59 protein-coding genes and 1 tRNA gene (2 of these 60 cut by a window edge) are annotated in these 54,548 nt (G+C 65.5%); 38 read left to right on the top strand and 22 right to left on the bottom strand.

Annotated elements, in window-relative coordinates:
• On the bottom strand, positions 1-166 hold the 5' end (the start) of the coding sequence (locus tag B0E49_RS06845; protein WP_077561438.1) for a hypothetical protein. 239 nt of this gene lie to the left of the window's left edge; only the first 166 of its 405 coding nucleotides appear in the window; its start codon is at positions 164-166; its stop codon lies beyond the left edge, outside the window.
• Positions 167-242: 76 nt separating this feature from the next.
• Here B0E49_RS06845 and B0E49_RS06840 point away from each other — a divergent pair, with 76 nt between their 5' ends.
• Positions 243-2,891, top strand: coding sequence for an FtsX-like permease family protein (locus tag B0E49_RS06840; RefSeq protein ID WP_077561437.1), 2,649 nt, complete (start codon positions 243-245; stop codon positions 2,889-2,891).
• A gap of 24 nt (positions 2,892-2,915) precedes the next feature.
• On the opposite strand, the gene B0E49_RS06835 is transcribed toward B0E49_RS06840, so the two are convergent.
• From B0E49_RS06835 to B0E49_RS06825, 3 genes are all read right to left on the bottom strand, one after another.
• Positions 2,916-3,356: a CBS domain-containing protein gene (locus B0E49_RS06835; protein WP_077561436.1), complete on the bottom strand. Its 441-nt coding sequence runs from the start codon at positions 3,354-3,356 to the stop codon at positions 2,916-2,918.
• An 84-nt stretch (positions 3,357-3,440) separates the two neighbouring features.
• Positions 3,441-4,901 carry a cytochrome P450 gene (locus B0E49_RS06830; RefSeq protein ID WP_286137856.1) on the bottom strand — a complete coding sequence of 487 codons (1,461 nt, stop codon included), beginning with the start codon at positions 4,899-4,901 and terminating at the stop codon, positions 3,441-3,443.
• A 61-nt stretch (positions 4,902-4,962) separates the two neighbouring features.
• Positions 4,963-5,754 carry a hydroxyacylglutathione hydrolase gene (locus B0E49_RS06825; RefSeq protein WP_077561434.1) on the bottom strand — a complete coding sequence of 264 codons (792 nt, stop codon included), beginning with the start codon at positions 5,752-5,754 and terminating at the stop codon, positions 4,963-4,965.
• A gap of 107 nt (positions 5,755-5,861) precedes the next feature.
• Here B0E49_RS06825 and B0E49_RS06820 point away from each other — a divergent pair, with 107 nt between their 5' ends.
• The 7 genes from B0E49_RS06820 to B0E49_RS06790 all read left to right on the top strand — a co-directional run bounded on the left by B0E49_RS06820 (position 5,862) and on the right by B0E49_RS06790 (position 12,980).
• Positions 5,862-6,929, top strand: coding sequence for a PLP-dependent cysteine synthase family protein (locus B0E49_RS06820; RefSeq protein WP_077561433.1), 1,068 nt, complete (start codon positions 5,862-5,864; stop codon positions 6,927-6,929).
• Positions 6,930-6,949: 20 nt separating this feature from the next.
• On the top strand, positions 6,950-8,065 hold the full coding sequence (locus B0E49_RS06815) for a lipocalin-like domain-containing protein (RefSeq protein ID WP_077561432.1): 1,116 nt from the start codon (positions 6,950-6,952) through the stop codon (positions 8,063-8,065).
• Positions 8,066-8,193: 128 nt separating this feature from the next.
• On the top strand, positions 8,194-8,970 hold the full coding sequence (locus tag B0E49_RS06810) for an ABC transporter ATP-binding protein (RefSeq protein WP_077561431.1): 777 nt from the start codon (positions 8,194-8,196) through the stop codon (positions 8,968-8,970).
• A gap of 61 nt (positions 8,971-9,031) precedes the next feature.
• Positions 9,032-9,736, top strand: coding sequence for an ABC transporter ATP-binding protein (locus B0E49_RS06805; protein WP_077561430.1), 705 nt, complete (start codon positions 9,032-9,034; stop codon positions 9,734-9,736).
• A 59-nt stretch (positions 9,737-9,795) separates the two neighbouring features.
• Positions 9,796-10,992, top strand: coding sequence for an ABC transporter substrate-binding protein (locus tag B0E49_RS06800; RefSeq protein WP_077561429.1), 1,197 nt, complete (start codon positions 9,796-9,798; stop codon positions 10,990-10,992).
• An 83-nt stretch (positions 10,993-11,075) separates the two neighbouring features.
• Positions 11,076-11,960, top strand: a complete 885-nt coding sequence (locus tag B0E49_RS06795; protein ID WP_077561428.1) for a branched-chain amino acid ABC transporter permease — start codon at positions 11,076-11,078, stop codon at positions 11,958-11,960.
• A gap of 3 nt (positions 11,961-11,963) precedes the next feature.
• The gene (locus B0E49_RS06790; RefSeq protein WP_286137854.1) at positions 11,964-12,980 is read left to right on the top strand and encodes a branched-chain amino acid ABC transporter permease; all 1,017 of its coding nucleotides are present in this window, start codon (positions 11,964-11,966) and stop codon (positions 12,978-12,980) included.
• Positions 12,981-13,002: 22 nt separating this feature from the next.
• Here the strand turns inward: B0E49_RS06790 and B0E49_RS06785 are convergent, their stop codons facing one another.
• The 4 genes from B0E49_RS06785 to B0E49_RS06770 all read right to left on the bottom strand — a co-directional run bounded on the left by B0E49_RS06785 (position 13,003) and on the right by B0E49_RS06770 (position 18,035).
• Positions 13,003-14,562, bottom strand: a complete 1,560-nt coding sequence (locus B0E49_RS06785; RefSeq protein ID WP_077561427.1) for a DHA2 family efflux MFS transporter permease subunit — start codon at positions 14,560-14,562, stop codon at positions 13,003-13,005.
• A gap of 103 nt (positions 14,563-14,665) precedes the next feature.
• Entirely contained in the window at positions 14,666-15,991 is a 1,326-nt protein-coding gene (locus B0E49_RS06780; protein ID WP_144264470.1) for an HlyD family secretion protein, read from the bottom strand.
• A 36-nt stretch (positions 15,992-16,027) separates the two neighbouring features.
• Positions 16,028-17,518, bottom strand: a complete 1,491-nt coding sequence (locus B0E49_RS06775; protein ID WP_077561425.1) for an efflux transporter outer membrane subunit — start codon at positions 17,516-17,518, stop codon at positions 16,028-16,030.
• Positions 17,508-18,035 carry a MarR family winged helix-turn-helix transcriptional regulator gene (locus tag B0E49_RS06770; RefSeq protein ID WP_077561424.1) on the bottom strand — a complete coding sequence of 176 codons (528 nt, stop codon included), beginning with the start codon at positions 18,033-18,035 and terminating at the stop codon, positions 17,508-17,510. The genes B0E49_RS06775 and B0E49_RS06770 overlap by 11 nt, the downstream gene beginning before the upstream one ends.
• Positions 18,036-18,112: 77 nt before the next feature.
• On the opposite strand from B0E49_RS06770, the gene B0E49_RS06765 reads away from it, so the two are divergent.
• Together B0E49_RS06765 and B0E49_RS06760 are read left to right on the top strand one after the other, a co-directional pair.
• Positions 18,113-19,894, top strand: coding sequence for an ABC transporter transmembrane domain-containing protein (locus tag B0E49_RS06765; RefSeq protein ID WP_077561423.1), 1,782 nt, complete (start codon positions 18,113-18,115; stop codon positions 19,892-19,894).
• Between the two features lie 60 nt (positions 19,895-19,954).
• On the top strand, positions 19,955-20,785 hold the full coding sequence (locus tag B0E49_RS06760) for an urease accessory protein UreD (protein WP_077561422.1): 831 nt from the start codon (positions 19,955-19,957) through the stop codon (positions 20,783-20,785).
• A gap of 40 nt (positions 20,786-20,825) precedes the next feature.
• Here B0E49_RS06760 and B0E49_RS06755 read toward each other — a convergent pair whose 3' ends face one another.
• On the bottom strand, positions 20,826-21,539 hold the full coding sequence (locus B0E49_RS06755) for a PEP-CTERM sorting domain-containing protein (RefSeq protein ID WP_077561421.1): 714 nt from the start codon (positions 21,537-21,539) through the stop codon (positions 20,826-20,828).
• A gap of 384 nt (positions 21,540-21,923) precedes the next feature.
• Here B0E49_RS06755 and B0E49_RS06750 point away from each other — a divergent pair, with 384 nt between their 5' ends.
• The gene (locus B0E49_RS06750; RefSeq protein WP_168175014.1) at positions 21,924-22,721 is read left to right on the top strand and encodes a glycosyltransferase family 2 protein; all 798 of its coding nucleotides are present in this window, start codon (positions 21,924-21,926) and stop codon (positions 22,719-22,721) included.
• Between the two features lie 69 nt (positions 22,722-22,790).
• Here the strand turns inward: B0E49_RS06750 and urtE are convergent, their stop codons facing one another.
• The 5 genes from urtE to urtA all read right to left on the bottom strand — a co-directional run bounded on the left by urtE (position 22,791) and on the right by urtA (position 28,501).
• On the bottom strand, positions 22,791-23,495 hold the full coding sequence (urtE, locus tag B0E49_RS06745; protein ID WP_077561419.1) for an urea ABC transporter ATP-binding subunit UrtE: 705 nt from the start codon (positions 23,493-23,495) through the stop codon (positions 22,791-22,793).
• Between the two features lie 4 nt (positions 23,496-23,499).
• On the bottom strand, positions 23,500-24,375 hold the full coding sequence (gene urtD, locus B0E49_RS06740) for an urea ABC transporter ATP-binding protein UrtD (protein ID WP_077561418.1): 876 nt from the start codon (positions 24,373-24,375) through the stop codon (positions 23,500-23,502).
• Complete coding sequence (gene urtC, locus B0E49_RS06735) at positions 24,372-25,475, bottom strand: urea ABC transporter permease subunit UrtC (protein WP_077561417.1); 1,104 nt, start codon at positions 25,473-25,475, stop codon at positions 24,372-24,374. The genes urtD and urtC overlap by 4 nt, the downstream gene beginning before the upstream one ends.
• 130 nt (positions 25,476-25,605) lie before the next feature.
• Positions 25,606-27,186 carry an urea ABC transporter permease subunit UrtB gene (gene urtB / locus B0E49_RS06730; RefSeq protein WP_077561416.1) on the bottom strand — a complete coding sequence of 527 codons (1,581 nt, stop codon included), beginning with the start codon at positions 27,184-27,186 and terminating at the stop codon, positions 25,606-25,608.
• Between the two features lie 37 nt (positions 27,187-27,223).
• Positions 27,224-28,501 carry an urea ABC transporter substrate-binding protein gene (urtA, locus tag B0E49_RS06725; protein WP_077561415.1) on the bottom strand — a complete coding sequence of 426 codons (1,278 nt, stop codon included), beginning with the start codon at positions 28,499-28,501 and terminating at the stop codon, positions 27,224-27,226.
• Positions 28,502-28,764: 263 nt separating this feature from the next.
• Here urtA and B0E49_RS06720 point away from each other — a divergent pair, with 263 nt between their 5' ends.
• The 15 genes from B0E49_RS06720 (at position 28,765) to B0E49_RS06650 (ending at position 39,458) form a co-directional block, all read left to right on the top strand.
• On the top strand, positions 28,765-29,067 hold the full coding sequence (locus B0E49_RS06720) for an urease subunit gamma (protein WP_077561414.1): 303 nt from the start codon (positions 28,765-28,767) through the stop codon (positions 29,065-29,067).
• A 33-nt stretch (positions 29,068-29,100) separates the two neighbouring features.
• Complete coding sequence (locus B0E49_RS06715) at positions 29,101-29,697, top strand: HupE/UreJ family protein (RefSeq protein ID WP_077561413.1); 597 nt, start codon at positions 29,101-29,103, stop codon at positions 29,695-29,697.
• 10 nt (positions 29,698-29,707) lie between these two features.
• Positions 29,708-30,037, top strand: coding sequence for an urease subunit beta (locus tag B0E49_RS06710; RefSeq protein WP_077561412.1), 330 nt, complete (start codon positions 29,708-29,710; stop codon positions 30,035-30,037).
• Positions 30,037-31,779: an urease subunit alpha gene (gene ureC / locus B0E49_RS06705; protein ID WP_077561411.1), complete on the top strand. Its 1,743-nt coding sequence runs from the start codon at positions 30,037-30,039 to the stop codon at positions 31,777-31,779. The genes B0E49_RS06710 and ureC overlap by 1 nt, the downstream gene beginning before the upstream one ends.
• Positions 31,779-32,282: an urease accessory protein UreE gene (gene ureE, locus B0E49_RS06700; RefSeq protein WP_077561410.1), complete on the top strand. Its 504-nt coding sequence runs from the start codon at positions 31,779-31,781 to the stop codon at positions 32,280-32,282. The genes ureC and ureE overlap by 1 nt, the downstream gene beginning before the upstream one ends.
• Complete coding sequence (locus B0E49_RS06695; RefSeq protein WP_077561409.1) at positions 32,282-32,986, top strand: urease accessory protein UreF; 705 nt, start codon at positions 32,282-32,284, stop codon at positions 32,984-32,986. The genes ureE and B0E49_RS06695 overlap by 1 nt, the downstream gene beginning before the upstream one ends.
• Positions 32,983-33,639: an urease accessory protein UreG gene (gene ureG / locus B0E49_RS06690; protein ID WP_077561408.1), complete on the top strand. Its 657-nt coding sequence runs from the start codon at positions 32,983-32,985 to the stop codon at positions 33,637-33,639. Before B0E49_RS06695 ends, ureG begins: the two co-directional genes overlap by 4 nt.
• A gap of 13 nt (positions 33,640-33,652) precedes the next feature.
• A tRNA-Ser gene (locus B0E49_RS06685) sits at positions 33,653-33,740 on the top strand.
• 90 nt (positions 33,741-33,830) lie between these two features.
• A complete protein-coding gene (locus B0E49_RS06680; RefSeq protein WP_077561407.1) occupies positions 33,831-34,898 on the top strand; it encodes an FUSC family protein in 1,068 nt (355 codons plus the stop codon).
• A gap of 85 nt (positions 34,899-34,983) precedes the next feature.
• On the top strand, positions 34,984-35,190 hold the full coding sequence (locus B0E49_RS06675) for a dodecin (RefSeq protein ID WP_077561538.1): 207 nt from the start codon (positions 34,984-34,986) through the stop codon (positions 35,188-35,190).
• 73 nt (positions 35,191-35,263) lie between these two features.
• Entirely contained in the window at positions 35,264-35,899 is a 636-nt protein-coding gene (locus tag B0E49_RS06670) for a lipid-binding SYLF domain-containing protein (RefSeq protein WP_286137852.1), read from the top strand.
• A gap of 133 nt (positions 35,900-36,032) precedes the next feature.
• Positions 36,033-36,338 (top strand): hypothetical protein, encoded by a 306-nt coding sequence (locus B0E49_RS06665; RefSeq protein WP_077561405.1) that lies wholly within the window; start codon positions 36,033-36,035, stop codon positions 36,336-36,338.
• Between the two features lie 45 nt (positions 36,339-36,383).
• Complete coding sequence (locus tag B0E49_RS06660; protein ID WP_077561404.1) at positions 36,384-37,943, top strand: acyl-CoA synthetase; 1,560 nt, start codon at positions 36,384-36,386, stop codon at positions 37,941-37,943.
• Between the two features lie 70 nt (positions 37,944-38,013).
• A complete protein-coding gene (locus B0E49_RS06655; RefSeq protein ID WP_077561403.1) occupies positions 38,014-38,574 on the top strand; it encodes a VTT domain-containing protein in 561 nt (186 codons plus the stop codon).
• Between the two features lie 23 nt (positions 38,575-38,597).
• Entirely contained in the window at positions 38,598-39,458 is an 861-nt protein-coding gene (locus B0E49_RS06650; protein WP_077561402.1) for a PA4780 family RIO1-like protein kinase, read from the top strand.
• A gap of 40 nt (positions 39,459-39,498) precedes the next feature.
• On the opposite strand, the gene B0E49_RS06645 is transcribed toward B0E49_RS06650, so the two are convergent.
• Entirely contained in the window at positions 39,499-40,026 is a 528-nt protein-coding gene (locus B0E49_RS06645; RefSeq protein ID WP_077561401.1) for a GNAT family N-acetyltransferase, read from the bottom strand.
• 175 nt (positions 40,027-40,201) lie between these two features.
• Between B0E49_RS06645 and B0E49_RS06640 the strand changes: the two genes are divergently transcribed.
• The 11 genes from B0E49_RS06640 to B0E49_RS06595 all read left to right on the top strand — a co-directional run bounded on the left by B0E49_RS06640 (position 40,202) and on the right by B0E49_RS06595 (position 48,286).
• Entirely contained in the window at positions 40,202-40,966 is a 765-nt protein-coding gene (locus tag B0E49_RS06640; RefSeq protein WP_077561400.1) for a type 1 glutamine amidotransferase domain-containing protein, read from the top strand.
• Between the two features lie 82 nt (positions 40,967-41,048).
• Positions 41,049-41,702, top strand: a complete 654-nt coding sequence (locus tag B0E49_RS06635) for a DUF938 domain-containing protein (protein ID WP_077561399.1) — start codon at positions 41,049-41,051, stop codon at positions 41,700-41,702.
• Between the two features lie 37 nt (positions 41,703-41,739).
• Complete coding sequence (locus B0E49_RS06630) at positions 41,740-42,042, top strand: 2Fe-2S iron-sulfur cluster-binding protein (protein ID WP_077561398.1); 303 nt, start codon at positions 41,740-41,742, stop codon at positions 42,040-42,042.
• A 137-nt stretch (positions 42,043-42,179) separates the two neighbouring features.
• On the top strand, positions 42,180-42,941 hold the full coding sequence (locus B0E49_RS06625; RefSeq protein ID WP_168175013.1) for a cytochrome C: 762 nt from the start codon (positions 42,180-42,182) through the stop codon (positions 42,939-42,941).
• The gene (locus tag B0E49_RS06620) at positions 42,938-44,239 is read left to right on the top strand and encodes a c-type cytochrome (RefSeq protein WP_077561397.1); all 1,302 of its coding nucleotides are present in this window, start codon (positions 42,938-42,940) and stop codon (positions 44,237-44,239) included. The genes B0E49_RS06625 and B0E49_RS06620 overlap by 4 nt, the downstream gene beginning before the upstream one ends.
• Before the next feature lie 15 nt (positions 44,240-44,254).
• Positions 44,255-45,016, top strand: a complete 762-nt coding sequence (locus B0E49_RS06615) for a VOC family protein (protein WP_077561396.1) — start codon at positions 44,255-44,257, stop codon at positions 45,014-45,016.
• Positions 45,017-45,052: 36 nt separating this feature from the next.
• A complete protein-coding gene (locus B0E49_RS06610) occupies positions 45,053-46,363 on the top strand; it encodes an NAD(P)/FAD-dependent oxidoreductase (RefSeq protein WP_077561395.1) in 1,311 nt (436 codons plus the stop codon).
• A gap of 87 nt (positions 46,364-46,450) precedes the next feature.
• On the top strand, positions 46,451-46,591 hold the full coding sequence (locus B0E49_RS20475) for a hypothetical protein (protein ID WP_168175012.1): 141 nt from the start codon (positions 46,451-46,453) through the stop codon (positions 46,589-46,591).
• A 9-nt stretch (positions 46,592-46,600) separates the two neighbouring features.
• A complete protein-coding gene (locus tag B0E49_RS20075) occupies positions 46,601-46,837 on the top strand; it encodes a VF530 family protein (RefSeq protein ID WP_142819697.1) in 237 nt (78 codons plus the stop codon).
• A complete protein-coding gene (locus B0E49_RS06600; protein WP_286137848.1) occupies positions 46,834-47,514 on the top strand; it encodes an RluA family pseudouridine synthase in 681 nt (226 codons plus the stop codon). The genes B0E49_RS20075 and B0E49_RS06600 overlap by 4 nt, the downstream gene beginning before the upstream one ends.
• Before the next feature lie 16 nt (positions 47,515-47,530).
• Positions 47,531-48,286 carry an SDR family NAD(P)-dependent oxidoreductase gene (locus tag B0E49_RS06595; protein ID WP_077561394.1) on the top strand — a complete coding sequence of 252 codons (756 nt, stop codon included), beginning with the start codon at positions 47,531-47,533 and terminating at the stop codon, positions 48,284-48,286.
• A 19-nt stretch (positions 48,287-48,305) separates the two neighbouring features.
• On the opposite strand, the gene B0E49_RS06590 is transcribed toward B0E49_RS06595, so the two are convergent.
• From B0E49_RS06590 to egtB, 5 genes are all read right to left on the bottom strand, one after another.
• Positions 48,306-48,743, bottom strand: a complete 438-nt coding sequence (locus tag B0E49_RS06590) for a universal stress protein (protein WP_077561393.1) — start codon at positions 48,741-48,743, stop codon at positions 48,306-48,308.
• Positions 48,744-48,819: 76 nt separating this feature from the next.
• Positions 48,820-49,590, bottom strand: coding sequence for a 2OG-Fe dioxygenase family protein (locus tag B0E49_RS06585; RefSeq protein WP_077561392.1), 771 nt, complete (start codon positions 49,588-49,590; stop codon positions 48,820-48,822).
• 25 nt (positions 49,591-49,615) lie between these two features.
• A complete protein-coding gene (locus B0E49_RS06580) occupies positions 49,616-49,897 on the bottom strand; it encodes a DUF427 domain-containing protein (protein WP_077561391.1) in 282 nt (93 codons plus the stop codon).
• 13 nt (positions 49,898-49,910) lie between these two features.
• Positions 49,911-50,888: an L-histidine N(alpha)-methyltransferase gene (egtD, locus tag B0E49_RS06575; protein WP_077561390.1), complete on the bottom strand. Its 978-nt coding sequence runs from the start codon at positions 50,886-50,888 to the stop codon at positions 49,911-49,913.
• The gene (gene egtB / locus B0E49_RS06570; RefSeq protein ID WP_077561389.1) at positions 50,888-52,150 is read right to left on the bottom strand and encodes an ergothioneine biosynthesis protein EgtB; all 1,263 of its coding nucleotides are present in this window, start codon (positions 52,148-52,150) and stop codon (positions 50,888-50,890) included. The genes egtD and egtB overlap by 1 nt, the downstream gene beginning before the upstream one ends.
• 413 nt (positions 52,151-52,563) lie before the next feature.
• On the opposite strand from egtB, the gene B0E49_RS06565 reads away from it, so the two are divergent.
• A complete protein-coding gene (locus B0E49_RS06565; protein ID WP_174571074.1) occupies positions 52,564-53,880 on the top strand; it encodes a Glu/Leu/Phe/Val family dehydrogenase in 1,317 nt (438 codons plus the stop codon).
• A gap of 36 nt (positions 53,881-53,916) precedes the next feature.
• On the opposite strand, the gene B0E49_RS06560 is transcribed toward B0E49_RS06565, so the two are convergent.
• Both B0E49_RS06560 and B0E49_RS06555 read right to left on the bottom strand, forming a co-directional pair.
• Positions 53,917-54,393: a DUF1178 family protein gene (locus B0E49_RS06560; protein ID WP_077561535.1), complete on the bottom strand. Its 477-nt coding sequence runs from the start codon at positions 54,391-54,393 to the stop codon at positions 53,917-53,919.
• Between the two features lie 7 nt (positions 54,394-54,400).
• On the bottom strand, positions 54,401-54,548 hold the 3' portion of the coding sequence (locus B0E49_RS06555) for an NUDIX domain-containing protein (RefSeq protein WP_077561387.1). The gene runs 458 nt beyond the window's last position; the window shows 148 of its 606 coding nt (coding positions 459-606); its start codon lies beyond the right edge, outside the window — the gene reads right to left on this strand; it ends in the stop codon at positions 54,401-54,403.

Below are 54,548 nucleotides of genomic sequence, written 5' to 3'. Positions count from 1 at the left end.
CGGGCGACGAGACGGGGTGCGACCCCGCATTGGCGAGCTCCGGCGCCACCGGCTTCTTGCCCACGGAACTCCACAGTTTCTTTGCGCCGTCAACCACCATGGGGGCCGTGCTGATGACATCCGCCCACGGGATGGTTTTCAGGGCTGCGAGCCAACCGATTGCCATGAGTGAACCTTTCCAGAGATGACGGCCCAGTGTAAGACGGGGCGGAGCGCAACAGGCGGCGGCACAATGGACGGACATGCGCGCATTGCTTTGCACCTTCTCCTGGCAGGAATTGCGCCACCACCCCTGGCGCAACGCGGCGGCCGTGGTGGCGGTGATGCTGGGCGTGGCGCTGGCGTTCTCGGTGCAGCTCATCAACGCCTCGGCCCTGAGCGAATTCTCCAGCGCGGTGCGCTCGGTCAATGGCCAGCCCGACCTGGCGCTGCGCGCGGTCCAGGGCACGTTTGACGAAACGTTGTTCGCGCGCGTGGCGCACCAGCCGCAGGTGGCCGTGGCCAGCCCGGTGCTGGAACTGGCGACTTATGCACTGAGCGCCGCCCGGCCGCCCGAAGGCGCGAGGGCCCCCTCGGGGGGCAGCGAGCCACACGCAGTGGGCAAGCGTGGGGGCGACATTACCACCGACGGCACACGGGCGCCGCTGCGCGTGGTGGGTGTGGACGCGCTCGTGGTGGCGCAGGTGGCACCGGCCCTGATGCCGGTGCCCCAGGCCAGCGCCGAACGGCGGGCGATGCTGGCGCCGGCGACGGTGTTTCTGAACCCCGCGGCGCGCCAGGTACTGCAGGCCGGCATTGGGGCGGCGCCCGCCACGCTGCAGTTGCAAAGCGGCCTGGCCCTGCACACCGTACAGGTCGCGGGCACGGTCAGCGCCGGCGGTGCGGCGCTGGCCGTGATGGACATTGCGGCGGCGCAGGAGCTGTTCGGCAAGCTCGGCCAGCTCACGCGCATCGATGTGCGGCTGCGTCCCGGCGTGGATCGTGCGGCGTTCATCCACTCGCTGCAGCTGCCCGCCGACGTCAGCGCCGGCGAACCCGGCGATGCCGGCCAGCGTGTCAGCAACCTGTCGCGCGCCTACCGCGTCAACCTGACGGTGCTGGCGCTGGTGGCGCTGTTCATCGGGGCGTTTCTGGTGTTCTCGGTGCTGTCGCTCAGTGTGGCCAAGCGCGCCCAGCAGTTTGCGCTGCTCGGTGTGCTCGGGCTCACCGGGCGCGAACGTTTGATGCTGGTGCTGGTGGAGTCCGGCGTGCTGGGGCTGCTCGGCAGCGCCGCCGGCATCGCGCTCGGCACGGGGCTGGCCGCGCTGGCGCTGCGCGTGCTGGGCGGTGACCTGGGCGGCGGCTACTTTGCCGGCGAGGCACCGGCCTTGCAGTGGAGTGGCGCGGCGGCACTGACCTACGGCGGGCTCGGCGTGCTGGCCGCGCTGGTCGGCGCCTGGTGGCCGGCGCGCGCCGCCCAGAAGCTGCCGCCGGCGCAAACCCTCAAGGGCCTGAGCGCGGCACCGGGCGGCGCCACCGCGCACTGGCCAAGTCTCATTTTGATAGCCGCTGGCGCCCTTCTGGCCTGGGCTCCGCCGGTGTTTGGCATCCCATTGGCGGCGTATCTGTCGGTGGCGCTGCTGCTGGTGGGCGGCATCACCGCCCTGCCCTGGCTGGTGGCCTTGCTGTACGACCGGCTCGCCCCGCGGGTCGCGCGCCACCTGCTGCCACTGCTGGCGGTCGAGCGCGCGCGCCGCGTGCGCGAGAGCGCCGCCGTGGCCGTCAGCGGCGTGGTGGCGGCGCTGAGCCTCGCTGTGGCGCTGACGGTGATGGTGGGCAGTTTTCGGGGCTCCGTCATGCACTGGCTCGACGTGGTGCTGCCGGCTGAGCTGTACGTGCGCAGCGCCACCGCCGGCAGTGCCAGCGATACGGCGTATTTCACGCCCGAGTTTGTGCAGGCCGTGGCGCGCCTGCCTGGCGTGCAGCGCGTCGGCACGCTGCGCAGCAGCCCCTTGCAGCTGGCGCCCGGCCAACCGGCGCTGGCGCTGATCGCGCGCGATCTGGGCGACGCGGCGCGCAACCTGCCCCTGCTGGCGCCCCCCCTGCCGGTGCCGCCGGGGCAAGTGGCGATCTACGTGAGCGAGGCGGTGGTGGACCTGTATGGCGCACGCCCGGGCGCCGTGTTTGCTCCTTTATCTGAATCATTTCGGGCCGTAGCCCTTGATGGACGTGCGCAATCAGCTACTTTTTTTGTAGCGGGCGTGTGGCGCGACTACGCCCGCCAGTTTGGCGCCATCGCGCTCGACCGGCGCGATTTCGACCGGCTCACGGGCGACCGGCGCGTCAACGACCTGGCGCTCTGGCTGCAAGCCGGCACCGACGCCGCCAAGGTGCAGCAGGCCATCCGCGACGTGGCCGAGCAGCAGCAGTCGGGCGCGGGCGCGCTGATCGACTTTGCCTCGGTCGGCGAGATTCGCGCCAGCTCGCTCAGGATTTTCGACCGCAGCTTTGCCGTGACCTACTGGCTGCAGGCCGTGGCGATTGCCATTGGCCTGTTCGGCGTGGCAGCCTCCTTCGGCGCGCAGGTGCTGGCGCGGCGCCGCGAGTTCGGCCTGTTGGCGCACCTGGGCCTCACGCGCCGGCAGATTCTGGCGGTGGTGGCCGGCGAAGGCGCGGCCTGGACGCTGATTGGCGCCATCGCCGGGCTCGCGCTGGGCCTGGCCGTGTCGGTGGTGCTGGTGCATGTGGTGAATCCGCAAAGCTTTCACTGGACCATGGATTTGCAGGTGCCGTGGCTGCGGCTGCTGGCGCTGTGCGCAGCCGTGGTGCTGGCAGGCACGGCCACGGCGTGGCTCGCGGGGCGCGCCGCGGCCGGACACGATGCGGTGCTGGCGGTGAAGGAAGATTGGTAAGCAAAGGCGCCGGCGGCCGCGCCATCAGCCCCGCACACCCGCGATGTAGTGTTCGAGCTGCTCGATGATAAAGCCCTGCTCGGAGATGATGTCCTTCACCAGATCGCCGATGGACACCACGCCGACCAGCCGGCCGTTGTCCATGACGGGCAGGTGGCGCAGGCGTTTGTCGGTCATCAGCGCCATGCATTCCTCATTGCTATGGGATGGGGGCACATACTGCACCGGAAAAGTCATGATGTCGCGCACCGCCGTTTGCCGGGGCGAGCGATCCAAGAGCAGCATCTTGCGCGTGCAGTCGCGTTCGCTGAGGATGCCGACAAACGCCTCGCCCTCCAGCACCACCAGCGCGCCGATGTTTTTCTCCGCCATCAGCGCGACCGCATCGAGCACCGACGCAGAAGACCTCACGGTGTAGACCGCCTGATCAGGTTTCGACTTGAGAATTTGCGCGATGTCTTTCATGGCTTCCCGCCCGATGCTCACTCGATTCATTCTAGATGTCGCACCGTCTGTATTCAAACCCTTTCTCAAGCCCCCAGGCGATGTTTAACGGCGCTCGCGCAGACGCATGCGCAGCCCCACCGGGCCCATGCTGAACGCCAACTTCTCGGGCACGTCGGCACCGCTCGATGAGTCCACGCTGTCGATGTCAAAACTGGACAGCAGCATCGCCGCGGCCATCTTGATCTCTAGCAGCGCCAGATAGCGCCCCGGACAGACGCGCGGACCGGCACCAAACGGCATGGACACGCGCTTGGCCGAACTGGCGGCCTGGGCCGGCCCGCCGTCGCCGAGCCAGCGTTCGGGCAGGAAGTCGTTCGGGTGGGGAAAGTGGCGATCCAGCAGGCTGTCGTGGCGCATCAGTCCCAACACGACGGTGTCGGCGGGAATCTCGACATCCGCAAGGGTGGTCGCGCGCACCGCCTGCACGGCCAGCAGCGGCGCCACCGGCTTGAGCCGCATGGTTTCGTGCGCGCAGGCTTCCAGGTAGTCGAGCCGGGCCATGCGCTCAGGGGTGAATTGCGAGGGCTCGCCGGCGATGCGGCGCACTTCTTCCCGGGCGCGCTGCAGCGCTGGCGGGTTGCGGTGCAGCAGATGGATCATCCAGGCCAGCGTGTTGGCGGTGGTGTCCTCGCCCGCGAGCAGCATCACCAGCACGTTGCCGGCCACGTCGTGATCGTTCATGCCGCTGCCGCCCGCGTCGGCGGCGTTGATCATCGCCTCGAGCAGATTGCCGGGGTGCTCGCGCAGCGAAGGATCGGCCTCGATGCGGCTGCGTGCCTGGGCGATGAAGCCGCGAATGGCCGCTTTAACCTCGGTCACGCTGCGGTCCAGCGCACGGTCGGCCGGCAGCCGCAGGTAGCGCCAGTACGGCAGCATCGACAGGGTGCGTTTGAACAGGGCCGGGAAGATTTTGTTCAGGTGCTGCTGAATCACGTCCTCGTCGCTGGACAGGGTGTTGACATCGGCGCCGAAGGCCAGTCCGGCAATGGCATCCACCGTGAAGCGCATGAGGTCCGCCTGCAGGTCGATAGTGGCGCCCGAGCGGGCCGCTGTTTGCCAGCGGGTTTGCAGGCGCCGCGTCACCTTCAGCAGGGACGGGAAATACGCCTTGATATGCCCCGGGTCCAGGCCGGCCATGACCATGCGCCGCTGGCGCCGCCAGACATCGTCGTTGGCGAAGAAGAGTCCTTCGTCAAAACCCATTTCACGGGTGATGCGGCCCCCGAGCAGCGGCCGCCTGAAGCGCTCGGGACGCTCGCGCAGGGCGGCGCCCATGAGTTCGTGATCGGCCATGACGAGGAACTTTCGCCGGCCCAGCTGGACGCGGAAAAGCGGCCCGTAGGTTTTGCTCCAAGCCTCGAACTGCTGGTGCATGCGGGCGGGACGAATCTGCAAGGCATTGCCGAGCACCGGCAGGCCGTGCGGGCCCGGCAAATCGTCGAGCCGGCGCAAGGCGGGAGGTGGCACGCCGGACGCCGGCATCAGGCGGGTCTCAGGTTCCATGCAGCTTCCCGTGGGTAAAGAGGGTGATTGGCAATTGAATTGAACAGGCGCCGGTACCCGCTCACCAGCTATTGCGCAGCTCGCGCAGCTTCGTGAACACCGTTTTGGCGTCGGGCTGTTCGGGCAGGTCCGGAAAGCTCTCGCGCAGCCGGGCGATCAGGCCGGGGCTGGCGAGGCGCAGGAAGGTGTTGAACTGCTTTTCGTCCTTGAGCGTCGTCACCGCAGATTGCGCCGGGTCGTGGTCGGTCACGCTGGGCAGCAGGGCTTGGGCGGCGGCATTGTCGGGCTCGCGCGCGAGGGTGAATTTCAGGTTGTTCTCGATGTAGTCATGCCCCGGATAGATCTGTGTGTTGTCGGGCAGCCGCGCCAGTTGCTCCACGAAGGTCGCATACAGCGCGCCCACGTCGCCGCCGTTGTGCACATTGCCGGCACCGGCGTTGAACAGCGTGTCCCCAGAGAACAGCGCGGGCTGGTCGGTGTGCGAGCGCAGGCAGATGTGGCACATGGTGTGGCCGGGCGTGTCCAGGCATTCGAGCTCGACGGTCTTGCCGACCTTGATCACGTCGCCGGCCTGCACGCCCCGGTCCACGCCCGCAATGCGCGCACCGGCCTTGTGGTGCGCGATCAGCTTGGCGCCGGTGGCCGCGATCACGGCGGCGTTGCCGCCCGTGTGGTCGTGGTGTTCGTGGGTGTTCAGGACCTGGGTGATCTGCCAGCCCCGCACCTTGGCGGTGGCCAGCGTCTTTTCATGGTCGAGCGGGTCGATCGCGAGCGCCTCGCCGGTTTCGGGACAGGCGATCAGATAGTTGAAATTGCGGTAGGCATTACCGGTCCAGATACGTTCGTTGATCATAGGATGCTCCTGAGGCTTGCTGGCGGAAATACCCGATTGTAGGAACAGGCAGCCGGTTTGCGCCTTCAAGGCGCAGGCAGCAGCACCCTTCCTGCGAGAATCCGCACATGACCACGCCATCCCACGTCAACGACTCCTGGCTCAGCAGCGCCATCGCCCGCATCGAGGCCGACTTTCAGCGCAGTGCCGACACGCACCTGATTCCGCTGGCGCTGCCAAAGTTCAATGCCAGTGGCATCGATTTTTATCTGAAGGACGAATCCACTCACCCGACGGGCAGTCTCAAGCACCGGCTGGCACGTTCGCTGTTTTTGTATGCGCTGTGCAATGGCTGGATTGGGGAAGGCTCGACCATTGTGGAAGCGTCCAGCGGCTCCACCGCCGTGAGCGAAGCCTACTTTGCGCGGCTGCTGGGCCTGCCGTTCATCGCCGTCATGACGCGCGGCACCTCGCCCGAGAAGGTTGCGCAGATCGAGTTCCACGGCGGTCGCTGCCATTGGGTCGACAGCGCCGGCCAGGTCTATGAAGAAGCCCGGACACTGGCGCTGCAGACCGGTGGCCACTACATGGACCAGTTCACCTATGCCGAGCGCGCCACCGACTGGCGCGGCAACAACAACATTGCCGAGAGCATGTTCACGCAGATGGCGCGCGAACGCCACCCGGTGCCGGCCTGGATCGTGGTGGGCGCCGGCACCGGCGGCACCAGCGCCACGATTGGCCGCTATGTGCGCTACCAGCGCCATGCCACGCAGCTGTGCGTGGCCGATCCTGCGGGCTCGGTGTTCAGCGCCTATCACCGCACCGGCGACGCGAGCCTGACTGCCGTGGGCTCGCGCATCGAAGGCATCGGCCGCCCGCGGGTCGAACCCAGCTTTGTGCGCACGCTGGTGGATCGCATGATGGAGGTGCCTGACTTTGATTCCATCGCCGCCATGCGAACGCTGTCCAACCTGCTTGGGCGCAAGGTGGGCCCCTCCACCGGCACCAATTTTGTCGGCATGGTGACGCTGGCCTGCGAGATGCGGGCGGCCGGACAGCAAGGCGCCATCCTGTCCTTGTTGTGCGACTCGGGCGAGCGCTATCTGCCCAGTTACCACAACCCGGAATGGGTCCAGGACACGATGGGTGACTGCGTTGACGCCCAACGGCGTATGGACGCCTTGCTGAGCTGATTTGCCGGCAGGCGTTTGACATGACTTCGCGCACCGACCGCCCTTTCAACCCGTTGCGGCGCCGCCTGCTGGCGACGGGGTTGACGGGACTGGCCGGCCTGTCGGGTGCGCGGCAGGTGAGTGCCCTGCCCCCACCAATGGTCTTCCCGCGCGACTACGGCAGCCATCCCGACTTCCGCACCGAGTGGTGGTACATCACGGGCTATGCCAACGCGGCGGATCCAGCAGGCCCGCGCGAATTCGGCTTCCAGCTCACCTTCTTTCGCTCGCGCGTGGCGGCAACGCAGGACATGAAGTCGGCGTTCGCCGCCAAACAGCTGATCTTTGCCCATGCGGCGCTGACCGATGTGCGCGGCAAGAAACTCGTACACGACCAGCGCATCGCCAGGTCGTCGGGTGCCGCCGGGTTCGACCTGGCCTCGGCCAGTGAAAGCGACACCGCGATCACCCTGCGCGACTGGTCCCTGGTGCACGAGGGGCGCCGCTACAGCGCCACGCTGCCCGCCACCGGCTTCGGCCTGGACCTGCAGTTCAGCGAAACCCAGGCCGTACTGTTGCAGGGGGACCGGGGTCTGTCGCGCAAGGGGCCGCAGCCCGCGCAAGTCAGCCACTACTACAGTCAGCCGCAGCTGGCCGTGCGCGGGACCCTGCGCCTGGACAAGCGGCCGTTCACCATTGCCAGCGGCGGCGCCTGGCTCGATCATGAGTGGAGCGATGAGCTGCTGGACCCGCAGGCCACCGGCTGGGACTGGATCGGCATGAATCTGGATGACGGCGGCGCGCTCACCGCTTTTCGCGTGCGCGACAAGGCCGGTAACGCGCTGTGGGACGGCGGCTCGTATCGCTCCGCCGCGGGCGATCTGCGCAACTTCCGCCGCGGCGAGGTCACTTTCAGCCCACAGCGGCGCTGGAAAAGCCCTTCGACCCAAACTGTCTATCCGGTGCGATGGAGTGTGCTCACACCCACCGGGGCCTACACGGTAGGCGCCGTCATCGACAACCAGGAACTCGACAGCCGCGCCTCCACCGGCGCCATTTACTGGGAAGGCCTGAGCGATTTGTTCGACGGCGGCGGGCGGCGCATCGGGCGCGGCTATCTGGAGATGACGGGCTATGCGCAGCCCCTGCGGCTATGAGTCCACCCTAAGCGTTTTACCCTATTCCGCAGCGCACCACAGGTCACTAGGATTGCAAGTCTTGTCAAGGTGGCGCTTACGCAGCTGTATGCCCACTCCCCATCATTGCAGAGCAGCCGGAGAATTATTTGTCAGCGGAGTTCATTCTCGAGACACAGGGGTTGACCAAGGAATTCAAGGGCTTCGTTGCCGTCAGCGACGTCGATCTCAAGGTGCAGCGCGGTCATATCCACGCGCTGATCGGTCCGAACGGCGCCGGCAAGACCACTTTCTTCAACCTGCTGACCAAGTTTCTCAACCCCACCTCGGGCCGCATCGTCTACAACGACATCGACATCACTGCCGAGCAGCCCGCACAAACGGCACGCCGCGGCATCGTGCGCTCGTTCCAGATCTCGGCGGTGTTTCCGCACATGACGGTGCTGGAGAACGTACGCGCGGCATTGCAGCGCAGCCTGGGCACTTCGTTCCATTTCTGGAAGGCCGAGAAAACCCTGTTCCCGCTGCATGAGCGGGCACGCCAGCTGCTGGCCGAGGTCGACCTGGAGAGCTTCGCCGACACCATGACGGTGGAGCTCCCCTATGGGCGCAAGCGCGCCCTGGAGCTGGCCACCACGCTGGCACTGGAGCCCGAACTCATGCTGCTGGACGAGCCCACCCAGGGCATGGGCCACGAAGACGTCGACCGGGTGACGCAACTGATCAAGAAAGTGTCCGCCGGACGCACCATTCTGATGGTCGAGCACAACATGAACGTGGTGTCGTCGATAGCGAACCGCATCACGGTGCTGCAACGCGGCGCCATCATTGCCGACGGCCCGTATGCCGAGGTATCGAAAAATCCGCTGGTGATCGAGGCCTACATGGGCACCACCGACACGGCCCTGCAGGGAGCGCACGCATGAGCGCCGCGCCGGGCCGCCCCAAGCAAGCCCGCACCGCAATGCGCAGCATGGAGGTTACTCAATGACCACCGAGCTGCTGCGCATCGCGGGCCTGAACGCCTGGTATGGCGAATCGCACATCCTGCACGGCGTGGACCTCGCGGTGAGCCAGGGCGAAGTCGTGACGCTGCTCGGGCGCAATGGCGCGGGGCGCACCACCACGATGCGCGCCATCGTCGGCCTCACGGGCTCGCGCACCGGCTCCATCCAGGTGGCCGGACAGGAAACCATCAAGCTGGCGCCGCACCGCATTGCCCGGCTGGGTGTCGGCTATTGCCCGGAAGAGCGCGGCATCTTCGCCAGCCTGTCCGCCGAAGAAAACCTGATGCTGCCGCCCGCGGTGGCCCCCGGCGGCATGAGCGTGGACGAAATCTACGCGATGTTTCCGAACCTGAAGGAACGTGCCAATAGCCCCGGAACCCGTCTGTCGGGCGGCGAACAGCAAATGCTGGCGGTAGCGCGAATTCTGCGCACCGGTGCACGCCTGCTGCTGCTGGACGAGATCTCGGAAGGCCTGGCTCCGGTCATCGTGCAAAAGCTCGCCGAGATGATTCTGACCCTCAAGGCCAAGGGCTACACCATCGTGCTGGTCGAGCAGAATTTTCGCTTCGCGGCGCCGCTGGCCGACCGCTTCTACATCATGGAACACGGGCGCATCGTGCGCCAGTTCAAGCAGGCCGAACTCGAGCAGAACATGGGGATGCTGCAGGAGTACCTCGGGGTCTAGGCGCCCTGCTGAATCGCCTCAATTTCGCGTTTTATTTCCACGTCAACCAGGAGTCAACCATGAAACTTAAAACTCTCGTCGCAGCGATCGCCATCGGGCTCGGCAGCATGGCCGTGCAGGCGCAGGGCACCGGTCCGATCAAGATCGGCATGATCACGGACATGTCCGGCATCTATGCCGACATCGACGGTCCCGCGGGTGTCGAAATGGTCAAGTGGGCCGTGCAGGACTTTGGCGGCAAGGTGCTGGGCCGCCCAATCGAAGTATTGTCGGCGGACCATCAGAACAAGCCGGACATCGGCAGCTCTACGGCGCGCGAGTGGGCCGACAAGGATCATCTGGCGATGCTGGTGGGCGGCACCAATTCGGGCGTGAACCTGGCCATGGCCAAGGTCGCCGCCGAGAAAAAAATCCCGCTCCTCGCCATCGGCCCCGGCTCTGCGCGCCTGACCAACGAGGATTGCACGCCCTACACCGTCCATTACGCCTACGACACCGTGGCGCTGGCCAAGGTCGCGGGCTCCGCGCTGGTCAAGCAGGGCTACAAGAACTGGTTTTTCCTGACGGCTGACTACGCCTTCGGCAAATCGCTGCAGGCCGATGCGACGACCGTGATCAAGGCCAACGGCGGCACGGTGGCGGGCTCGGTGCTGGCGCCGCTGGGTGCGTCCGATTTCTCATCCTTCCTGTTGCAGGCACAGTCTTCCAAGGCACAGATTCTGGCGATGGCCAACGCCGGCGGCGACTTCATCAACGCCATGAAGGCAGCCAAGGAATTCGGCATTGACAAGACCATGAAAATCGCCGGCCTGCTGGTGTTCATCAACGACGTGCACAGTCTGGGCCTGAACGCGACGGCCGGCCTGCAACTGGCCGACAGCTGGTACTGGAACCAGGACGACGCCTCACGCAAGTTTGCGCACCGCTTCTTCGACAAATACAAACGCATGCCCAGCAGCCTGCAGGCCGCCGACTATTCGGTGACGACGACCTGGCTGAAGGCGGTGCAGAAGGCCGGCACCACCGAAGGCGACAAGGTGATGGCCACGCTCAAGAGCATGAAGATCGACGACTTCTACAACAAGGGCCATATCCGCGCCGACGGCCGCATGATCCACGACATGTACCTGTTCCAGGTGAAGACCGCCAAGGAATCCACGACACCCTGGGACTACTACAAGCTGGTCGCCACGGTTCCCGGAGACCAGGCATTCACGACCGTGGCCGAGTCCAAGTGCTCACTGCTGAAGAAGTAAAACACAAATCAAAGCTCCTTTCTGCCGGCCATCAATGGGATGGCCGGCAGCGTGTTGGGCTCATGGTCATTTGACGGGTATTCATGGAAATTTTCGGCATTCCCCTGCAAGCCTTCCTCGGCCAGCTGTTGCTGGGGCTGGTCAATGGCGCGTTCTATGCCATGCTCAGCCTGGGGCTGGCCGTCATCTTCGGCCTGCTCGGCATCATCAACTTTGCCCACGGCGCGCTCTATATGGTGGGCGCCTACGCGGGCTGGATCCTGCTCAACTCGTTCGGCGTCAACTACTGGTTTGCGCTGGTGCTCGCCCCGTTGGCCGTGGGAATACTCGGCATCGTGATTGAACGGCTTTTCCTGCGGCACCTGTACAAGCTCGACCCGCTGTACGGCCTGCTACTGACGTTTGGCCTGGCACAGATCATGGAAGGCATCTTCCGCTACCAGTTCGGTGTATCGGGCGAGTCCTACCCGGTTCCCGATGCACTGGCGGGGGCCACCAACCTCGGCTTCATGGTGCTGCCCAACTATCGCGCGTGGGTGGTGCTGGCGTCGCTGGTGGTTTGCCTGGGCACCTGGTTCCTGATCGAGCGCACGCGGCTCGGCGCCTACCTGCGCGCCGGCACGGAAAACGCGCCGCTGGTGCAGGCCTTTGGTGTGAATGTGCCGCTGATGGTGCTGCTGACCTTTGGCGGTGGCTCGGCATTGGCCGCACTGGCCGGTGTGCTGGCGTCGCCCATCATCCAGGTCACCCCGCTGATGGGCTCGAACCTGATCATCGTGGTGTTTGCCGTGGTGGTGATTGGCGGCATGGGCTCGATCCTGGGGTCCATCATCAGCGGCTTGGGGTTGGGCGTGATTGAAGGATTCACACGCGTGTTCTACCCCGAGGCATCGAATGTCATCGTGTTCGTCGTGATGGTGATCGTGCTGGTGCTGCGCCCAGCCGGCCTGTTCGGCAAGGAGGCCTGAGCCATGACCCCGACCCGCATGACCCGAGCCGCCAGACTGACCCGCATCGCCTACATCGGCATGCTGGTACTGCTGCTCGTCGCACCCCTGCTCGGCTTGTACCCGGTGTTTGTGATGAAGCTGCTGTGCTTCGCGCTGTTTGCCTGTGCCCTGAATCTGTTGCTGGGCTTCACCGGTCTGCTCTCGTTCGGGCACGCCGCCTTTTTTGGTGGAGCCGCCTACGTCTGCGGCTGGTTCATCAAGGCGCAGCACTGGTCGCCCGAGCTGGGCCTGCTCGCCGGTGTGGTGGTGGCGGCGCTGATCGGCCTGGCCATCGGCCTGGTGGCGATCCGGCGCCAGGGCATCTACTTCGCCATGATCACGCTGGCCATGGCACAGATGGTGTTTTTCGTCTGCCTGCAAGCCCCGTTCACGGGGGGTGAGGATGGTTTGCAGGGCGTGCCACGCGGCGCGCTGTTCGGACTGCTGCGACTGGATTCCGACACCACCATGTACTACTTCGTGGTCGTGGTCTTTGTGCTGGCCTTTCTGGTGATCTCGCGCATTGTTCATTCGCCTTACGGCCAGGTGCTCAAAATGATCCGCGAGAACGAACCGCGCGCCATCTCGCTGGGCTACCAGGTGGACCGCTACAAGCTATTGGCTTTTGTGCTGTCGGCCGCGCTGGCCGGGCTGGCCGGCTCGCTCAAGACGCTGGTGATGGGTTTTGCCTCGCTGACGGACGTGCACTGGTCGATGTCGGGCGAGGTGATCCTGATGACCCTGGTGGGGGGCGTGGGCACCTTCTTCGGACCCGCCCTGGGCGCCGGCATCGTGAGTTCGCTGCAGGACCAGCTGGCCGACAAGGTGGGCGCCTGGGTCACCGTGATCATCGGCGTGATTTTCGTGGTCTGCGTGCTGGCATTCCGGCGCGGCATTGTGGGTGAAGCCCTGGCCTACTTCGAGCGCCGGCGCCGGCCTGGCGCCGGCGCGCCCGGCGCTGCAACGACCGCTCAGGCCACCGACACCGACGTGGCGTGATCTCGCTGCCGGCCGCGCCCGGTCAGTGGGCGCCGGCCGCCGCACTGGCGCCACCGGTCCCGTGCTTCGGATGCGTCAGCCAGATCAGCGGGATCAGCACCACAAAAATCACCGCAGAGACGTAGAACAGGTCATTCGCCGCCAGCATGAAGGACTGCTGGTCCACCAGCCGGTTGATCTGCGCCAGCGCCTGCGCGGGGCTCATACCGGCAGCCTCCAGACCCGCCAGTGTGTTTCTCGCGGCCTGGCTCCCGTTGTTCACTGCCTCGGCCAGGTGCGCATGGTGCATGGCGGCGCGGTTTTCCCACAGCGTGGTTGTGATCGAGGTGCCGAAGCCGCCCGCCGTGATGCGCACGAAATTGAACAACCCCGTAGCGGCCGGAATGCGTTGCTGCGGCAGGCCCGATAGCGTGACGGTCGTGAGCGGAATGAAGAAAAATGCCATAGCAACGCCCTGGATGATGGTGGGCACCATGATGGTGCCGAAATCGGCCTGGGTGTTAAAGAGCGAGCGCATCCACAGCACCAGCGCAAAAACCAGAAACGAAAATGTCGCGAAGGGGCGCGCATCGAATCGGCCCAGGCCCTTGCCTACGATGGGCGACAGGATCAGCGCAAAGATGCCGACTGGCGCAAGCACCATACCCGCCTCGGTTGCGGTGTAGCCCATATATTGCTGCAGCCACAGCGGCAGCAGCACCACGTTGCCAAAGAAGACGCCATAGCCGACGGAAATCGCCACCGTTCCGGCCCAGAAATTGCGCCCCATGAAAAGCGACAGGTCCACCACGGGATGCTTTTCGGTCAGCTCCCAGATCAGGAAGAAAACAAAACCCAGTACGGCCGTCACCGCCAGTGTGATGATGACGTTCGAATGAAACCAGTCGAGATCCTTGCCGTTGTCGAGCATGATTTGCAGGGCGCCGACCCAGATCACGAGCGCGATCAACCCGACCGTATCGATCGGCAGCTTCTGGGTCACGTTTTCGCGCTTGTGGAAAATGCTCCAGATGGCAATGGCAGCCATGATGCCGACCGGTATATTGATGTAGAAAATCCAGGGCCACGAAATGTTGTCGGTGATCCAGCCGCCCAGCAAAGGCCCCACCACCGGCGCGATCAGCACCGTCATGGACCACATGGCCATGGCCAGCCCCGCGAGCGCCTTTGGATAACTCGCCAGCAGCAGTGACTGCGACAGCGGAATCATCGGACCCGCGACAAAACCCTGCAGCACGCGAAAGGCAATCAATACCGTCATGTTGGGGGCCAGGCCGCACAGCCACGAACTCAACACGAACAGCAGCACACTCGTGACAAACACCCGCACCTGGCCAAAGCGCTGCGACAGCCAGCCCGTGAGCGGCACGGAAATGGCATTGGCCACCGCAAAACTCGTGATGACCCAGGTCCCCTGGTTCGCACTCACGCCGAGATCGCCCGCGATGGCGGGCAGCGAGACGTTGGCGATCGACGAGTCGAGCACGTTCATGAAGGTGGCCGCTGAAACTGCCAGCGTGCCCCACATGCGCATCGAGCCTTCCAGCGGCGGTTGCTCGATAAAGTTGGGGGTGGAGGCCATGACGGGAGTGCCTTGAAGGAAACGCGATGAAGGGAGGAAACGCTGCGCCAGGACCGGAGTGGAAACGGCCCAGCGCGAGCCGGTTTGAACGTCGTCTACACGGTCAATTCAGCACGGTGGCCGCGGCCGGGGCGACCGCTCGCGACGCTGCCAGTTCTTTGCCCGCACCCACCGCCGGTGACTTCCCGGCCGCCGCGGCCGGCGCCGCTTTGGCGGCACCCGAGTTGGCGGCGATCACGCGGCGCACCTCGGCGTTGGCACCTTCGTCCAGCGCCGCATAGACCTGCGTCTGCGTCGCCGCAGTGGCGCTCGGCGCGTCGGCCAGGGTCTTGCCGCCCTTGTGCGTCACGTCCACCGTGGCATCCATCGACAGCCCCACTCGCAGCGGATGCGCTGCCAGCTGCTGGGGATCGAGCGCGATGCGCACCGGCACGCGCTGCACCACCTTGATCCAGTTGCCGGTGGCGTTTTGCGCCGGCAGCAAGGCGAAGGCGGCACCGGTTCCGGCACCGAGCCCCACCACGTGTCCCTTGTATTCGACCTTGCTGCCATACACGTCGGCGGTCAGGGTGACTGGCTGGTCAATACGGATATTGCGCAGCTGCACTTCCTTGAAGTTGGCATCGACCCAGACCTGATTCAAAGGCACGATGGACATCAGGGGCGTGCCGGCAGCCACACGCTGGCCCAGTTGCACCGAACGCCGCGCCACGTAACCATCCACCGGCGCAGGCATGGTGGCGCGCTGCATGGCCAGGTAGGCCTCGCGCACCTTGGCCGCGGCCGCCTGCACGCTCGGGTGCTGTTCGACGCTAGTGCCTTCGGTCATGGACTGGTTGCTGGCGAGTTGCTCCCGGGCCGCCACGACACCGGCCTGGGCGGCAGCCTCGGCGCTTTGGGCAACCGCCAGCTGGGTGCGCGCATGCTCAAGTTCTTCTTTGGACACGGCTCCGTTGCCCGCCAGCGACTGGCGCCGGTTCAGGTCGTCCCTGGCGCGACTGATGTCGCTCTGCGCCTTCACCACATCGGCTTCGCGCAGCGTGATCTGCGCGGCAAGCGTGCCATTGTTGGCGTACAGCGTGCGCACTTGGCGCACGGTCTGCCCGAGGTTGGCTTCGGCCTGCTCCAGCGCGACCTTGGCGTCCGCAGGATCGAACTTGACCAGCGGCTGGCCGGCGCGCACGAAGTCGGTGTCGTCGGCCATGATGGCCATCACCGTGCCGCTGATCTGCGGCGTGATCTGGATCACGTTGCCCTGCACATAGGCGTTATCGGTGTCCTCAAAGTGGCTCGCGACGATCCATTCGTAGGCGGCCCAGCCCAGGCCGGCCAGCACGACCACGGTCGCCAGCGTCATCAGCGCCCTTTTGCGCCTGGGGTTGCCGGCGGGAATGCTTTGATCTGCGGGGGTTTGCGTTGCGTCGTTCATGATGCTTGATTTGCGGGTGTGAATCGGGGGAGTGAATTATTTTTGTGCGGTGGTGCTGCCAGCCACCTGGCCGGCACCGGATTGGGCCACGGGGCCGGCCTCATAGCCGCCGCCGAGGGCACGAATCAGCGCCACCTGCGTGTCCAGCGCACGCGCGCTCAGGTCCACGGCGAGGCGGCGCTGGCCGAGCACACTGGTCTCGGCGGTCAACACGTTGAGGTAGTTGCCCAGCCCGGCCTTGTAGCGCTGCACGGCGATCTCGTAGGCGCTCTCGGCCGCGGCTTGCGCAGCGCGCTGCTCGCTCTGCTGGCGCACGATGGATTGCGAGGAGGCGACCTGGTCGGCCACATCGCGCACGGCGTCGATCACGGCGGCGTTGTAGCTCTCGACAGCGGCATCCTGGTCCGCGGCTTTACCGCGCAGGTTGGCGCGCAGGCGCCCTCCCTCGAAAATCGGCAGCGTCAGCGCCGGACCGACGTTCCATTGCTCGCTGCCGCTTCTGAACAGTTGCCCGAAGCCGAGACTGGAGAAGCCGGCAAAGGCCGCCAGGTTGATATTCGGATAAAACTGCGCCTTGGCGCTGGCCACGTCCTTCGTGGACGCTTCGACGCGCCAGCGGGCCGCCACAATGTCGGCGCGGCGACCCAGCAGATCGGCCGGGATCACTGGTGTGGTCGCTATGCCTTTAATAGCTGAAAGCGAAGGTGCAGTAATGGTTTGCGCCGCATTTGGCTGCCCAACCAGGGCACCCAGCGCATTGCGGGTCAGTGCGACCTGCTCCTGCAGCGCCTCGATCTGCTGGCGCGCGTCGGGCAGGCCGCCTTCGCTCTCGCGCAGTTCCAGCTTGGTATCGAGCCCCGCGCTGAAGCGATCGTGCACGATGGCCAGTGTTTCTTCGCGCTGGGCCAGCGTGCGCCGCCCCACGGCCAGCTGGTCATTCAGGCGCGCCAGCTGGAAATAGCTGCGCGTGACCTGGCTGGCCAGCAGCACACGCGCGGCCTGGGCATCGGCCTCGGCCGCCCTGGCCGTGCCGATCGCGGCGTCAAGGGCGGCGCGGTTCTTGCCGAAGAAATCAAGCTCCCAGCTGGCGTTCAGCAGCGCGTCGCCCGAGTTGTAGATCGCGCCGCCCAATGGCGGCGGGTAGATGTAATTGCCACTGAACTTCTGCCGGTTCAGATCCATTGCGCCACCTACTTGCGGCAGCGTCGCGGCCCGGGCCACTCCTGCCATGGCCTGGGCCCGGGCGAGGCGGGCCTGGGCCAGCTTCAGGCTCGGGTTGCTGGCGAGCGCCTGCGCGATCAGCTGGTCGAGCTGCGCGTCACCGAATTCCAGCCACCATTGTGCGGACACGGCCGGCGCCGCAGCGCTGCCGGTGCTCAGGCCGAGCGAGGCCGGATCGCGCATGCTGGACTGTGCCGGCGCAACGCCCGACATGTCGGCACAGGCACTCAGGCCGAGCGCCAGCACGAGGACGCCGAGCTTGAGCCGACGCAGGGGTGCCGTCCCGCGGATCTTGTTATTTTTCATTCGATTCTCCAGTCGCGGCGAGAGCCTGGGCATTGTCCAGGATGCGGCGCAAATAACCCTTGAGGGCTTGCCATTCTTCATGCGTAAAACCTGCCAGACAGGCATTCTGGATGCGCGCGAGCACCTCAGGGATCTTCAGCGCAGCGGCGCGGCCCTCATCGGTCAGTTGCAGTTTGACGACGCGGCGGTCCTGCGACGAGCGCTGGCGACTGCACAGACCCTTGGCCTCGACCCGGTCCAGCAGCCGAGTCATGGCGCCGGCGTCCAGTTCGCATTCGCGCGCCAGTCCGGCCGCCGTGTCGGCGTCGCCCACGTACAGCTTGACCAGCGGAACCCACTGCGCATTGGTCAAGCCATTGGGCTCCATCTCGCGGTCCACCGCCTGCGTCACCCGGGTCACGGTCTTGCGCATCAGGTAGCCGATGCTGTTCTCGGCAAAGTAGTTCTCCGCACGATAGAACTCGGTCACCGGTGCCCCTTTGGCATCGAGCGGTGCGGCTAGGTGTTTTTCATCCATGCTTGAGATAATAATTGTCTAAGCAACTATTGTCAAGGCTATTTCTGCAAAGGCAAGTTGTTGGCTACACTGTCGCCATGGCTACCACCACCTCCAACGCCCCCAAGGGCTCGCCCCGTTCACTGTCCGGCCTGCTGCCTTTTTTGCGGCCTTATCGCGGCCGCATCGCTCTGGCGCTGATGTTCCTGGTCATGGCCGCCGTGGCCACCCTGCTCTTTCCGCTGGCGCTGCGCAGCCTGATCGACGGCGGCCTGGTCAGCACTGACAAGGGCGCGCAGGTAATGGCCTTGCGCGAGCATTTCTTCGCGCTGTTTGCCGTGGCGGTGGCGCTGGGCCTGTTTTCCGCCGGGCGCTTTTACATGGTGAGCTGGCTCGGCGAGCGCGTCACCGCCGACATTCGCAACGCGGTCTATGCCCACGTGCTGCGCCAGAGCCCCGAGTTCTTCGAGACCACGCAGACCGGCGAGGTGCTGTCGCGGCTGACCGGCGACACGACACTGGTGCAGACCGTGGTCGGCTCGTCGCTGAGCATGGGGCTGCGCAATACGGTGATGGGCGTCGGCGCGCTGGGCATCCTGATCTGGACCAATCCCTACGTGATGTTCATGGTGTTCGTGATCCTGGTGCTGATCGTGCTGCCCAGCCTGTGGTTTGGCCGGCGCGTGCGCAAGCTCTCGCGCGCCAGCCAGGACCGCATCGCCGATTCCAGCGCGATCGCCGCCGAAGTGCTCAACGCGATTCCCGTGGTGCAAAGCTACACCGCCGAAGCGCGTGAATCGGCGCGCTTCGACACCTCGACCCAGAACGCCTTCGCCACCGCGGTGCACCGCTCCAAGGCACGCGCCGTGCTGGTCGCCTTCATCATCATTGCCACCAGTGCGGCGTTGCTGTGGGGCCTGTACCAGGGCACACAGGCGGTGATGGCGGGCAGCATGTCGGCCGGCCATCTGGGCCAGACGGTGCTCTACGTCATCATCCTGGCCAGCGCGTTCGCGGTGCTGGGCGAGGTCTACGGCGACCTGCTGCGCGCGGCCGGCGCGACCGAGCGTTTGATGGAGTTGCTGGGCACGCGTTCACCCATTGTTTCACCTTCAAAACCCGTCAAAGTCCCTGCCACGTCTTCTGGTAGCGCTATCAGTTTCGAAGCTATCACGTTCCACTACCCCTCGCGCCCGACGCAGGCTGCGTTAACGGACTTCAGCCTGAGCGTGGCGCCCGGCGAAACGGTGGCGCTGGTGGGACCCAGTGGCGCGGGCAAGAGCACGGTGTTCCAGCTGCTGCTGCGCTACTACGATCCGCTCGCGGGCACGATTCGGCTCGACGGCGTGGCCACGCGCGACATGGCCCTGCACGACCTGCGCCAGCGCATCGGCATCGTGCCGCAGGACGCGGTGATCTTCTCGACCAGCGCGCTGGAGAACATCCGCTACGGCAAACCCGACGCCAGCGATGACGAGGTCCGGGCCGCCGCGCTGGCCGCCTTTGCCCACGAATTCATCATGGCGCTGCCCGAGGGCTACGACACCTTCCTGGGCGAGCGCGGCGTGCGCCTGTCCGGCGGCCAGCGCCAGCGCATCGCCATCGCGCGCGCCATGCTGAAGAACCCGCCGCTGCTGTTGCTGGACGAGGCCACCAGCGCACTCGACGCCGAGAGCGAGCGCATGGTGCAGGCGGCGCTGGAGTCGGCCATGCAGGGCCGCACCACGCTGGTGATTGCACACCGCCTGGCCACCGTGCAACAGGCCAGCCGCATCGTGGTGATCGACCACGGCCGCATCGTGGAACAGGGCACGCACGAGACGCTGGTGGCGCTGGGCGGCATCTACGCCAAGCTGGCTGCGCTGCAGTTTGTGAGCTGACAAACTGACCCAGGCATGGCGCGTGGCGGGCATGCCGCAGGGGCCGCTTAAACTACCTTCATGCCCTGGCACGCCCGACTGCAGCTCGACTACCGCCTTGAATCGGGCAGGAGCGTAGCCCGCTTTCAGCACGATGGCCCGCTGCGTATTTTGCAGAGCCTGTACCCCGAAGGCGACGCGACTTGCCACAACGTGCTGGTGCATCCGCCCGGCGGCCTGGTCGGCGGCGACACCCTGGACATCGGCATCACGGTCGGCGCCGGCGCGCACGGCCTCATCACGACGCCCGGGGCCACGCGCTTCTACAAAACCCTGGGCGAGGCGGCCGTGCAGCGCACCCACCTCGCGCTGGAAGCAGGCGCGCGCATGGAGTGGCTGCCGCTGGAAACCATTTGCTACGACGGCTGCCATGCCACCAATCACCTGAGCCTGGCGCTGGCGCCGCAGGCCGAACTGATCGGCTGGGACGTGAGCGCGCTCGGACTGCCCCAGGCCGAGCGCCCTTTCGTGCATGGCAGCTTTTGCCAGCACATCGAGCTGACCGGCGTCTGGCTGGAGCGCGGACGCATCGACGCCACGGACGCGCGGCTGCTGGACAGTCCGCTGGGCCTCGCGGGCCAGCGCTGCATGGCCTCGATCTTCTTCGTCACGGGCAGCCCTTTGGGGCGCGAGCGCCGCCAGCAGGCGCTGGACGCCGCGCGCGCCGTGATCGAAGCGCATGAACTGCAGGGCAGCGCCGGCGCGACCAGCCCCGACGGCCGGGTGGTGGTGGTGCGGGCACTGGCACCGCTGGTCGAGCCCGCCATGGGGCTGCTGCGTCAGGTCTGGGCCGCGTGGCGCGCGCATTTATGGGCAAAATCGGCCCGGAGCCCGCGCATCTGGTCCACGTAACGCTATCAATCCGATAGCGCTACGCGCGCCCGCCGCGGCGCTACAAGACGGCCGTCCGCTTGCGCGAAGCGAGCATCATGCCCAGCAGGCCGATGCCGAACAATGCCAGGGTGGCCGGCTCAGGAACCGTCGCATTCACGCCATCAAACTGATAGGCGAGCCGGTTGGTCCCATCGGTCACGCCGACGCCATACGTCAGACCGAGTTCCGGCTCAGCCCCGTCGCCCCACAGGTCGACCGTGTACCCCCCGGCGACCGTGAATGCCATGCCGAAGACGTCCAGAAAGGTTCCACTGAAGGGGTAGTCGCAGTCTATCGGCGACCCATCGGGGAAAAACAGGTTGTTGTAGGTCAGGGCACCACCCGTGTAATCAATGAAGCTGAGGCTGGAAGGAACCAGCGGGTCGAACGTCGCGTCCCTCTCGTTCGCGGGGCTGATCGGCACCAGTCCGGTGATCGCGGCGTTGAAGATGCCGTTCACTGAGCTCGAAAACGTCCCGCTGATCGCGGTGATCGCGTAAGCTCCGGCCGGATCGGTGCGGCAGGGATTGTTGCCAGCGGTTCCACAGTTCGGATTCGGATCCGCCGGCGCCACATTCGGCGCGACCGTCAGAAAACCGCTGCCACTGAACCCACCACCGTTAAATGCAAACGGAATCACGTCGGCACGTGCTTGTGGTCCTGTGAATGCCATTACCGCCATCAGGGCCGCGGCGGCCGGAATTAGTCGCGCCGATTTCATCATCATGTTCATGTCCACCTTTCAGAGTTTGCGAGCCGCTATCGGTTCGAGGCCCGATATGCATAACTCACGCCAAAAATGAACGCGGCTCAGAAAGCAATTGATTTGTATACATATCTTTCGAACACACGAAAGCGCGCGAAAATCTAAATGTAAAAAATATCGACGCTCGGGGCACTCTCTACGGATCAAACTCTGGGTGTCGATGGCAACGCCCGGCGGCTGCAGTGCAACGGCAGCTGCCGGTGCGAAGTGCCCGCTTCGCGACAACGTTTCTCCCATCTCGTTACACTTTGCGCCAGACCTGAAGCCTCTGAAGCCGCCGAAGTCTTGCCCACCTTTCATCCGCGCCACTTCTGCTGGCGAATGGAAGGGTCGGGAGAAGGTCGAGACGCCATGAACAAGCCTGCAATCTCTTTCCTGATGGCCGCCTGCGGGCGGCCTCGATTCGCGATGATGGCGCTGGAGTCCCTGAAGCGCCAGACGATGCAGGACTGGGAGTTGATTGTCTCTCCCGATGACGGCGAGGACTACAGCCCTCTGGCGCATTCGGATTCCCGCGTCAGGGTGGTCCCGTCCGACGCGGTGCAGACCGGCCCGGCCCATGCCCGCAACCGCGCCTTGACGATCGCATCTGGCGCGCTGGTTGCAGTTCTTGATGACGATGACTGTCTGGAGCCCGCCTTCGCGGCTCAGGCCGTCTCGTATTTCAAATCCCACGAAGCCAGCTTCGCCACGGCTCCCACCCAATATTTCCGCAACCACAGCGGTTGCGTCGTGCGCCACATCGGGCAGTTTCCCGCCATGGACATTGACCGGTTCGGCCTCCAGTTCGGAACCATGCACGCCATTGGCCGGCGCGAGACCTACCCGCCGTGGAAACCCGGGTTTGCCGAAGATGTCATGCACACGTCCAAGTGCATTGATCTGGCGGGCGGAAAGATCGCTGTCCTGCGCGATGCCAGCTACATGCTCAGACTGCACCCCGACAGCATGTGCGCAGTGGCGGACGGCCAGTACATCTCGAAGTCCTACAGGGATCTGGCAGCCAGCCTCCCTTATGAAATGTCCGACGCAGGGGCGATGCAGACCCGGGAGCTGCTGCGCCGGCGTATCAGGATGAATGAAGCGTTCTCTCGCCTCGGCGGCGGCTTTGGGTACCATCGATTTGTGAAGGCGCACAGCCAGGCTTGACCCGCCGTTGACTTGCCGGAGGTGATGCGCCGCCCCTGGCCAGCCCGCGCGGCGCGGCATCACCGGTGCTCAGATGGCCACCAGGCGCCGCACGCCATCGGCTTGCATATCCTTGCCCTGCCCGCGCGCAACGAACTCGCCGCGCTCCATGACCAGGTAGTCGTCGGCCAGGTCCTGCGCGAAGTCGTAGTACTGCTCCACCAGCAGGATGGCCACCTTTTCCCCGTTCAGGCCGTGGTCGGCCAGGCCGCGGATCACGCGGGCGATGTCCTTGATGATGCTGGGCTGAATGCCTTCGGTGGGCTCATCCAGGATCAACAGCTTCGGCTTGGCTGCCAGCGCGCGTGCGATCGCGAGTTGCTGCTGCTGGCCGCCCGAGAGGTCGCCGCCGCGCCGGCCCAGCATCTGCTTGAGCACGGGGAACAGCTCGTAGAGCTCGGCGGGGATCGGCGTGCTGGCGCTCTTGTACGCCAGCCCCATGCGCAGGTTGTCCTGCACCGTGAGCCGCGCGAAGATTTCGCGCCCTTGCGGCACGAAGCCGATACCGGCGCGCGCGCGTTCGTAAGGCGCGGCATGGTGGATCGCCTTGCCGTCGAATTCGATGCTGCCGGTCTTGATGGGAACCAGCCCCATCAGACTCTTGAGCAGCGTGGTCTTGCCCACGCCGTTGCGACCCAGCAGCACGGTGACCCGGCCCAGGTGGACCTGCAGGCTTACATCGCGCAGGATGTGCGAGCCGCCATAGTACTGGTTGATGTTCCTGACGTTCAGCATGTCATCACCTTCCCAGGTAGACCTCGATCACGCGTTCGTCGGCTTGCACCTGGTCCAGCGTGCCCTGCGCCAGCACCGATCCATCGCACAGCACAGTCACGATCTCGGAGATGGATTTGATGAAGCTCATGTCGTGCTCCACCACCATCAGCGAGTGCTTGCCTTTGAGCGAGAGGAACAGCTCGGCCGTGCGCGCGCTCTCCTCGTCGGTCATGCCGGCCACGGGCTCGTCGAGCAGCAGCAGCCTGGGGGCCTGCATCAGCAGCATGCCGATCTCCAGCCACTGCTTCTGGCCGTGGCTCAAATTGCCCGCCCTGCGCGCCACACTGTCGGACAGGTGAATGGTGCGCAGCACCTCGGCGAGCCGGTCGCTTTGCGCCGAGTCGAGCTTGAAGAACAGGGATGACGCCACGTCCTTGGCCGTCTTGAGCGCCAGTTCCAGGTTTTCAAACACGGTCAACCGCTCGAACACGGTGGGCTTCTGGAACTTGCGGCCGATGCCGAGCTGGGCGATTTCGGCCTCCTTGTAGCGCAGCAGGTCGATGGTGCTGCCAAAGAACACCGTGCCTTCGTCGGGCCGGGTCTTGCCGGTGATGATGTCCATCATCGTCGTCTTGCCAGCGCCATTGGGGCCGATGATGCAGCGCAATTCACCCGGTGCGATGTCGAGCGACAGCTTGTTGATCGCCTTGAAACCGTCGAAGCTCACACTCACATCCTCCAGGTAAAGAATGCGGCCGTGCGTGACGTCAACCTCGCCCGGCGTCGCGACCCGGCCGAAACCGGCCGCGCGCCCGCCGGAGGCGGTCCGGCCCTGCTGCTCCAGTTGTGCATGTGCCTCGACGCGGCGCGCGCCTTCCTCCAGCAGGTCGGGCGTCATCTCAAACCTTCCTTGAGCTTCCTGACCAGGCCGACCACGCCATCCGGCAAGAACAGCGTCACCGCGATGAACAGGGCGCCCAGGAAATACAGCCAGAATTCGGGATACGCCTCGGTCAGCCAGCTCTTGGCGCCGTTCACGATGAAGGCCCCAATGATCGGGCCGATCAAGGTGGCGCGCCCCCCCACCGCCGCCCAGATCGCGATCTCGATCGAGTTGGCCGGACTCATTTCGCCGGGATTGATGATGCCCACCTGCGGCACGTACAGCGCGCCGGCGACGCCGCACATGATGGCCGAGATGACCCAGATGGTGAGCTTGTAGCCGATGGGGTTGTAACCCGAGAACATGACGCGCGTCTCGGCGTCGCGGATGGCCTGCAGCACGCGGCCGAATTTGCTGCGCACCAGCCAGCGTGCGAACAGGAAGAAGGCCAGCAGCGTCAGGCCAGTAAGAACGAACAGCGTCATGCGCATGGCCGGGGTCGCAATCGGCATGCCCAGGATCCGCTTGAAATCGGTAAACCCGTTGTTGCCGCCGAAACCGGTTTCGTTGCGGAAGAACAGCAGCATCGCGGCGTAGGTCATGGCCTGCGTGATGATGGAGAAGTACACGCCCTTGATGCGCGAGCGGAACGCGAAGTAGCCGAACACGAAGGCCACGAGACCGGGCACCGCGACGATCAGGAACAGGGTGGCGACGAAGCTGCCACTGAAGGTCCAGTGCCAGGGCAGCGCCTTCCAGTCGAGGAACACCATGAAGTCGGGCAGGTCGCTCTTGTAGTTGCCGTCACGGCCGATCTGGCGCATGAGGTACATGCCCATCGCATAGCCGCCGAGCGCAAAAAACACACCATGCCCCAGGCTCAGAATGCCGGTATAGCCCCAGATCAGGTCCATCGCGAGCGCGCAGATGGCGTAGCACATGATCTTGCCGACCAGGGCCACCGCGTAGTCGCTCAGGTGGAACAGACTGCCCCGGGGCACCACCAGGTTCAGCAGCGGCGCGACGGCGCACACCGCGATCAACGCCACGCAGAATGCAACCCAGCCCCCGGCATTGAAGAGCTGCGTCTGTGGAGGAAGTGAGATCCGAGTCATGGCGGCAGATCAAGGCAAGCGAAGCGAAGCCCGTTCCAGTGACACCGCGGAACCGGCTTGGCCGGGCCGCTGGTGTCGCCCCCTTGAGGGGGGAGGCGGCTACACGAAGTGAGCAGGCAACAGGGGTGGGTCATGTTTCCGCGCTGCGGCCCCGCATGGCGAAGATGCCCTGGGGACGCTTCTGGATGAAGATGATGATGAAAACGAGCACCGCGATCTTTGCGAGCACGGCGCCGGCCCAGCCCTCGATGAACTTGTTGAGAATGCCCAGGCCCATGGCCGCATACACGGTGCCGGCGAGCTGGCCGACACCACCCATCACCACGACCATGAACGAATCGACGATGTAGCTCTGGCCGAGGTCGGGTCCGACATTGCCGATCTGCGAAAGCGCACAGCCCGCGAGCCCCGCGATACCGGAGCCCAGCGCGAACGCGTAGGTGTCGACGTGCGCCGTATTCACGCCCATGCAGGATGCGATCGGCCGGTTTTGCGTGACACCGCGCACGAACAGGCCGAGCCGCGTGCGGCCGATCAGCCAGCCCATCGCGAGCAGCACCAGTGCCGCGAAAATGATGATGCAGATACGGTTCCATGGCAGCGTGACGTTGCCGAGCATGGTGAAACCTCCGCTCATCCAGCCCGGGTTTTCGACACCCACGTTCTGGGCGCCGAACAGCGAGCGCACCCCTTGCTGCAGCACCAGGCTGATGCCCCAGGTGGCGAGCAGTGTTTCGAGCGGCCGGCCATACAGGAAACGGATCACGCCGCGCTCCAGCAGCGCACCGACCAGCGCCGACGCCAGGAACGCGACCGGAATCGCCGCCACCAGGTACCAGCCAAAGGCCGCCGCCGGCAGGTATTTCTGGAACAGTCCCTGCATCACATAGGTGGCATAGGCACCAATCATGATCAGCTCACCGTGCGCCATGTTGATGACGCCCATCAGGCCGTAGGTGATCGCCAGGCCGAGCGCGGCGAGCAGCAGTACCGAGCCCAGGCTGATGCCGCTGAAAATGGCGTTGATGCGGTCGCCCCAGACCAGCCGGCTGTCGATGCTGCGCACCGCCGCCCGCAGCGCCGCCTTGACCGCAGCGTCGTCTTCCTTGCCCAGGCGCTCGTTGAGCAGCAGTTTGACCTCGGGGCTGCGGCTATTCCCCAGTGTGGCGGCTGCTTCGAGCCGGTGCGCCTTATCAAGGCTGTCGAGCATGCTGGCAGCGCGCACGCGCTCGAGCCTGGCCTTGATCTGGGGATTGCTTTCGGCCGCCAGCGCCTTCTCCACCAGCGGCAGGCGCGATTCGTCGGGCTCGTTGAGCAGCGTCTGCACCGCGTCCGCACGCACCTTCTCATCAAGACTGGACAGCTTGAGTGCCGCCATCGCGGAGTCGAGCGTGCTGCGCAGCAGGTTGTTGTTGATCACATCCTCTGCGTCGTCGGGTACCCGCAGCGGGTTGCCGGTGACGGGGTCGTAGCCTTTCTCGTCCTTCATGACATAGACGTGGGTGGGGGTGGTCTTGACCGCATCGTCGGCCAGGGCCTGAAGGAAGTCGGCCGTTTTCGCATCGGCGCTCAGGACCGCCTTGTTGATGGCCGCCACACGGTCGCCGGTCTCGCCGGTTGCCATGGCCACGGCCTCATCGGGCGTGAGCGCGTGAGCGGCACCTGCCATCAGCAGCGCCGCCAACACGGCCTGGATCGATCGCCGAAGCATGAAGAATCTCACCAGGGAATGGCCGGCGCCCGCCTGCTCAGGACGACTTGCCGGCCGGATAGTCGGGCTTCTTGTCGTCGCCTTCGATGTAGGGACTCCAGGGCTGGGCCTTGATCGGCGCGGGCGTCCTCCACACCACGCTGAACTGGCCGTCGGCGCGAATCTCGCCGATGAACACCGGCTTGTGCAGGTGGTGGTTCTTCGGGTCCATCTCGACGGTGAATCCGTCGGGCGCCTTGAAGGTCTGACCCGCCATTGCCGCGATCACCTTGTCGGTGTCGGTGGATTTCGCCTTCTCCACGGCCTGCTTCCACATATGGATGCCGATCCATGTCGCTTCCATCGGGTCATTGGTCAGCGGCTTGTCCGCCTGTCCCGGCAGCTTCCTGGCTTTGGCGTATTCGCTCCACTGCTTGATGAAGGCGGCATTGGTCGGGTTTTTGAGCGACATGAAGTAGTTCCACGCAGCCAGATGCCCCACCAGCGGCTTGGCGTCGACGCCGCGCAGTTCCTCTTCGCCCACCGAGAAGGCCACCACCGGTACGTCCTTGGCCTTCAGGCCGGCGTTGCCGAGTTCCTTGTAGAAGGGCACGTTGGAATCGCCATTGATGGTGGAGATCACGGCCGTCTTGCCGCCCTGCGAGAACTTCTTGATGTCGGCCACGATGGTCTGGTAGTCGCTGTGACCGAAGGGCGTGTACTTCTCGTCGATGTCGGAGTCCTTCACGCCCTTGCTGTGCAGGAAGGCGCGCAGGATCTTGTTGGTGGTGCGCGGGTACACGTAGTCGGTGCCCAGCAGCACGAAGCGCTTGGCACCCCCACCCTCCTTGCTCATCAGGTATTCCACCGCGGGGATGGCCTGCTGATTGGGCGCGGCGCCGGTGTAGAACACGTTCTTGCTGAGCTCTTCGCCTTCGTATTGCACCGGGTAGAACAGCAGGCCGTTCATTTCCTCGATGACCGGCAGCACCGACTTGCGCGACACCGAGGTCCAGCAGCCGAAGATCACGGCCACCTTGTCCTGCCCCAGCAGCTGCTTGGTCTTCTCGGCGAACAGCGGCCAGTTGGACGCCGGGTCGACCACCACGGGCTCGAGCTGCTTGCCCATGACACCGCCATGCTTGTTGATGTCCTCGATGGTCATCAACGCCATGTCTTTCAGCGCCGTCTCCGAAATCGCCATCGTGCCCGACAGCGAATGCAGGATGCCAACCTTGATGGTGTCCTGTGCGAACGCCTGGGGCGCAAAGGCAAACGCGCCGCTGGCAACGGCAGCCGCTACGGCGACCGCCTTGAGATTCCCTCGTCGGTTCATTTCTCTTCTCCAAGAAAGTTGCGATCCACAATCAGATCGACCCGGTATCAGCAAGCTCCATGCCAGGCCCGTGCGTCCCGCTCGCGAGCGTGCAGTCGTCGAAATCGCTCACGAACGCACCGTTTCGGGCACCGCGCGGCACCTGCAAGGTGCGTTGGATGCCAGACGGCGGGGCCGCACCTGAAAAATGCGCCGGGGGTGTGCCTGGAACGCAAGTTGCTGCACAATGAATTGCCCATTCCGCCTGACCTGATCTGCACCCCATGGAACTGACGCCACGCGAAAAAGACAAGCTGCTGATCTTCACGGCCGCCCTGCTGGCCGAGCGCCGGCGTGCGCGCGGACTCAGGCTCAACTACCCCGAGGCCGTGGCACTGATCTCCGCCGCGGTCATGGAGGGTGCGCGCGACGGCAAGACGGTGGCACAGCTCATGAGCGAAGGCCGCACCATCCTGACGCGTGCCGACGTGATGGACGGCATCGCCGAGATGATCGCCGACATCCAGGTGGAAGCCACCTTTCCCGACGGCACCAAACTGGTCACGGTGCACCAGCCCATCGTCTGATGGTCCCACCCCACTATCCATGGAGATCCCGGCATGACTTCACGACACATCCGCACCTTCCTGTTGGGCCTGGCGGCGCTGCTGCCCGTCTGGGCGCTGGCGCATACCGGACTGGACGGGGGCGCCCATCACGCCAGGGGGTTTGTGGCAGGCCTGCTGCACCCGCTGACCGGAGCCGATCACCTGGGCGCCATGCTGTCGGTCGGCCTGTGGAGCGCGCTGACGGCGCGCCGCCTGTGGGTCACGCCGCTGGCCTTCGTGTCCATGCTGCTGGTCGGCGCGCTGATCGGGCTGGCGGGGCTGCGACTGCCCGCGGTGGAGCCCATGATCGCCGCATCCCTGCTGGTCCTGGGACTGCTGGTGGCGACGCGGACACACGCACCCGCGGCGCTGGCGGCGGCGCTGGTCGGCTTGTTTGCGGTGTTTCATGGCGTGGCGCATGGCTCGGAACTCGCGGGTGACGCCAGCATCTGGCCCACCCTGGCCGGCATGCTGCTGTGCACGGCCGCCCTGCATATCACCGGCCTGGGGCTGGGCCTGGCGCTGCGCTCGCGCAGCCCGTGGTGGCCGCGCCTGGCCGGCGGCGCCGTCAGCACGCTCGGCGGCGCGTTGCTGATGCAACTGGCCTGAAGGGACACCCATGATCCCCGGGGAACTCTTCATCGACGATGGCGAGCACGCGCTCAACGTGGGACGCCGCACGCTCCCCATGGTGGTGGAAAACACGGGCGACCGGCCCATTCAGGTCGGCTCGCACTACCACTTCGCGGAAACCAACGCCGCGCTGCGCTTCGACCGCGGCGCGGCGCGCGGCATGCGCCTGAACATCACCTCCGGCACCGCCGTGCGTTTCGAGCCGGGCCAGCAGCGCACGGTGGAACTGGTGGACTACGCCGGGGAGCGCCGCGTGTTCGGCTTTCACGGCGACGTCATGGGGGCGCTCAATACGCCGCCCAGGGGAGTCGTGTGATGGCCCGCATCGGGCGGCGCGCCTATGCCGAAATCTTCGGCCCCACGGTGGGCGACCGGGTCCGGCTTGCGGATACGGACCTGATCATCGAGGTGGAGCAGGACTTCACCCTGCGCGGCGGCGGCTACGGCGAGGAAGTGAAGTTCGGCGGCGGCAAGACCATCCGCGACGGGATGGCGCAGAGCCAGCGCACGCGCGCTGCAGGAGCCATGGACACCGTACTGACGAACGCGCTGATCATCGACCACTGGGGCATCGTCAAGGCCGACATCGGCCTGAAAGACGGCCGTATCGCGGCCATCGGCAACGCGGGCAACCCGGACACCCAGAGCGGCGTGGACATGATCATCGGCCCCGGCACGGAAATCATCAGCTGCGAGGGCCGCATCGTCACCGCCGGCGGCGTCGACACCCATATTCATTTCATTTCGCCGCAGCAGATCGAGGAGGCGCTGAGCTCGGGCGTGACCACCATGATCGGTGGCGGCACCGGCCCGGCCACCGGCACCCTGGCCACCACGTGCACGCCGGGCCCGTGGAACATCGAGCGCATGCTGCAGGCAGCAGATGCCTTCCCGATGAACCTGGGTTTCCTGGGCAAGGGCAACACCAGCCTGCCGGGCGCCCTGCACGAGCAGGTCAACGCCGGGGTCATGGGATTGAAGCTGCACGAGGACTGGGGCAGCACGCCGGCCGCCATCGACAACTGCCTGAACGTGGCCGAAGCCACCGACATCCAGGTCGCCATCCACACCGACACCCTGAACGAGTCCGGCTTCGTGGAAGACACCATCGCCGCCTTCAAGGGCCGCACCATCCACACCTTCCACACCGAGGGCGCGGGCGGCGGTCACGCACCGGACATTCTGAAAGTCGTGGGCGAAGCCAATGTGCTGCCCTCCTCCACCAATCCGACGCGCCCCTACACGGTCAACACGCTGGACGAGCATGTGGACATGCTGATGGTGTGCCACCACCTGAATCCGGCCATCGCCGAGGATCTGGCCTTTGCCGAGAGCCGCATCCGCAAGGAGACGATCGCGGCCGAGGACGTGCTGCATGACCTTGGCGCCATCAGCATGTTCTCCAGCGATTCGCAGGCGATGGGACGGGTCGGCGAGGTCATCATCCGCTGCTGGCAGACTGCGCACAAGATGAAGCAGCAGCGCGGCTGGCTGGCTCCTCCCGGGCAGGCTGAGCCGGTCGAGACCCAGCAGCGCAACGACAACTTCCGGGTCAAGCGCTATGCCGCCAAGTTCACCATCAATCCGGCGATCGCGCACGGCGTCGCGCACGAGGTGGGCTCGATTGAAATCGGCAAATGGGCCGATCTGGTGCTCTGGTCGCCGGCGTTTTTTGGCGTCAAGCCCGCCCTCATCCTCAAGGGCGGCGTCATCGCCATGGCGGCCATGGGCGACCCCAACGGCTCCATTCCGACGCCGCAGCCCGTGCACTACCGCCCGATGTTCGGCGCCTTTGGCGGCGCGCTGGCCAAATCCTCGCTCACATTTGTGTCGCAGGCCGGTTTACGGGCCGGCATCAAGGAGCGTTTCGGGCTGGCCAAACCCCTGAGTGCCGTGCGGGGCATTCGCGGCCTCGGCAAGCGCCACATGATCCACAACGACTACGCCCCCCGGATGGAGGTGGATGCGCAGACTTACGAAGTGCGCGCCGACGGCCGCTTGCTCACGTGCGAGCCCGCCGCCAGCCTGCCCATGACACAACGCTACTTTTTGTTCTGATGCTGCAGGTGTCCAGACTCATCGCCAAGGGGGCCGGCCTGGCCGGCGCCCTGGTCAAGCGCGCGGCCACCGTCGAGCTCGACTGGGATGTGCGCCAGAAAAGCCGTTTCGATGCAACCGACTCGCTCGGCCGCGCGTTGGGCGTCTTCCTGCCGCGCGGCACGGTGGTGCGCGGCGGCGACGTGCTGGTGGCCCAGGATGGCTCGCTGATCCGCATGATTGCCGCCCCGCAGGCCGTGCTGCGCATCACCCAGTGTGCAGAGCACGGAACAGCGTTCGACCTCACGCGCGCGGCCTATCACCTGGGCAACCGCCATGTGCCGATCGAGCTTCAACCCGATCACCTCAAAATCGAGCCCGATCACGTGCTGGCCGACCTGCTGCGTTCCATGCATCTGGTTGTGAACCCGGCGCATGAAGCGTTTGAGCCTGAGGGCGGCGCCTACGCCGCCGAAGCGCATGACCATGCGCATGGTCACGATCACGGCCACCACAACCACTGATGCGTGCGCCCAAAGATACCGAGCGCCTGCCAGCACCGAGCCTGCTGCAGCTGATCTGGCTCGCCTCCCCGGCCTTGCCGGTCGGCGGGTTCTCCTACTCCGAAGGGCTGGAAGCCTTTGTGGAAAGGGCGGGAGCAGCTACTGAAACAATAGCATCCGACTGGCTGGTGGATCAACTTCACTTGACATTGGCACGCGGCGATCTGGCCGTGGTGGCCAAGGCGATTGCGGCCTGGCGGCACGGCGACCTGCAGCGCCTGGGCGAGCTCAATGCCTGGGTGCTGCACACCCGGGAGGCCAGCGAGCTGCGCCTGCAGACCGGGCAGATGGGCCAGTCGCTGTTGCTGTGGCTGCGCAACCAGGCCACGGCAACCCAGCCCCAGCTCGACGCCTGCGCGCAGATGCCGCCGACTTACCCGGTCATCTTCGCACTGGCGGCCTCGGCCACACAGGCCAGCGTGCGCGACTGCCTGCTGGCGTTTGCCTTTGGCTGGGCCGAGAACATGGTCCAGGCCGCCGTCAAGTCCGTGCCACTCGGCCAGAATGCGGGGCAGCGCATTCTGGCCCGGCTGGCCGATGAAATCCCGTCTGCCGTGGATCACGCCATGGGGCTGATGGACAGCGAACGCCAGGCCTTTGCCCCGATGCTGGCGATCCTCTCAAGCCAGCACGAAACCCAATATTCGAGGTTGTTTCGATCATGAGTCTGCATGGCATTCCCTATCGCACCAAGACGCTGCCGCCCCTGCGCGTGGGTATTGGCGGACCGGTCGGCTCCGGCAAGACCACGTTGCTGGAGATGCTGTGCAAAGGCATGCGCGACAAATACGATCTGGTCGTCATCACCAACGACATCTACACCAAGGAAGATCAGCGTCTGCTAACGGTGAGCGGTGCGCTGCCGGCCGAGCGCATCATGGGTGTCGAGACCGGCGGCTGCCCGCACACCGCCATCCGCGAAGATGCCTCCATCAACCTCGCGGCGATCGACCACATGCTGCTGGATTTCCCCGATGCCGACATCGTGTTCGTGGAAAGCGGCGGCGACAACCTGGCCGCCACCTTCAGCCCTGAACTGAGTGACCTGACGATTTATGTGATCGACGTGGCCGGCGGTGAAAAAATCCCGCGCAAGGGCGGCCCCGGCATCACCAAGAGCGATCTGTTCGTGATCAACAAGACCGACCTGGCGCCCTATGTGGGCGCGGACCTCGGCATCATGGAAGCCGACACCCGGCGCATGCGCACCACGGCCAGCGGGCTCAAGCCCTTTGTGATGACCAACCTGAAGACCCGCAGCGGCTTGAATGAGGTAATCTCGTTCATCGAAACCAAAGGCATGCTCCAAGCCGGCTAAAATGGCCGGCTTGGGAAGCGTGGCAGAGTGGTCGATTGCACCGGTCTTGAAAACCGGCGACGGGAAACCGTCCGTGAGTTCGAATCTCACCGCTTCCGCCAAATCCCCCCGTAACGCAGTGAATGGCGCCATGAGCCTTTCCACTTGGCGGTGCTGCCCTCCAGCGCGCCTGCTCCAAATCAGCCCGCCCCATGCCGCCCAAACTTGCACAAGGCCTCACGCGACTTCGGAACTCGGCGCGCAACTCGGCGCGCACCGTCGCCGCCATGCTGCTCAGCGTCGGTTCGCTGGCGCTGCTCTCGAAGTTCGTCCCCGTCGACATTGAGCTTTCCATCCTGGCGGTGCTGCTTCCGCTCGTCGTTATTCGCTTGCCACACGACTTTCGAATGTCGGAGCGTGCCATCAGCTTTGCCGTGATAGCGCTGATGTCCATCCTGGCGGTGGAGTTGCCGGCCTTGCTCAGCTGGAATGCGGTTGTGGGCATGGGGCTGCTGATCCTGGCGGCGGCGGCCTCGAAGTGGCTGCGCGGTCGGGGCAGGGCATTTGCGATCGCAGGTGTCGGGGCGGGGCTCGCCGTGCGCCTCGCCTTGATCACACCACAGACGCATGCAGGCACCAACGAGCCCACGCGGGCCGTCCTCACAATCGCAGTGGTCGTGCTGGCTTACGGCTGGGTCGGTATCCTGGACTGGCTCGTACCCCGCATGGCTGTCCACCGGGAGCGGGGCGCGCATCCGAAGTCGGCGCTGCATGCCGCTGAGTTGGCTAGAAGAAACGAGGCCCGTCGAAGCGCGACAGTGCAGATGTCCCTGGCGATGGCCTGCGCATGCTTGACAGGTCCAGTCCTGTTTGCCGACCACTGGACGTGGTCAGCCCTGTCTGCCTTCCTGGTATTGAACGGGACTCTCGTCAGGGCGGAAGTTCTGAACAAGGGTGTGCACCGACTCGTCGGCGCGGCAGCCGGCACCGTTGGAGCATCGATGGTCGCCGGCGTGTTTGCCGCGAACAGCCCGGCCACGCTTGCCGCACTGCTGGCGATTTTGACGGTTTCTATTGGGCTGCGACCCGTTGGTTACGCCTGGTGGGTCGCCGGCCTGACGGCCAGCCTTTCCCTGCTCTACAGCTACCAGGGGCAGGATGCGGCGGCCTTGCTCGGAACACGCCTGATGGCGCTGAGCACGGGTGCCGTTCTCGCCATTGCCGTGGCCTGGTTTGTACTGCCGGTTCGGGGGAAGCCGCAGTCCGCTGGCATGCGTTGACACGTTCCGGCGTTCCGGCGCACCATGGCGCATGGCTGGGGAAGAACATTCTTTTCAGGTCCGGCTTTCACCATGGGGAACCATCATGTCCGCACACACTTACAAGATTTTTGAACTGGTCGGCAGCTCAACCGAGGGTAGCGATCACGCGATACGCGATGCGATTGCCAAGGCAGCGCTCACGGTCAAGCACATGGATTGGTATGAAGTGCTCGAGTCGCGAGGCCATATCGTGGACGGGAAGGTTTCACACTACCAGGTCACGATCAAAGTAGGCTTTCGGCTGGAGTAGCGCATCCCTGCGGTGCGGCTGGCGCCAGCCCGCTGAAATCGCCTTTCGTCGATTCAGCAACAGGAGAACCCGCATGATTCAACCACAGACGTTTTCGAGTTCACCCGCCAAGATGTCAAGCCCACAAAGGGATAGAACCATGGATACCATGCGTCGCACTTTGTACAAATTTCTTCTCGTGGCTGCCGCCGTACTCTCGCTGGGCGCAGTTGGCGTTCAGGCGAATGCCGCCACCGCCGAGGATCTGAATGCGGAATCCGCCCAAGCCCTGCAAGCCCTGTACAAGACCAATCCCGCGGCCGAAGCCATTTCCAAAAAGGCCAAGGCCATTCTGGTTTTCCCCAAAATCCTGAAAGCCGGGCTGGTCTTCGGCGGCAGTTATGGCGAGGGCGTCCTCATGGAGGGTTCGCACGTGGCCGGCTACTACAACTCGGTTTCCGCGTCCTGGGGCTGGCAGGCCGGCGCCCAATCGTATGGCTATGTGGTGTTCCTGATGAACAACAAGGCCCTGCACTATCTGAACGAGTCGAAGGGATGGGAAATCGGCGTCGGGCCCACCGTCGTCGTCGTCGATGAAGGGGTGGGCAGAAATCTGTCGACGTCAACCCTGAAGAACGACGCCTATGCCTTCATTTTCGACCAGCAGGGGCTGATGGTGAGCCTGAGCATCGAAGGCACGAAAATCAGTCGCATCAAGGTCAAGCATTGAACTGACCCGCCGGCCTGGGCCGGGAATCCACACATGCGGGGCCGCCGGGACTTGCGCAAAAGGTGTTGTTTCTGCTTCAATGGATTGCGTTTCGGTCACACGTTCCATTGGCTCTTCGCTTTCGGAGGTTGATATGCGACTCGATCTTTTCCACACGCGCCCTGAGGCTCATATCCGCAAGGCCCAGGAATACCTGGAGGAAGCCAATCTCGCCCGCATCGAGCATGAGGCTGCGGCGGAACATCATGCCGCGCTGGCAACGATGTACACGCAGCGAATCGCCCGGCTGCAGCAGCAAATCGCCGACTCGATGATGCCCTATGTCTCATCCGGGCAACAGATTTTCGAGCCCCTGCAGGCGGACCCGGGCAAACGCGGCCCCGATGCCGTCGTCTCCCTGACCCGGATGCAAAGAGCCGGAACCACAGACGGCGGGTAAAGTGCGCCTTGGGGCCTGGCCGCGGGCCCCGACAAAGGAGACGCCATGAACCCGATGATTCGACGCCAGACGCTGGCCGATATCCTGCGCCGCAGCGCGCGCCGCACCCCCGCCAAGACCGCCGTCATCTGCGGCAGCACGACCTGGAGCTATGCCGAATTCGAGCGCATCACCGAACGCGTGGCGGCGGGTCTGGCCGGGCGCGGCGTCGGCAAGGGCGACCGCGTCGCCATCCTCGCGCGCAACTCGCACGCCTTTGCCGCGCTGCGTTTTGCGCTGGCGCGACTCGGCGCGGTGCTGGTGCCGATCAACTTCATGCTCAAAGCCGACGAGGTGGCCTACATCCTGCGCCATGCGGGCGCGCAGATGCTGGCCACCGACAGCGCACTGGCCGAACTGGCCCGCGCGGCGGCCGCGCTGGACACCTCGGTGCGCGAACTGGTCTGGCTGCCGTCAGAAGATCCGAGCGAACCGGCGCCCGGCATGACCCCGTTTGACGCGCTGGCCGCCAGCACCGCCGAATTGCCCGAGGTTGCGCTGGACAGCACCGACCTGGCGCAGATCGTCTACACCAGCGGCACCGAGTCCACTCCCAAGGGTGCCATGCTGACGCACGATGCCGTGCTGTGGCAGTACGTGAGCTGCGTGGTGGACGCGAGCATTGCCAGCGATGACCTGGCGCTGCATGCGCTGCCGCTGTACCACTGCGCGCAGCTCGATGTGTTCTTCGGCCCGGCCATCTATGTGGGCGGGACCAATGTCATCACCAGCAAACCCGTGCCCGACAACCTGCTGCCGCTGATCGCGCGGCACCGCATCACCTCCTTTTTCGCGCCCCCGACGGTATGGATCGCGCTGCTGCGCTCGCCGCTGTTCGATCAGACCGATCTTTCGTCGCTGGCCAAGGGCTACTACGGCGCCTCCATCATGCCGGTGGAGGTGCTGCGCGAATTGGCGGCGCGGCTGCCCCAGGTGCGGCTGTGGAACCTGTACGGCCAGACCGAGATCGCGCCGCTGGCCACCATGCTCGGCCCCGACGACCAGTTGCGCAAACCGGGTTCGTGCGGGCGCGCCGTGCTGAATGTGGAAACCCGCGTGGTGGACGACCAGATGCGTGACGTGACCCCCGGCGCGGTGGGCGAGATCGTGCACCGCTCGCCGCACCTGATGCTGGGCTACTTCCACGACGACGAGCGCACCCGGGCGGCATTCGAGGGCGGCTGGTTCCACTCGGGCGACCTGGCCACCATTGACGACGAGGGCTACATCACGGTGGTGGACCGCAAGAAGGACATGATCAAGACCGGCGGCGAAAACGTCGCCAGCCGCGAGGTGGAAGAAATGATCTACCGCCTGCCCCAGGTGTCCGAGGTCGCGGTGATCGGCCTGCCGCACCCGCGCTGGGTCGAGGCGGTCACCGCCGTGGTCGTGGTCAAGGCCGGCCAGTCGCTGAGCGCGGACGAGGTGATGGCGCATTGCGCGGCCGGCATGGCCAGCTTCAAGAGTCCCAAGCACGTGGTGTTTGCGCAGGCGCTGCCGAAGAACCCCAGCGGCAAACTGCTCAAGCGCGAGCTGCGCCGGACGTATGCAACGCTGATCGGGTAACTATGGTTTTGATAGCTACCTGCCTATACCCTGTATGGGCTACGGGCCTATTTTCCTTAAGAAAGCGGCCATGAACCCATACCGGCGACTGCTCGGCGTGGTCGTTTTTTTCGTCGCCCTGCTCGCCGTTTTCCAGTTCACCGGCCTGCGCGACAACTTCAGCCTGGCGTTCCTGCGTGACGCCTTCCTGGCGCACAAGCTCGGCGGTGTGCTGATCTTTGTCGCCATGTTTTCGCTCGGCAACCTGATCCAGATACCGGGCTGGATTTTCCTGGCCGCGGCCGTGCTCGCGTTGGGCCGCGTGTGGGGCGGCGTGGTGACCTACATCGCGGCCGTGATGTCGTGCGCCATCACCTTCCTGATCATCCGCCTCGTTGGCGGCGACGCCCTGCTGCAGCTCAAAAGCAAGTGGGCGCGCAAGATCCTCGGCCGCCTGCACGCGCAGCCCGTCACCAGCATCGCCCTGCTGCGCACCATGTTCCAGACCCTGCCCGCACTGAACGCGGCGCTGGCCCTGTCGGGCGTCAAGTTTCGCCAGTACCTGGCCGGCACGATGCTGGGGTTGCCCTTGCCGATCGCGCTGTACTGCCTGTTTTTTGACTACCTGGCGGTTCTGCTGCACCTGCACTGACGCACGCGGCGCAAAATGACCCCATGAAAATACCCCCCAGACTGGTGCCGCTGATGGAAGACGGCCTGATCGACAGCGTCGTGCGCCAGCTCATGAGCGGCAAGGAAGCCATGGTGTTCGTGGTGCGCTGCGGTGCCGAGACGCGCTGCGCCAAGGTCTACAAGGAAGCCAACAAGCGGGCCTTTCGCCAGGCGGTGGACTACACCGAAAACCGCAAGACCAAAAACAGCCGGCAGGCGCGCGCCATGGCCAAGGGCACGCGCTATGGGCGCGAGGTGCAGGAGCAAGCCTGGCAAAACGCCGAGGTCGACGCGCTGTACCGGCTGGCCGCGGCCGGCGTACGGGTGCCCAGGCCCTACCACTTTCACGAGGGCGTGCTGCTGATGGAGCTGGTGACCAATGCCGACGGCGACGCGGCCCCGCGCCTGAACGACCTCGCCTTCACGCCCGAGCAGGCGCGCCAGCACCACCAGACGCTGATCCAGGAAGTGGTGCGCATGCTGTGTGCCGGCGTGGTGCATGGCGACCTGAGCGAATTCAACATCCTGATGGGCGTGGGCGCCGACGGCCAGGCCTGCCCGGTCATCATCGACCTGCCGCAAGCCATCGACGCGGCGGGCAACAACCACGCACCCGCCATGCTGGAGCGCGATGTGGCCAACCTGCGGAACTATTTCGGCCAGTTTGCGCCCGAGCTGCTGAGCACCAACTATGGCCGCGAAATATGGGCCCTGTATGCCGCCAGCGCGCTGCACCCCGACGTGGCGCTCACCGGCCGTTTCGAGCGCAGCCGCAAGGCGGTGGACCTGGATGGCGTGCTGCGCGAGATTGGCGATGCGCGGGCCGAAGAAGCGGCGCGACTGCTGCGCCTGCAAACCGCTTGACGCGGGCAGGCCCGCCCTTTGACATGGCCTCTGGCCGTCGTCAGGCCAGCGCGCGCTTGAGGCGGATCTCTTCCACCTTGATGGCGCCCATGGGCACCGTCTTGGCCGTGGACAGTTCGCGCTTGAAACCGGCGAGCTCAAAAAAGCGCAGGGCGCGCTCGTTGCGCAGCGGAACCCAGGCCGTCACGTTGGTGCAGCCTTCTTCCAGCAGCCCCTCGCGCGCGCCGTCCCACAGCGCCAGGCCAACGCCCTGGTCCCAATGCGCGGGCGCCGCGTAGATGGCCCAGATTTCTCCGGTAGTGGCCGGCGTGCCCTTGTCGCGCGAGCGGTCAAAGCCGGCGAAGCCGACCACCTTGTCACCCTGCAGCGCCACCACCACCTGCGGGTCGCCGTACTCGATGGCTTCGCGCCACAGTGACAGGCGCTTGATCGCGGGCAGACTGCCCAGATGCTCGTCGGGCACCAGCCCCTTGTAGGCGGCCTGCGACGCGCTGGCGTGGATATCGGCGACGGCCTGGGCATCGTTCAGGGTGGCGGGGCGAACCTCGTAAATGGGCGTGCTGGACATGACGGGTGACTTGTGAAATTGGGGATTGAAAATTCAAAGGGAGCAGAATTGTCGCCGCAAAAGCCGCCCTCGTCATTCTGATCACACGATGGCGGTGCCAGGCCAGGCATTGTCTTTTGCTGCCTGGCGCGCCGCTGCGCGAAAGGGATAATCGGTGTCGCAACGCAAAGGCTTTATGGCGACCCTTCTTGTCCCGATCCCGGCCACCGACTTCGACCCGACCGAGGCCGCCGTGCCGTGGCAAATCCTCGCCTCGCTCGGCCATCGCCTGGTGTTTGCCACGCCGGACGGCACGCCCGGCCAGGCCGATCCGCGCATGCTCACGGGCCAGGGACTGGGCCTGCTGGCGCCGATCCTGATGGCCGATGCCAACGGCCGGCGCGCCTACGAGGCGATGGCGCGCAGCGAGGCCTTCCGCCAGCCACTGCGCTATGCGGACATCAAGACCCGCAACTTCGATGCCCTGCTGCTGGCGGGCGGCCATGCGCCCGGCATGCGGCCCTATCTGGAGTCAACCTTGCTGCAGACGCACGTGGCGGAGTTCTTTGCGCAGGACAAGCCCGTGGGCGCCATTTGCCACGGCGTGCTGCTGGCCGCGCGCTCGCGCGACAAGGCCGGCCAGTCGGTGCTGTCGGGCAAGACGACGACCGCACTGACCAGGCTGCTGGAGATGAGCGCCTGGGCGGCCACCTGCACCTGGCTCGGACGCTACTACCGCACCTACGCCGAGTGCGTCGAAGGCGAGGTCAAGCGCGCGCTGGCGCGCCCGTCCGACTTCATCAAGGGCCCGCCGGCGCTCAGGCGCGACAGCCCCGGCAACCTGCAGCCCGGCTTTACGGTACTCGACGGACGCTACCTGTCGGCGCGCTGGCCCGGCGATGCGCACCGGTTTGGCACCGAGTTCGGGAAACTGCTGGGCTCCAGCGCGCCACGCTCATGAACGCAGCGACGGGCCGCCCCGAGCAAGTTGCGTCCCCCCGGGGGGCAGCGCAGCACACGCAGTGGCAAGCGCGGGGGCTCACATGAGCGATTTGCGCCAGCACAGCCCCGCCGCCGAACGCAATCGGCAACCCATTCTGGAAGTCTTGCAGCGTCTGCTGCCCAGGCACGGCACGGCGCTGGAGATTGCCAGCGGCACGGGGCAGCATGTGGCCCACTTCGCCTCTGGCCTGCCGGGCTGGACCTGGCAGCCGAGCGACCCGCAGGCGGATGCGCTGGCGTCGATCACCGCCTGGTGTGCGCAGGGTGACTCCGGTGGTCTGCCGGCCAACGTGCGCCCGCCGGTTCGTCTGGATGTGATGGACGGGGACTGGCCCGGTGTCGGTGTGGTGGACGCCATCTTCTGCGCCAACATGCTGCACATTGCGCCGTGGCCGACCTGCGCGGCGCTGATGCGTGGCGCCGCGCGGCACCTGGCACCGCATGGCGTGCTGCTGACCTACGGCCCGTATCTGGTGGACGGCGTCGCCACCGCGCCCGGCAACCTGGCCTTTGACCAGAGCCTGCGCGCGCGCAACCCGGCCTGGGGCATCCGGCATCTGGCCGACGTGGCACACGAGGCGGCCCAGGCCGGCCTGCGGCTGCGCGAGCAGATCGCGATGCCGGCCAACAATCTGCTGCTGGTGTTCGGGAGGGCAGAGCAGGGCCATTCGTCAACGCACGGCGGGCCGGCATGAGCCGCAGGGCCGATCCCCGTAGTGCGGAGGCTGCCTGATGAGCCTGGGCGAGGGGCAGCCGGTCGAAATTTTCGACGCGCGCCTGGAGCCCGCGGGCTTGCGCTTCGATGCGCCGGCCGATCTGCCGCTGCTGCAAGCCGCGTTGCGCGCCGGCATCGTGCTGCCCAGTTCCTGCCGCAACGGCACCTGCCGCACCTGTATCTGCCGCCTGCGCCAGGGGCGTGTGGTTTACCGGATCGAATGGCCGGGGCTGAGCCTTGAGGAAAAGCAGGAAGGCTGGATCTTGCCGTGCGTGGCCTACCCAACATCGAGTGTCGTTATCGAGTTGTCCAGTCGATAGGTCGCTACATTTAGCATAGCTAACTACCAACGCCATTGCTTGGCTTCAGGCCTTTTTTGTTGAAATAGGTCGGTCGCGCACGCCAGCCCAACCGGGGCCACACGGCACAGAACTTTCAAACCCGCCTTTGATGAGGCATGATTTCGTCCATCGTGAAACTCCAACGCCCTCTTTTTTCGAACCTCTTGTTCGCCACGCTGGCCTTGCTCGCGCTCGGTTGCACCCGCATCGCTCTGGCGGCCGCGCCTTTTGAGGACACCATTGCCCAGCGCACACAGGCGTGCACGGCCTGCCACGGCCAGCAGGGCCGGGCCGGGCCGGACGGCTACTACCCGCGCATCGCGGGCAAACCGGCGGGCTACCTGTACAACCAGTTGATCAACTTTCGCGAGGGGCGCCGCCACTACGGCTTGATGACCGGCATGGTGGACCTGCTGTCGGACGCTTACCTGATGGAGATCGCGCAGTACTTTTCCTCAATCGACGTGCCCTACCCGCCGCCGTCCTCCGCGGCGCAGCTGGCCGCCACGCCCGAGGTGCTGCGTCAGGGGCAGCTGCTGGTCACCCAGGGCGACCCGGCGCGCCAGATTCCGGCCTGCGTGCAGTGCCATGGACAGGCGCTCACGGGCGTGGCGCCCAACATTCCGGGTCTGCTCGGGTTGCCGCGCGACTACATCAACGGCCAGATGGGCTCGTTTCGGACCGGGCAGCGCCGCGCCCACGCGCCCGACTGCATGGCCAAGGTGGCGCAGCGGCTCAGCCTGGCCGAAGTGAATGCCGCGTCCAGCTGGCTGGCGACGCAGGCGCTGCCGGCCGACACGCACCCGGCAACGTCGCTGCCAAGCCCCTTGCCGTTGCCATGCGGCAGCGCGCCTCCGCCTGAAGGGGCCAAACCATGAAGAAGCTCGGCATCACACTGCTCGGTGGCGTGGTCGTGCTGGCCGGCCTGGCGGCCCTGGTGTGGCACCTGAATGTGCGGGACGAGCCCGATGTGTCGGCCCCGATGGCAGCGGCATCGGCCGGTGCGCCGGCGCCCGCCACCGTGACGCGCGGCGAATACCTGGCGCGGGCCGGCGACTGCATGGCCTGCCACACCGCACGCGGCGGCGCGGCTTTCGCGGGGGGGCTGGGTTTGCCCACGCCCTTCGGCACCGTGTACACCTCCAACCTCACACCCGATAACGAGACCGGCATTGGCAGCTGGTCGTCCGCGTATTTCTGGCGCGCCCTGCACAATGGCCGCGCCAAGGACGGCCGCCTGCTCTATCCGGCGTTCCCGTACACCAATTACACGCAGGTCACGCGCGAAGACTCCGATGCGATCTATGCCTGGCTGCGCACGCTGGCGCCGGTGCATCAGGCCAACCGCCCGCATGCGCTGCGCTGGCCCTACAGCACGCAGGCGGCACTGGCGGTATGGCGCGCCCTGTTTTTCAAGCCCGGTGCCTATGTGTCCAACCCCACCCGTACGGCCGAATGGAACCGCGGCGCCTACCTGGTGCAGGGCCTGGGCCATTGCAGTGCCTGCCACGGCGCGCGCAACGCGCTGGGGGCCACGTCCAGTTCGCTGGACCTGGCCGGCGGCCTGATTCCACTGCAAAACTGGTACGCGCCGTCGCTGGAATCGCCGCTCGAGGCGGGCGTGGCCGACTGGGACATACCGCACATCGTCGAGCTGTTCAAAACCGGTGCGACCCGCCACGGCTGGGTCACCGGTCCGATGGCCGAGGCGGTGCTGCGTGGCACCCAGTATTTGTCGCAGGAAGATCTGGTCGCCATGGCCCAGTATCTGAAGGCCTTGCCCGCCAGGCATGCGGACGTATTGCCTGCAGCACGCGCGCACACCCCGGTCAATCCCGCCGTGGCCCTGCTGGGCGCCAGGCTGTACAAGGACAACTGCGCCCAGTGCCACGGCGACACCGGCCAGGGGGTGCCCCATGCGTACCCGACGCTGGCCGGCAACCGCTTTGTCACGATGGACTCCCCTGCCAACCTGGTGCAAATGGTTTTGTATGGTGGCTTCCCGCCGGCCACGAGAGGCAACCCACGCCCGTTCGGCATGCCGCCCTACGTGCTGGTCTTGAGCGACGCCGATATCGCCGCCGTGCTGACCCACATCCGCACGTCCTGGGGCAACCAGGCCGAGCAGGTCACCGAAGTGGAAGTCAACCGCTTGCGCAGCAACGCAACGCCTTGAATCGAGGAGCACCCCATGGACTACCATCACGGCAAATTCGTCTGGTTTGAGCACCTGTCGCGCGACATTCCCAGGGCCCGCGCCTTCTACGACGCGCTGTTCGGCTGGCGCACCAATACGGTCGAGATACCGGACAGCGTTCCCTATCCGATGATTCATCACGGCGGACACGGCATCGGCGGCTTTCGGGAAGCGCCGGTGGGCACCCCCGTGCGGTGGATGCCCTACCTGTCCGTACCGGACATCGATGCCTCGTTCAGGGACGCAATTGCCGCTGGCGGCAAACCCCTCATGCCGCCCATCGAGTACGGTGCCGTCGGCTGTGGCGCCTTGCTGGCCGACCCGACCGGAGCCGAATTCGTCATCTGGAAAAGCACGCGAGGCGACCCGCCCGATGCCGCCGAAATCGCCGTGGGCGACTGGTACTGGAGCGAGCTGGTGACGACCGATGAAAAGAAGGCCCTGACCTACTACGAGAGTGCCTTCGGCTTCACCAGCGAAGGCATGGACATGGGGCCGATGGGGACCTACTACCTGCTCAAAAAGGATGGCATACCACGGGCCGGCCTGATGAAGGCCCCGCAGCCCAATGACGGTTCGAACTGGCTGCCTTATGTGCGCGTGGCCGACTGCGACGCCTCGGCCGCAAAAGCACAGTCGCTGGGTGCACGGATCGCGATGCCGCCGCGCGACATTGCGGGCATCGGCCGCTTCAGCGTGCTGGTCGATCCGCTCGGCGCGGCGATCGCGGTGATGCAAAGCCAGCCGTCAAAATGACCTCAAGCTGACGGGCCACTACAAAAAGAGCCGCATATGCAACGCATCGTCATCGTGGGCGGGGGCGCCGGAGGACTGGCCCTCGCGACGCAACTGGGCAAACGTCTGGGCCGCAAGGGGCTGGCCGAAATCACCCTGGTCGATTCGGCCCGCACCCACGTCTGGAAGCCGCTGCTGCATCAACTGGCGGCCGGCAGCTACGACACCCACGCGGAAGAAATCGAATACCTGGCGCAGGCACGCTGGAACCACTTCAAGTTCCGGCTCGGCACCCTGGTTGGAATCGACCGTGCCGGCAAGACGGTGCAGCTCGCGGCCAGCCATGACGAAGCCGGCGCCGAGATCACGCCCGCGCAGCAGGTGGCTTATGACACCCTGGTGATTGCCATCGGCAGTCAGACCAACGACTTCGGCACGCCGGGGGCCGCCCGGCACACGATCAAACTCGACACGCCGCAGGCCGCCAAGCGCTTCAACGACCGGCTGATCAATGCCTGCATCCGCGCCCAGGCCGTTCCGCGCACCGCAGGCAGCGGGCGCCTGACGGTGACCATCGTCGGCGGGGGTGCGACCGGCGTCGAGCTGGCGGCCGAACTGCATGCCTCGGCGCGCCTGCTGGCCAACTTCGGGTTTGACTACATCCACCCCGAAAAGGACCTGCAACTGGTGCTGGTGGAGGCTGCGCCGCGCCTGTTGTCACAACTGCCGCAGCGGCTGGGCGAGGCCGCGCTGCGCGAGTTGCGCAAGCTGTCGGTGGAGGTGCATACGAACGAAAAAGTCGTCGAGGTGACGGCTGACGGCCTGAAGATGGCCAGCGGCAAGATGATTCCATCGACCATCACGGTCTGGGCCGCCGGCGTCAAGGCGGCGGATTTCCTCAAGACCCTGGGCGGCGAGCAGCCGCTGCAGACCAACAAACTCAATCAACTGCTCGTCAATGGCAACCTGCAAAGCACCTTTGACGCCAGCATCTACGCCTTTGGCGATTGCGCGGCGTACCAGCAGCCCGATGGCACCTGGGTGCCGCCACGCGCACAGGCGGCCTACCAGCAGGCCATGTACCTGGTGCGCGCGCTGCCCCAGTTGACGGCCGGCAAGGCGGTCCCTGCCTTCGTGTACACGGACCAGGGCTCGTTGGTGTCGCTGGCCGAGTATTCGTCGGTCGGCAGCCTGATGGGGAGCCTGACCAAGGGCAGTTTTTTCATCGAAGGACAGTTGGCCAAACTGATGTACTGGGGCCTGCACAAGCAGCATCAGTTTGCACTCGGGGGCCTGCGAAAAACCTTGCTGATCACCTTGTCGGAATTGCTCGACCACACCTACCGGCCGCGCATCAAGCTGCACTGAAGGGCGACCTCGCAGCGCAATCGGGCACGGCCCGCAAAACAGCCTGGATCGGCGGCACAATAGCCGCATCACTACTGGAGAAATACCATGCCCAAAGGCGAACAAAAGAGCAACAAGCAAGTGAAGAAGCCCAAGAAGGACTTGTCACCCCCCAAACCCGTCTCGCCCGATGCCGTGCGGCCCACCATCACCACCGTGGTGCCGGTGCGCGGCAAACTGAAGAAATAGTCGCCCGCCATGACCGCGCAGCCGCGCAATCCGCTGCATGGCCTCACGCTGGAGACGCTGCTGGGCGCGCTGGTGGCCCAGTACGGCTGGGCCGGTTTGGGCGAGCGCATCAACATCCGCTGTTTCACCAGCGACCCCAGCATCGCCTCCAGTCTGAAGTTCCTGCGCAAAACGCCCTGGGCGCGGGAAAAAGTCGAGGGCTTGTACCTTTTCATGCTGCGCGATAGCAAACGGCAGCAGGCGTGAACGCCCCATCTCCTGCAACCCCGCCGCTGGTGGAGCCCCTGTATTTTGACGATGCCCTGCTGGTGCTGGACAAGCCCGCCGGCCTGCTCGCCGTGCCCGGGCGCGGGCGCGGTGCCGACAAACAGGACGCGCTGAGCACCCGGGTACAAGCCCTGTTTGCGGATGCACTCGTCGTGCACCGGCTGGACATGGCAACGTCGGGCCTGATGCTGATGGCGCGGGGGATTCGTGCGCAGCGCAGCTTGAGCAAGGCCTTCGCCGATCGCGAGGTTTGCAAGCGTTACCAGGCGGTGGTCGGCGGACGCCTGTCGCCACCGGCCGATGCGCCCGATGGCTGGGGCGTGATCGACCTGCCGATCATCGTGGACTGGCCGAGGCGCCCATTGCGCATGATCGATGCCCTGCAGGGCAAGCCGAGCATCACGCGCTGGCGTGTGCTGGCGCATGACGCCCCAGCCAACACGACGCGCCTGGAGCTGGCGCCCATCACGGGGCGCTCGCACCAGTTGCGCGTCCATTTGCAGGCGCTGGGACATCCGATCATCGGCGATACGCTCTACGCCAGCGCCCCGGTGCAAGCCAGGGCCAGCCGCCTGCTGCTGCACGCCTGCGCGCTGACGCTGACACACCCCGTCACCGGGGAAACCCTGGCATTCGAAAGCCCTGCGCCCTTCTAGCGCTAAAGTGCGGAACATGAACCAACATCTTTACATCATCACCGGGGCCTCGCGCGGCATGGGCCTGGCCATCGCAGAGCAACTGCTCCAGCCGGACCATACCTTGCTGTGCATCGCCCGCGCCACCAACGAGGCGCTGGCCGTCCAGGCCAGGGCCGCGGGCGCCACTCTGGTGCAGTGGTCGCAGGATCTGGCCCTCGGCCTCGAGGCCAGCACACGGCTCCAGCAGTGGCTGGATCAACAAGACGGCACCTCCTTCACCAGCGCCACCCTGATCAACAATGCCGGTGTGGTGCCGCGTATCGGTCCGCTGAGCGACGCAGACGCCGCCGATCTGGCACATGCCTTGCGCGTCGGGCTGGAGGCGCCCATGCAGCTCACCGCGGCCTTCCTGCATGCCACGGAGCATTGGGCGGGCGCCCGCAAGGTGCTGAACATTTCTTCGGGCCTGGGGCGCCGGGCCATGGCCTCGCAGGCGGCCTATTGCGCGGCCAAGGCAGGCATGGATCACTTCACCCGCTGCGTGGCCCTGGACGAAGCACTCAAGCCCCATGGTGCGGCCGTCTGCTCGCTGGCTCCCGGCGTGATCGACACCGACATGCAGGTGCAGTTGCGCGGCGCCGATGCGACGAACTTTCCGGATCAACACAATTTCGCCAACCTGAAGGCGAACGGCCAGTTGACGTCACCGGCCGAGGCCGCGGCGCGCGTGCTCGGCTATCTTGCCCGCGCCAACTTTGGCGCTAACCCGGTGGGCGATGTGCGCGACTGATTTTTTGACTGGCGCGGGCTCAGCTGCGCACTACGAGCACCGGCACGTGCGCGTGTGACACGACGCGCTGCGCGACGCTGCCGAGCATCAGCTTTTCAATGCCGCGCCGGCCATGGGAGCCCATGACGATGAGGTCTGCGCCGCTGGACTCGGCCGTTTGCAGGATGCCCTTGTAAACCGCGTGTCCCTCGACCAGCGTTGTCTTGACCGCGATACCCGCGGCTTCAAAAGCCTGCTTGGCCCCCTTGATCGCCTCGTTGGCCTCGGCCGTGGCCGCCGTCAAATACTGCGCCTGGCCATACGCGTAATCAGTCCCCACACCTGTAAATGGATAGGGGTCAATCACATAAATGGCCGTGACCGTGCTGCCGAACGCCTTGGCCAGCCCGACCGCCTTGTCGATCGCCAGCGCCGCGGTCGGCGATCCATCTACCGGAACCAGAATGTGTTTGAACATGCGATGAACTCCTTGAGTCGCGATACAGTGTCCAGTTTAGAGCCGGAGCGTCGTCAATGGGTTGATGACGATCAAGTTATACGCCGTCACCCTGGAAGCCGCCAGAGCGCCAGGTCAAGACCAGTGTGTCCCGGTGCCCTTGATTGGTCAAAGGCTGGATCGGCGTGGACTCGTGGATCACCCGGGCGTCATCGAGCAGTAGCAGCGACCACGGCACGGTCAGCGTGAAGCGCTGGCCGTGCGGGCCAGCAGCCTCGAAGACCCGTGTCTCACCGCCCTTGACGCCGCTGCGGTCCACCAGAAACACCGCCACATAATCCACCCCGTCGCGGTGCGCCCCCTCGGGCGTCGGGCGACCGATACCGTCGGTGGTGTCGATGCGGAACTGGTGCGCTTCCACGTACCAGGGCCGCACGCCGGCCTGGGCATCGCCAGGCGGCCCGGAGCGCAGGCTGGAGAACACCTGGCTCAGCGTGCACAACAACCGGCTCCAGGATGCCTGCGCGACCACCTGTGGTTCCATCGGCTCGAACCAGCGCCGCATGCCGCCGTGCAAGGCGTTGTACTCGAGCGGCTGCCAGTGCGCGCGATGCGGCACCTGGGTGACCCGCTCGCCCTCGACGACAAAGCACGAGTGGCGCCGGCGCCGGTAGCGGCCCCCGTCCTTGAGGTAGGTATCTGGCAGCAGCTTGTCCCAACTCGGCCCGAGCGCAGCCAGCGAAGCGGGGCTGCAGTGCGTGAGCTCACTCACGCCCGCGGGGCTGAGCACGGCATAACCTTGCCGGCGCAGATCGGCAACGAGTTCGCCGGTCGACGAAAATAAAGGAGAGAGTGTGGCAATGGACATGGGGCAAGCTCGGCGCTGGCGTCACTCAGGCGGTGACCTGCACACCCTTCCAGAACGCGACCCGGCCACGCACCATTTCGGCCTCGGGCTTGGGGTCAAGGTAGTACCAGGCGGCATCGGTGTTCAATTCGCCATCGACCATGAGCGAGTAGTAGCTCGCCTGGCCTTTCCAGGCGCAGGTGGTCTTGTGGTTGCTGAAGGTCACATAGTCACGATTCAGCGAGTCCGCCGGAAAATAGTGATTGCCTTCCACCACGACCGTGTCGTCGCTTTGCGCTATCACGGCGCCGTTCCAGGTTGCTTTCATGGGAATTCCTTTTTTAAGTGGGAGCGTTCAGCCAGTGCAGGCTGAAGAGCTTTTGCGGATCGGTCCATACGGGGCCGGGTATGAACCCCGCCTGCCGCGCCAGCGCCTGCAGGCCGTCGAGCGTAAATTTATACGAGTTTTCGGTGTGCAGTGTTTCGCCTTCGGCGAATTCGAAACACCGGCCACAGACACGAACCTGCTGCCGGCGGCGGCTCACCAGGTGCATCTCGATGCGCTGCAGCGGCGCATTGTAAAAGGCACTGTGCGCAAACTGGGCCAGATCGAAGTTGCACCCCAACTCGCGGTTCGCGCGCACCAGCAGGTTCAGGTTGAACGCGGCGGTGACGCCCTGTGTATCGTTGTAGGCGGCATGCAGCACGGCGGGGTCCTTCACCAGGTCGGCCCCCAGCAGCAAGGCGCCGCCGCGCAGTACCTGCGCCGCCATCTGCAGAAAATGCAGGGCTTCGGCAGGCGTGAAATTGCCGATCGTGGAGCCCGGGAAAAATCCCACGCGCTGCCCGGCGTCCTCGCCTGGCGCCGGCAACAGCATGTGGCGCGTGTAATCCGCCACCAGCGGCTGCACGTGCAGGCCCGGGTAGTCGCGCCGCAGCACTTGAGCGGCAGCCCCCAGATGCTCGCCCGATATGTCGATGGGCAGATAGCGCACGGGGCGGTCCATGGCGTCGAGCAGCAAGCGGACCTTGCGCAGGGACCCGGCCCCGAACTCGACGATCTCGGCGCGGGGTCCCACCTGCCATGCAATTTCGCGCGCATGGCCAGACAGCAGGCCCAGTTCGATGCGCGTGGGGTAATACTCGGGCAGCTCGCAGATGCGGTCGAACAAGAGAGAGCCCGGCGCATCGTAGAAGTACTTGGGGGAAACGCTGCGCGGCGTGCTCGACAGCCCCGCCAGCAAGTCGCGGGCGAACGCCTCTGCCGCTTCGCCGCCCGCCAATGGCGTCTGGATTTTGCTCAATGTGCCGGTCTGCATCAAGCGTCCTTCGCCAGACGAATGCCCGAAAACTGCCAGCGCGCCCCGGGCGGAAAAAAGTTGCGGTAGCTGGGCCGCGCGTGCCCCGCTGGAGTCGCGCAGCTGCTGCCGCGCAGCACCAGCTGTCCCACCATGAATTTGCCGTTGTATTCGCCCACCGCACCGGCCAGCGGACGAAAACCGGGATAGGGATCGTAGGACGAGCGCGTCCATTGCCAGAGATGCCCCGTCATTTGCGCGATGCCGGGCACAGCGCAGGCCGCCTCCCACTCGAACTCGGTGGGCAAGCGCGCGCCGGCCCATTCGGCGTAGGCGGCGGCTTCGTAAAAGCTCACCTGGCTGACCGGCACCGACGCATCGAGCGCACGCACGCCCTGCAGGCCGAACACCTGCCAGTGCCGCGCAGGCGCCCTGACGTCATCGGGTGCCAGCCAATAGAGCGGGCGGCTCCAGCCATTCGCCTGCACTGCCGCCCAGCCGTCCGACAGCCACAACTCGGGGCGACGGTAGCCCCCATCCTCGATGAATTGCAGGTATTCGCCGCAGCTGACCAGCCGGTCCGCCATGCAGTACGGCGACAAGAGCACGCTGTGGCGCGGGGTTTCGTTGTCGAACGCAAAACCGCCACCACCGTGCCCGATCTGCACGGTGCCGGCCGGCCCGGCGAGCCAGCGCAGCGGTGGGACGGCGGTAGGCGCGAGCCGCAGGGCGGACGCCTGTGCGGGTTGTGCATACGCAGGCAGCATCGGATTGCACGACAGGGCATGCAGGATGTCGGTCAGCATCAACTCCTGGTGCTGCTGCTCGTGCTGCAGGCCCAGCATGAGCAAGGGCAGCGCCTGCTGCCACATGGACTCGCCGCCCCGGGTGATGAAGCTTTGCACGGCGGCGTCGACATGCGCGCGGTAGGCCAGCACCTGCGCCAGGGGCGGGCGGGTCAGCAAGCCGCGCAGCGGCCGCGGATGGCGCGGCCCCAGGGCTTCGTAGTAGGAATTGAAGAGATAGAAAAAACGCTCGTCGAACGGCCTGTAGTCGGGCACATGCGCGCACAGCACCACGGCCTCGAAGAACCAGCTGCTGTGCGCCAGATGCCATTTGGTCGGGCTCGCGTCGGGCATGGACTGGATGCACTGGTCTTCGGCCGACAGGGGTTCAGCCAGCGCCAGGCTGTGCGCCCGTACCTGGGCAAACCGCCGCGCCAGGGCTTCACGCGGGCCCTGGGCCTCAAGGCATGAATCGGCGGCCGACGGAAATGGGGACATGCGGAAAACCTCCAGAGACTGCAGGGCTCCGTCTGAGTGAACCTGAGCAGGACATCAACACAAATGAGTCGCACCGACGCCGGATTCATTACAGCACAGGACCATGACGGTTGTCCCCGGCGGGCGGCCCGAATCAGCGCTCGGCGAACCCAGTTGCACCCCACGGCAGCCCGTCGCACGCTCGCCCGAAAGCAGTGGGGTCGATGAAAAATTTGGTGCTCACTATCAAAATAGTAGCTGAATGCGAAGATGGAGTAAGGGCATCAGACACTTTTCTCTCAAATTTTTGCGATGTCATGCGGTTTGGTGTAATTATGCAATTTATGCATGAAGTGGTTTGAACAATGTCTTGGACAGTTGGGCCGCAGGCTTTTAAGCTCGGGGGCTTGATCGTTCCTACCAGGAGTTTGTTCATGTCCCAAGCACCCAGCACCCCGATGTCCGCAGCGCCTGCGTCTCATCCCCTTCCCTCCTACCTGCAGGCCAACAACCTCGGGCCGTGGGGGGTTTACCTGCAGCAGGTCGATCGCGTGACGCCTTACCTGGGCAATCTGTCGCGCTGGGTCGAGACGCTCAAACGCCCCAAACGCTCTCTCATCGTCGATGTCCCGATCCATCTGGACAACGGCACGGTGGCTCACTTTGAAGGCTACCGGGTGCAACACAATGTCTCGCGCGGCCCCGGCAAGGGCGGCGTGCGCTTTCACCAGGACGTGACACTGTCGGAGGTGATGGCGCTGTCGGCCTGGATGTCGATCAAGAACGCCGCGGTGAATGTGCCCTACGGCGGCGCCAAGGGGGGTATCCGCGTGGACCCGAAAACGCTGTCCCGCGGCGAACTCGAGCGCATGACGCGCCGCTACACCAGCGAGATCGGCATCATCATCGGCCCGAACAAGGACATCCCCGCGCCCGACGTGAACACCGACGAGCAGATCATGGCCTGGATGATGGACACCTATTCCATGAACCAGGGCTCCACCGCGACCGGCGTCGTCACCGGCAAGCCGGTGGATCTGGGCGGCTCGCTGGGGCGGCGCGAAGCCACCGGCCGCGGCGTGTTTACCGTCGGCGCCGAGGCTGCCAAGCACATCGGCATGGACATTTCCACCGCGCGTGTGGCGGTGCAGGGTTTTGGCAACGTGGGCGGCATTGCGGGCAAGCTGTTTGCCGAAGCGGGTGCGCGCGTCGTCGCCGTGCAGGACCATGCTGGCACGATCTATCGCGAAGCCGGGCTGGACGTCCCGTCCCTGCTCAGGCACGTCGCACATACCGGCAGCGTGGTCGGCTTTGCACAGGCCGAGGCAATTGCCAACGACCTGTTCTGGGAGGTCGACTGCGACATCCTGATTCCCGCGGCGCTGGAGCAGCAAATCAACGCCGGCAATGCCGGTCGCATCAAGGCGCGCATGATCATCGAAGGCGCCAACGGACCGACCACCCCCGAGGCCGACGACATCCTGCACGACCGCAATGTGCTGGTGCTGCCCGACGTGATCGCCAATGCGGGCGGCGTGACGGTCAGTTATTTTGAATGGGTGCAGGACTTTTCCAGCTTTTTCTGGGACGAGGCCGAGATCAATGCCCGGCTGGTGCGCATCATGAGGGAGGCGTTCGCCGGCATCTGGCAGGTCGCGCAGGACAACAAGGTGAGCCTGCGCACCGCCACGTTTATCGTGGCCTGCAAACGGATCTTGCACACGCGCGAATTGCGCGGACTGTACCCCTGATCGGAGCCGGAATAGCGGCTGCCGGGGAACCTGGCCTTACTGCAGGGTGTCGCCCGCGGCGGCGGGCAGCGGCATCACCTCGATGCCCTCTTCCAGCAGCTCCATCGCCTCGCGGGCGCTGGCCCGGCCACGGATGTTGCGGTGTGCGGTTTCACCGTAGTGAATGCGCCGGGCTTCCTGAGCAAAACGCTCGCCCACGTCTTCGGTGCGGGCCACCAGCTCGCGCAGGGCACGCAGCACCGTGGCCTGATACGCCGGGTCGGCGGGTGCGAACATGTCCGTCATGGACGCGGGCGGATGCGCCGGCATGGCGTCGGGCGGCGTCGCCTCACGCTCACGCGCGGCGCCCAGATTGAGCCGGGGCGCACTGGGCAGTTTCTGTATTTCCTGGGCGCCGCACAGCGGACATTCGAGCACGCCGCGCGCCAGTTGGTCCTGAAAATCATCTTCAGAGGCGAACCAGCCTTCGAACGAATGCTGCTGGCGCACGCACTGAAGGTTAAGGACTTTCATGACAGGATTATCGGCCAGCACGCAGCGCTGCGGCATCCTGCCAGTGCAGCGGCCACACGCCCGACAACACGTTTTGCAACCAGAGCGCACCCGTCAGCGTTTTGGCGTCGGTCACGCTCCCGTCGCGGCACCATTGGAGCAGCTCGGCCGGGGTT

Source organism: Polaromonas sp. C04, from assembly GCF_002002705.1.
Classification (GTDB): Bacteria; Pseudomonadota; Gammaproteobacteria; order Burkholderiales; family Burkholderiaceae_C; genus Rhodoferax_A.
Note: the sequence above shows the minus strand (reverse complement) of the source record. Positions and strands in the feature narration are given on the sequence as shown.

Excerpts from the sequence above, each read along its gene's own strand:
- B0E49_RS06610 (WP_077561395.1), top strand. The coding sequence starts at position 45,053 with ATGCAACGCATCGTCATCGTGGGCGGGGGCGCCGGAGGACTGGCCCTC.
- urtA (WP_077561415.1), bottom strand. The coding sequence starts at position 28,501 with ATGAACCGACGAGGGAATCTCAAGGCGGTCGCCGTAGCGGCTGCCGTT.
- B0E49_RS06640 (WP_077561400.1), top strand. The coding sequence starts at position 40,202 with ATGGCGACCCTTCTTGTCCCGATCCCGGCCACCGACTTCGACCCGACC.
- B0E49_RS06595 (WP_077561394.1), top strand. The coding sequence starts at position 47,531 with ATGAACCAACATCTTTACATCATCACCGGGGCCTCGCGCGGCATGGGC.
- B0E49_RS06825 (WP_077561434.1), bottom strand. The coding sequence starts at position 5,754 with ATGATCAACGAACGTATCTGGACCGGTAATGCCTACCGCAATTTCAAC.
- B0E49_RS20075 (WP_142819697.1), top strand. The coding sequence starts at position 46,601 with ATGACCGCGCAGCCGCGCAATCCGCTGCATGGCCTCACGCTGGAGACG.
- B0E49_RS06820 (WP_077561433.1), top strand. The coding sequence starts at position 5,862 with ATGACCACGCCATCCCACGTCAACGACTCCTGGCTCAGCAGCGCCATC.
- B0E49_RS06615 (WP_077561396.1), top strand. The coding sequence starts at position 44,255 with ATGGACTACCATCACGGCAAATTCGTCTGGTTTGAGCACCTGTCGCGC.
- urtD (WP_077561418.1), bottom strand. The coding sequence starts at position 24,375 with ATGACGCCCGACCTGCTGGAGGAAGGCGCGCGCCGCGTCGAGGCACAT.
- ureC (WP_077561411.1), top strand. The coding sequence starts at position 30,037 with ATGGCCCGCATCGGGCGGCGCGCCTATGCCGAAATCTTCGGCCCCACG.
- ureE (WP_077561410.1), top strand. The coding sequence starts at position 31,779 with ATGCTGCAGGTGTCCAGACTCATCGCCAAGGGGGCCGGCCTGGCCGGC.
- B0E49_RS06830 (WP_286137856.1), bottom strand. The coding sequence starts at position 4,901 with ATGGAACCTGAGACCCGCCTGATGCCGGCGTCCGGCGTGCCACCTCCC.
- B0E49_RS06650 (WP_077561402.1), top strand. The coding sequence starts at position 38,598 with ATGAAAATACCCCCCAGACTGGTGCCGCTGATGGAAGACGGCCTGATC.
- egtB (WP_077561389.1), bottom strand. The coding sequence starts at position 52,150 with ATGTCCCCATTTCCGTCGGCCGCCGATTCATGCCTTGAGGCCCAGGGC.
- B0E49_RS06785 (WP_077561427.1), bottom strand. The coding sequence starts at position 14,562 with ATGGCCTCCACCCCCAACTTTATCGAGCAACCGCCGCTGGAAGGCTCG.
- egtD (WP_077561390.1), bottom strand. The coding sequence starts at position 50,888 with ATGCAGACCGGCACATTGAGCAAAATCCAGACGCCATTGGCGGGCGGC.
- B0E49_RS06695 (WP_077561409.1), top strand. The coding sequence starts at position 32,282 with ATGCGTGCGCCCAAAGATACCGAGCGCCTGCCAGCACCGAGCCTGCTG.
- B0E49_RS06625 (WP_168175013.1), top strand. The coding sequence starts at position 42,180 with ATGATTTCGTCCATCGTGAAACTCCAACGCCCTCTTTTTTCGAACCTC.
- urtB (WP_077561416.1), bottom strand. The coding sequence starts at position 27,186 with ATGCTTCGGCGATCGATCCAGGCCGTGTTGGCGGCGCTGCTGATGGCA.
- B0E49_RS06770 (WP_077561424.1), bottom strand. The coding sequence starts at position 18,035 with ATGGATGAAAAACACCTAGCCGCACCGCTCGATGCCAAAGGGGCACCG.
- B0E49_RS06720 (WP_077561414.1), top strand. The coding sequence starts at position 28,765 with ATGGAACTGACGCCACGCGAAAAAGACAAGCTGCTGATCTTCACGGCC.
- B0E49_RS06680 (WP_077561407.1), top strand. The coding sequence starts at position 33,831 with ATGCCGCCCAAACTTGCACAAGGCCTCACGCGACTTCGGAACTCGGCG.
- B0E49_RS06560 (WP_077561535.1), bottom strand. The coding sequence starts at position 54,393 with ATGAAAGTCCTTAACCTTCAGTGCGTGCGCCAGCAGCATTCGTTCGAA.
- B0E49_RS06635 (WP_077561399.1), top strand. The coding sequence starts at position 41,049 with ATGAGCGATTTGCGCCAGCACAGCCCCGCCGCCGAACGCAATCGGCAA.
- B0E49_RS06645 (WP_077561401.1), bottom strand. The coding sequence starts at position 40,026 with ATGTCCAGCACGCCCATTTACGAGGTTCGCCCCGCCACCCTGAACGAT.
- B0E49_RS06670 (WP_286137852.1), top strand. The coding sequence starts at position 35,264 with ATGATTCAACCACAGACGTTTTCGAGTTCACCCGCCAAGATGTCAAGC.
- urtC (WP_077561417.1), bottom strand. The coding sequence starts at position 25,475 with ATGACTCGGATCTCACTTCCTCCACAGACGCAGCTCTTCAATGCCGGG.
- B0E49_RS06800 (WP_077561429.1), top strand. The coding sequence starts at position 9,796 with ATGAAACTTAAAACTCTCGTCGCAGCGATCGCCATCGGGCTCGGCAGC.
- B0E49_RS06760 (WP_077561422.1), top strand. The coding sequence starts at position 19,955 with ATGCCCTGGCACGCCCGACTGCAGCTCGACTACCGCCTTGAATCGGGC.
- urtE (WP_077561419.1), bottom strand. The coding sequence starts at position 23,495 with ATGCTGAACGTCAGGAACATCAACCAGTACTATGGCGGCTCGCACATC.
- B0E49_RS06775 (WP_077561425.1), bottom strand. The coding sequence starts at position 17,518 with ATGAAAAATAACAAGATCCGCGGGACGGCACCCCTGCGTCGGCTCAAG.
- B0E49_RS06665 (WP_077561405.1), top strand. The coding sequence starts at position 36,033 with ATGCGACTCGATCTTTTCCACACGCGCCCTGAGGCTCATATCCGCAAG.
- B0E49_RS06715 (WP_077561413.1), top strand. The coding sequence starts at position 29,101 with ATGACTTCACGACACATCCGCACCTTCCTGTTGGGCCTGGCGGCGCTG.
- B0E49_RS06750 (WP_168175014.1), top strand. The coding sequence starts at position 21,924 with ATGAACAAGCCTGCAATCTCTTTCCTGATGGCCGCCTGCGGGCGGCCT.
- B0E49_RS06580 (WP_077561391.1), bottom strand. The coding sequence starts at position 49,897 with ATGAAAGCAACCTGGAACGGCGCCGTGATAGCGCAAAGCGACGACACG.
- B0E49_RS06805 (WP_077561430.1), top strand. The coding sequence starts at position 9,032 with ATGACCACCGAGCTGCTGCGCATCGCGGGCCTGAACGCCTGGTATGGC.
- B0E49_RS06655 (WP_077561403.1), top strand. The coding sequence starts at position 38,014 with ATGAACCCATACCGGCGACTGCTCGGCGTGGTCGTTTTTTTCGTCGCC.
- B0E49_RS06710 (WP_077561412.1), top strand. The coding sequence starts at position 29,708 with ATGATCCCCGGGGAACTCTTCATCGACGATGGCGAGCACGCGCTCAAC.
- B0E49_RS06675 (WP_077561538.1), top strand. The coding sequence starts at position 34,984 with ATGTCCGCACACACTTACAAGATTTTTGAACTGGTCGGCAGCTCAACC.
- B0E49_RS06835 (WP_077561436.1), bottom strand. The coding sequence starts at position 3,356 with ATGAAAGACATCGCGCAAATTCTCAAGTCGAAACCTGATCAGGCGGTC.
- B0E49_RS06780 (WP_144264470.1), bottom strand. The coding sequence starts at position 15,991 with ATGAACGACGCAACGCAAACCCCCGCAGATCAAAGCATTCCCGCCGGC.
- B0E49_RS06660 (WP_077561404.1), top strand. The coding sequence starts at position 36,384 with ATGAACCCGATGATTCGACGCCAGACGCTGGCCGATATCCTGCGCCGC.
- B0E49_RS06565 (WP_174571074.1), top strand. The coding sequence starts at position 52,564 with ATGTCCCAAGCACCCAGCACCCCGATGTCCGCAGCGCCTGCGTCTCAT.
- B0E49_RS06790 (WP_286137854.1), top strand. The coding sequence starts at position 11,964 with ATGACCCCGACCCGCATGACCCGAGCCGCCAGACTGACCCGCATCGCC.
- B0E49_RS06620 (WP_077561397.1), top strand. The coding sequence starts at position 42,938 with ATGAAGAAGCTCGGCATCACACTGCTCGGTGGCGTGGTCGTGCTGGCC.
- B0E49_RS06755 (WP_077561421.1), bottom strand. The coding sequence starts at position 21,539 with ATGAACATGATGATGAAATCGGCGCGACTAATTCCGGCCGCCGCGGCC.
- B0E49_RS06585 (WP_077561392.1), bottom strand. The coding sequence starts at position 49,590 with ATGTCCATTGCCACACTCTCTCCTTTATTTTCGTCGACCGGCGAACTC.
- B0E49_RS06590 (WP_077561393.1), bottom strand. The coding sequence starts at position 48,743 with ATGTTCAAACACATTCTGGTTCCGGTAGATGGATCGCCGACCGCGGCG.
- B0E49_RS06795 (WP_077561428.1), top strand. The coding sequence starts at position 11,076 with ATGGAAATTTTCGGCATTCCCCTGCAAGCCTTCCTCGGCCAGCTGTTG.
- B0E49_RS20475 (WP_168175012.1), top strand. The coding sequence starts at position 46,451 with ATGCCCAAAGGCGAACAAAAGAGCAACAAGCAAGTGAAGAAGCCCAAG.
- B0E49_RS06765 (WP_077561423.1), top strand. The coding sequence starts at position 18,113 with ATGGCTACCACCACCTCCAACGCCCCCAAGGGCTCGCCCCGTTCACTG.
- B0E49_RS06840 (WP_077561437.1), top strand. The coding sequence starts at position 243 with ATGCGCGCATTGCTTTGCACCTTCTCCTGGCAGGAATTGCGCCACCAC.
- ureG (WP_077561408.1), top strand. The coding sequence starts at position 32,983 with ATGAGTCTGCATGGCATTCCCTATCGCACCAAGACGCTGCCGCCCCTG.
- B0E49_RS06815 (WP_077561432.1), top strand. The coding sequence starts at position 6,950 with ATGACTTCGCGCACCGACCGCCCTTTCAACCCGTTGCGGCGCCGCCTG.
- B0E49_RS06630 (WP_077561398.1), top strand. The coding sequence starts at position 41,740 with ATGAGCCTGGGCGAGGGGCAGCCGGTCGAAATTTTCGACGCGCGCCTG.